The 55,074-nt window shown below is 62.5% G+C and carries 64 protein-coding genes, 1 tRNA gene, 1 pseudogene and 1 other annotated feature (1 of these 67 only partly in view); of the genes and pseudogenes, 26 read left to right on the plus strand and 40 right to left on the minus strand.

All coding sequences use genetic code 11. The features are described from left to right. Positions 1–199: the 3' portion of a hypothetical protein gene (locus V473_RS06575; protein ID WP_066601742.1), read on the plus strand. Its footprint begins 83 nt before the window's first position; the window shows 199 of its 282 coding nt (coding positions 84–282); its start codon lies off the left edge, out of view; the stop codon is at positions 197–199. A 114-nt stretch (positions 200–313) separates the two neighbouring features. Here V473_RS06575 and V473_RS06580 read toward each other — a convergent pair whose 3' ends face one another. Next, a complete protein-coding gene (locus V473_RS06580) occupies positions 314–616 on the minus strand; it encodes a glycine zipper 2TM domain-containing protein (protein ID WP_066605227.1) in 303 nt (100 codons plus the stop codon). Between the two features lie 121 nt (positions 617–737). Between V473_RS06580 and V473_RS06585 the strand changes: the two genes are divergently transcribed. Continuing rightward, entirely contained in the window at positions 738–1,178 is a 441-nt protein-coding gene (locus tag V473_RS06585; RefSeq protein WP_066601746.1) for a cupin domain-containing protein, read from the plus strand. Between the two features lie 488 nt (positions 1,179–1,666). Here the strand turns inward: V473_RS06585 and V473_RS06590 are convergent. From V473_RS06590 to V473_RS06605, 4 genes are all read right to left on the minus strand, one after another. Beyond that, a tRNA-Thr gene (locus V473_RS06590) sits at positions 1,667–1,742 on the minus strand. Positions 1,743–1,769: 27 nt separating this feature from the next. Then, positions 1,770–2,624 carry a hypothetical protein gene (locus tag V473_RS06595; protein ID WP_242495970.1) on the minus strand — a complete coding sequence of 285 codons (855 nt, stop codon included), beginning with the start codon at positions 2,622–2,624 and terminating at the stop codon, positions 1,770–1,772. Continuing rightward, complete coding sequence (locus V473_RS06600; protein ID WP_066601750.1) at positions 2,621–3,937, minus strand: replication-associated recombination protein A; 1,317 nt, start codon at positions 3,935–3,937, stop codon at positions 2,621–2,623. The genes V473_RS06595 and V473_RS06600 overlap by 4 nt, the downstream gene beginning before the upstream one ends. 27 nt (positions 3,938–3,964) lie before the next feature. Next, positions 3,965–5,143 carry a glycosyltransferase family 4 protein gene (locus tag V473_RS06605; protein ID WP_066601752.1) on the minus strand — a complete coding sequence of 393 codons (1,179 nt, stop codon included), beginning with the start codon at positions 5,141–5,143 and terminating at the stop codon, positions 3,965–3,967. Positions 5,144–5,328: 185 nt separating this feature from the next. Between V473_RS06605 and V473_RS06610 the strand changes: the two genes are divergently transcribed. From V473_RS06610 to rnr, 3 genes are all read left to right on the plus strand, one after another. After that, positions 5,329–5,547: a hypervirulence associated TUDOR domain-containing protein gene (locus tag V473_RS06610; protein ID WP_066601753.1), complete on the plus strand. Its 219-nt coding sequence runs from the start codon at positions 5,329–5,331 to the stop codon at positions 5,545–5,547. A gap of 59 nt (positions 5,548–5,606) precedes the next feature. Further along, entirely contained in the window at positions 5,607–6,260 is a 654-nt protein-coding gene (locus V473_RS06615) for an MOSC domain-containing protein (RefSeq protein ID WP_066605228.1), read from the plus strand. A gap of 73 nt (positions 6,261–6,333) precedes the next feature. Then, the gene (rnr, locus tag V473_RS06620; protein ID WP_066605229.1) at positions 6,334–8,691 is read left to right on the plus strand and encodes a ribonuclease R; all 2,358 of its coding nucleotides are present in this window, start codon (positions 6,334–6,336) and stop codon (positions 8,689–8,691) included. Positions 8,692–8,706: 15 nt separating this feature from the next. On the opposite strand, the gene V473_RS06625 is transcribed toward rnr, so the two are convergent. Continuing rightward, on the minus strand, positions 8,707–9,162 hold the full coding sequence (locus V473_RS06625) for a universal stress protein (protein ID WP_066601754.1): 456 nt from the start codon (positions 9,160–9,162) through the stop codon (positions 8,707–8,709). Positions 9,163–9,346: 184 nt separating this feature from the next. Here V473_RS06625 and V473_RS06630 point away from each other — a divergent pair, with 184 nt between their 5' ends. The 4 genes and pseudogenes from V473_RS06630 to V473_RS24580 form a co-directional block, all read left to right on the plus strand. Continuing rightward, on the plus strand, positions 9,347–10,654 hold the full coding sequence (locus tag V473_RS06630) for a pyruvate dehydrogenase complex dihydrolipoamide acetyltransferase (protein ID WP_066605231.1): 1,308 nt from the start codon (positions 9,347–9,349) through the stop codon (positions 10,652–10,654). After that, the gene (locus tag V473_RS06635) at positions 10,654–11,055 is read left to right on the plus strand and encodes an acyl-CoA thioesterase (RefSeq protein WP_066601756.1); all 402 of its coding nucleotides are present in this window, start codon (positions 10,654–10,656) and stop codon (positions 11,053–11,055) included. Before V473_RS06630 ends, V473_RS06635 begins: the two co-directional genes overlap by 1 nt. Positions 11,056–11,084: 29 nt before the next feature. Further along, positions 11,085–12,479, plus strand: a complete 1,395-nt coding sequence (lpdA, locus tag V473_RS06640) for a dihydrolipoyl dehydrogenase (protein ID WP_066601758.1) — start codon at positions 11,085–11,087, stop codon at positions 12,477–12,479. 211 nt (positions 12,480–12,690) lie between these two features. Continuing rightward, positions 12,691–13,023 (plus strand): annotated as a pseudogene (locus tag V473_RS24580) (phosphatase PAP2 family protein); the annotation flags it as partial. Between the two features lie 48 nt (positions 13,024–13,071). Here V473_RS24580 and V473_RS24365 read toward each other — a convergent pair. From V473_RS24365 to V473_RS06695, 11 genes are all read right to left on the minus strand, one after another. Further along, positions 13,072–14,559 carry a DUF2142 domain-containing protein gene (locus tag V473_RS24365; RefSeq protein ID WP_066601760.1) on the minus strand — a complete coding sequence of 496 codons (1,488 nt, stop codon included), beginning with the start codon at positions 14,557–14,559 and terminating at the stop codon, positions 13,072–13,074. Between the two features lie 83 nt (positions 14,560–14,642). Beyond that, positions 14,643–15,584: a hemolysin family protein gene (locus V473_RS06650; protein ID WP_066601763.1), complete on the minus strand. Its 942-nt coding sequence runs from the start codon at positions 15,582–15,584 to the stop codon at positions 14,643–14,645. Between the two features lie 8 nt (positions 15,585–15,592). Next, positions 15,593–16,105, minus strand: a complete 513-nt coding sequence (ybeY, locus tag V473_RS06655) for an rRNA maturation RNase YbeY (RefSeq protein WP_066601766.1) — start codon at positions 16,103–16,105, stop codon at positions 15,593–15,595. 62 nt (positions 16,106–16,167) lie between these two features. Beyond that, positions 16,168–17,172, minus strand: a complete 1,005-nt coding sequence (locus tag V473_RS06660) for a PhoH family protein (protein WP_066605234.1) — start codon at positions 17,170–17,172, stop codon at positions 16,168–16,170. Positions 17,173–17,293: 121 nt separating this feature from the next. Further along, positions 17,294–18,658, minus strand: coding sequence for a tRNA (N6-isopentenyl adenosine(37)-C2)-methylthiotransferase MiaB (gene miaB / locus V473_RS06665; protein WP_066601768.1), 1,365 nt, complete (start codon positions 18,656–18,658; stop codon positions 17,294–17,296). A gap of 8 nt (positions 18,659–18,666) precedes the next feature. Then, positions 18,667–19,437 (minus strand): lysophospholipid acyltransferase family protein, encoded by a 771-nt coding sequence (locus tag V473_RS06670; protein ID WP_066601771.1) that lies wholly within the window; start codon positions 19,435–19,437, stop codon positions 18,667–18,669. A gap of 4 nt (positions 19,438–19,441) precedes the next feature. Beyond that, complete coding sequence (locus V473_RS06675) at positions 19,442–19,864, minus strand: Fur family transcriptional regulator (RefSeq protein WP_066601774.1); 423 nt, start codon at positions 19,862–19,864, stop codon at positions 19,442–19,444. 145 nt (positions 19,865–20,009) lie between these two features. Then, complete coding sequence (locus V473_RS06680) at positions 20,010–20,441, minus strand: Ros/MucR family transcriptional regulator (RefSeq protein ID WP_066601775.1); 432 nt, start codon at positions 20,439–20,441, stop codon at positions 20,010–20,012. A 112-nt stretch (positions 20,442–20,553) separates the two neighbouring features. Beyond that, positions 20,554–21,033: a GNAT family N-acetyltransferase gene (locus tag V473_RS06685; RefSeq protein ID WP_066601782.1), complete on the minus strand. Its 480-nt coding sequence runs from the start codon at positions 21,031–21,033 to the stop codon at positions 20,554–20,556. Next, the gene (gene tsaB, locus V473_RS06690) at positions 21,030–21,656 is read right to left on the minus strand and encodes a tRNA (adenosine(37)-N6)-threonylcarbamoyltransferase complex dimerization subunit type 1 TsaB (RefSeq protein ID WP_066601783.1); all 627 of its coding nucleotides are present in this window, start codon (positions 21,654–21,656) and stop codon (positions 21,030–21,032) included. Before tsaB ends, V473_RS06685 begins: the two co-directional genes overlap by 4 nt. 99 nt (positions 21,657–21,755) lie before the next feature. After that, positions 21,756–22,331 (minus strand): NifU family protein, encoded by a 576-nt coding sequence (locus tag V473_RS06695; RefSeq protein ID WP_066605236.1) that lies wholly within the window; start codon positions 22,329–22,331, stop codon positions 21,756–21,758. Between the two features lie 99 nt (positions 22,332–22,430). On the opposite strand from V473_RS06695, the gene V473_RS06700 reads away from it, so the two are divergent. The 4 genes from V473_RS06700 (at position 22,431) to V473_RS06715 (ending at position 29,206) form a co-directional block, all read left to right on the plus strand. Continuing rightward, on the plus strand, positions 22,431–22,901 hold the full coding sequence (locus V473_RS06700) for a pyridoxamine 5'-phosphate oxidase family protein (protein ID WP_066605238.1): 471 nt from the start codon (positions 22,431–22,433) through the stop codon (positions 22,899–22,901). A gap of 307 nt (positions 22,902–23,208) precedes the next feature. After that, a complete protein-coding gene (locus V473_RS06705; RefSeq protein WP_066601788.1) occupies positions 23,209–24,591 on the plus strand; it encodes a DEAD/DEAH box helicase in 1,383 nt (460 codons plus the stop codon). A gap of 152 nt (positions 24,592–24,743) precedes the next feature. Further along, complete coding sequence (locus V473_RS06710) at positions 24,744–27,635, plus strand: M16 family metallopeptidase (RefSeq protein ID WP_066601791.1); 2,892 nt, start codon at positions 24,744–24,746, stop codon at positions 27,633–27,635. Between the two features lie 446 nt (positions 27,636–28,081). Then, positions 28,082–29,206 (plus strand): glycosyltransferase family 4 protein, encoded by a 1,125-nt coding sequence (locus tag V473_RS06715; RefSeq protein WP_066601793.1) that lies wholly within the window; start codon positions 28,082–28,084, stop codon positions 29,204–29,206. A 4-nt stretch (positions 29,207–29,210) separates the two neighbouring features. Here the strand turns inward: V473_RS06715 and V473_RS06720 are convergent, their stop codons facing one another. Continuing rightward, a complete protein-coding gene (locus V473_RS06720) occupies positions 29,211–29,795 on the minus strand; it encodes a TetR/AcrR family transcriptional regulator (protein ID WP_066601794.1) in 585 nt (194 codons plus the stop codon). Between the two features lie 123 nt (positions 29,796–29,918). Here V473_RS06720 and V473_RS06725 point away from each other — a divergent pair, with 123 nt between their 5' ends. The 6 genes from V473_RS06725 to V473_RS06745 all read left to right on the plus strand — a co-directional run bounded on the left by V473_RS06725 (position 29,919) and on the right by V473_RS06745 (position 37,301). Further along, complete coding sequence (locus V473_RS06725; protein ID WP_066601797.1) at positions 29,919–31,100, plus strand: efflux RND transporter periplasmic adaptor subunit; 1,182 nt, start codon at positions 29,919–29,921, stop codon at positions 31,098–31,100. Positions 31,101–31,103: 3 nt separating this feature from the next. Continuing rightward, positions 31,104–34,277 carry an efflux RND transporter permease subunit gene (locus V473_RS06730; RefSeq protein WP_066601799.1) on the plus strand — a complete coding sequence of 1,058 codons (3,174 nt, stop codon included), beginning with the start codon at positions 31,104–31,106 and terminating at the stop codon, positions 34,275–34,277. 5 nt (positions 34,278–34,282) lie between these two features. Next, complete coding sequence (locus V473_RS06735; protein WP_066601801.1) at positions 34,283–35,695, plus strand: efflux transporter outer membrane subunit; 1,413 nt, start codon at positions 34,283–34,285, stop codon at positions 35,693–35,695. A gap of 75 nt (positions 35,696–35,770) precedes the next feature. Then, complete coding sequence (locus V473_RS06740) at positions 35,771–36,268, plus strand: methylated-DNA--[protein]-cysteine S-methyltransferase (protein WP_066601803.1); 498 nt, start codon at positions 35,771–35,773, stop codon at positions 36,266–36,268. Between the two features lie 395 nt (positions 36,269–36,663). Next, positions 36,664–36,921: a peptide chain release factor family protein gene (locus tag V473_RS22790; protein ID WP_148648333.1), complete on the plus strand. Its 258-nt coding sequence runs from the start codon at positions 36,664–36,666 to the stop codon at positions 36,919–36,921. Next, complete coding sequence (locus V473_RS06745; RefSeq protein ID WP_082678995.1) at positions 36,918–37,301, plus strand: thermonuclease family protein; 384 nt, start codon at positions 36,918–36,920, stop codon at positions 37,299–37,301. The genes V473_RS22790 and V473_RS06745 overlap by 4 nt, the downstream gene beginning before the upstream one ends. Before the next feature lie 80 nt (positions 37,302–37,381). On the opposite strand, the gene V473_RS24530 is transcribed toward V473_RS06745, so the two are convergent. Then, positions 37,382–37,516 carry a hypothetical protein gene (locus tag V473_RS24530; protein ID WP_269076432.1) on the minus strand — a complete coding sequence of 45 codons (135 nt, stop codon included), beginning with the start codon at positions 37,514–37,516 and terminating at the stop codon, positions 37,382–37,384. Between the two features lie 427 nt (positions 37,517–37,943). Between V473_RS24530 and V473_RS22795 the strand changes: the two genes are divergently transcribed. Then, positions 37,944–38,648 carry an NYN domain-containing protein gene (locus V473_RS22795; protein WP_082678955.1) on the plus strand — a complete coding sequence of 235 codons (705 nt, stop codon included), beginning with the start codon at positions 37,944–37,946 and terminating at the stop codon, positions 38,646–38,648. 165 nt (positions 38,649–38,813) lie between these two features. Here the strand turns inward: V473_RS22795 and V473_RS06760 are convergent, their stop codons facing one another. Genes V473_RS06760 through V473_RS24025 form a run of 5 tightly spaced genes read right to left on the minus strand, consistent with a single transcriptional unit; the run spans position 38,814 to position 40,434 of the window. Beyond that, positions 38,814–39,044 (minus strand): hypothetical protein, encoded by a 231-nt coding sequence (locus V473_RS06760; RefSeq protein WP_066601807.1) that lies wholly within the window; start codon positions 39,042–39,044, stop codon positions 38,814–38,816. Beyond that, the gene (locus V473_RS06765) at positions 39,041–39,589 is read right to left on the minus strand and encodes a glycoside hydrolase family 108 protein (RefSeq protein WP_066601809.1); all 549 of its coding nucleotides are present in this window, start codon (positions 39,587–39,589) and stop codon (positions 39,041–39,043) included. Before V473_RS06765 ends, V473_RS06760 begins: the two co-directional genes overlap by 4 nt. After that, on the minus strand, positions 39,586–39,948 hold the full coding sequence (locus V473_RS06770; protein WP_066601810.1) for a hypothetical protein: 363 nt from the start codon (positions 39,946–39,948) through the stop codon (positions 39,586–39,588). The genes V473_RS06765 and V473_RS06770 overlap by 4 nt, the downstream gene beginning before the upstream one ends. Beyond that, the gene (locus V473_RS06775; RefSeq protein ID WP_066601811.1) at positions 39,941–40,249 is read right to left on the minus strand and encodes a hypothetical protein; all 309 of its coding nucleotides are present in this window, start codon (positions 40,247–40,249) and stop codon (positions 39,941–39,943) included. Before V473_RS06775 ends, V473_RS06770 begins: the two co-directional genes overlap by 8 nt. 11 nt (positions 40,250–40,260) lie before the next feature. Then, positions 40,261–40,434, minus strand: coding sequence for a hypothetical protein (locus V473_RS24025; RefSeq protein WP_216628548.1), 174 nt, complete (start codon positions 40,432–40,434; stop codon positions 40,261–40,263). Between the two features lie 160 nt (positions 40,435–40,594). On the opposite strand from V473_RS24025, the gene istA reads away from it, so the two are divergent. Both istA and istB read left to right on the plus strand, forming a co-directional pair. Continuing rightward, positions 40,595–42,088 carry an IS21 family transposase gene (gene istA, locus V473_RS06785; RefSeq protein ID WP_011950768.1) on the plus strand — a complete coding sequence of 498 codons (1,494 nt, stop codon included), beginning with the start codon at positions 40,595–40,597 and terminating at the stop codon, positions 42,086–42,088. After that, positions 42,085–42,852, plus strand: a complete 768-nt coding sequence (gene istB, locus V473_RS06790; protein ID WP_007686288.1) for an IS21-like element ISSsp5 family helper ATPase IstB — start codon at positions 42,085–42,087, stop codon at positions 42,850–42,852. Before istA ends, istB begins: the two co-directional genes overlap by 4 nt. Before the next feature lie 358 nt (positions 42,853–43,210). Here istB and V473_RS24535 read toward each other — a convergent pair whose 3' ends face one another. The 16 genes from V473_RS24535 to V473_RS06865 form a co-directional block, all read right to left on the minus strand. Then, positions 43,211–43,336 carry a hypothetical protein gene (locus tag V473_RS24535; protein WP_269076433.1) on the minus strand — a complete coding sequence of 42 codons (126 nt, stop codon included), beginning with the start codon at positions 43,334–43,336 and terminating at the stop codon, positions 43,211–43,213. A 333-nt stretch (positions 43,337–43,669) separates the two neighbouring features. After that, the gene (locus V473_RS06800; protein ID WP_148648334.1) at positions 43,670–44,263 is read right to left on the minus strand and encodes a hypothetical protein; all 594 of its coding nucleotides are present in this window, start codon (positions 44,261–44,263) and stop codon (positions 43,670–43,672) included. Between the two features lie 376 nt (positions 44,264–44,639). Then, positions 44,640–45,868, minus strand: a protein-coding gene (locus V473_RS06805) for an IS3 family transposase (protein WP_096064161.1) whose coding sequence is annotated in 2 segments (ribosomal slippage) — positions 44,640–45,580 and positions 45,580–45,868 — 1,230 coding nt in all. Because the reading frame shifts where the segments join, the coding sequence is not laid out codon by codon here. After that, positions 45,473–45,587, minus strand: a sequence feature (AL1L pseudoknot). It overlaps the preceding gene by 115 nt. A gap of 98 nt (positions 45,869–45,966) precedes the next feature. Beyond that, positions 45,967–46,713, minus strand: coding sequence for a metallophosphoesterase (locus V473_RS06815; RefSeq protein ID WP_169793916.1), 747 nt, complete (start codon positions 46,711–46,713; stop codon positions 45,967–45,969). A 112-nt stretch (positions 46,714–46,825) separates the two neighbouring features. Continuing rightward, on the minus strand, positions 46,826–47,569 hold the full coding sequence (locus V473_RS06820; protein WP_066601825.1) for a hypothetical protein: 744 nt from the start codon (positions 47,567–47,569) through the stop codon (positions 46,826–46,828). Then, positions 47,566–48,960, minus strand: coding sequence for a replicative DNA helicase (locus V473_RS06825; protein WP_066601826.1), 1,395 nt, complete (start codon positions 48,958–48,960; stop codon positions 47,566–47,568). Before V473_RS06825 ends, V473_RS06820 begins: the two co-directional genes overlap by 4 nt. Further along, positions 48,957–49,142: a hypothetical protein gene (locus V473_RS06830; RefSeq protein ID WP_066601834.1), complete on the minus strand. Its 186-nt coding sequence runs from the start codon at positions 49,140–49,142 to the stop codon at positions 48,957–48,959. Before V473_RS06830 ends, V473_RS06825 begins: the two co-directional genes overlap by 4 nt. Further along, the gene (locus V473_RS06835; protein WP_066601835.1) at positions 49,139–49,483 is read right to left on the minus strand and encodes a hypothetical protein; all 345 of its coding nucleotides are present in this window, start codon (positions 49,481–49,483) and stop codon (positions 49,139–49,141) included. The genes V473_RS06830 and V473_RS06835 overlap by 4 nt, the downstream gene beginning before the upstream one ends. Before the next feature lie 2 nt (positions 49,484–49,485). Beyond that, positions 49,486–49,743 carry a DUF2312 domain-containing protein gene (locus V473_RS06840; RefSeq protein WP_066601837.1) on the minus strand — a complete coding sequence of 86 codons (258 nt, stop codon included), beginning with the start codon at positions 49,741–49,743 and terminating at the stop codon, positions 49,486–49,488. Between the two features lie 151 nt (positions 49,744–49,894). After that, entirely contained in the window at positions 49,895–50,029 is a 135-nt protein-coding gene (locus tag V473_RS24540) for a hypothetical protein (protein WP_269076434.1), read from the minus strand. After that, positions 50,026–50,751, minus strand: a complete 726-nt coding sequence (locus tag V473_RS06845; protein ID WP_066601839.1) for a DNA-methyltransferase — start codon at positions 50,749–50,751, stop codon at positions 50,026–50,028. The genes V473_RS24540 and V473_RS06845 overlap by 4 nt, the downstream gene beginning before the upstream one ends. Beyond that, positions 50,748–51,242, minus strand: a complete 495-nt coding sequence (locus V473_RS06850) for a hypothetical protein (RefSeq protein ID WP_148648335.1) — start codon at positions 51,240–51,242, stop codon at positions 50,748–50,750. Before V473_RS06850 ends, V473_RS06845 begins: the two co-directional genes overlap by 4 nt. Continuing rightward, positions 51,239–51,427: a hypothetical protein gene (locus V473_RS06855; protein WP_066601844.1), complete on the minus strand. Its 189-nt coding sequence runs from the start codon at positions 51,425–51,427 to the stop codon at positions 51,239–51,241. Before V473_RS06855 ends, V473_RS06850 begins: the two co-directional genes overlap by 4 nt. 3 nt (positions 51,428–51,430) lie before the next feature. Then, entirely contained in the window at positions 51,431–51,595 is a 165-nt protein-coding gene (locus V473_RS24035; protein ID WP_169793918.1) for a hypothetical protein, read from the minus strand. A gap of 51 nt (positions 51,596–51,646) precedes the next feature. After that, positions 51,647–52,036, minus strand: a complete 390-nt coding sequence (locus tag V473_RS06860) for a hypothetical protein (protein WP_066601846.1) — start codon at positions 52,034–52,036, stop codon at positions 51,647–51,649. Then, positions 52,033–52,236: a helix-turn-helix domain-containing protein gene (locus V473_RS06865; protein ID WP_066601849.1), complete on the minus strand. Its 204-nt coding sequence runs from the start codon at positions 52,234–52,236 to the stop codon at positions 52,033–52,035. Before V473_RS06865 ends, V473_RS06860 begins: the two co-directional genes overlap by 4 nt. A gap of 10 nt (positions 52,237–52,246) precedes the next feature. Here V473_RS06865 and V473_RS06870 point away from each other — a divergent pair, with 10 nt between their 5' ends. From V473_RS06870 to V473_RS06885, 4 genes are all read left to right on the plus strand, one after another. Continuing rightward, complete coding sequence (locus tag V473_RS06870) at positions 52,247–52,993, plus strand: S24 family peptidase (protein ID WP_169793919.1); 747 nt, start codon at positions 52,247–52,249, stop codon at positions 52,991–52,993. A 12-nt stretch (positions 52,994–53,005) separates the two neighbouring features. After that, positions 53,006–53,734, plus strand: coding sequence for a DUF3800 domain-containing protein (locus tag V473_RS06875; protein WP_066601855.1), 729 nt, complete (start codon positions 53,006–53,008; stop codon positions 53,732–53,734). A 176-nt stretch (positions 53,735–53,910) separates the two neighbouring features. Beyond that, positions 53,911–54,234 carry an HIRAN domain-containing protein gene (locus V473_RS06880; RefSeq protein WP_066601858.1) on the plus strand — a complete coding sequence of 108 codons (324 nt, stop codon included), beginning with the start codon at positions 53,911–53,913 and terminating at the stop codon, positions 54,232–54,234. Between the two features lie 111 nt (positions 54,235–54,345). After that, on the plus strand, positions 54,346–54,993 hold the full coding sequence (locus tag V473_RS06885; RefSeq protein WP_082678998.1) for a DNA polymerase III subunit beta family protein: 648 nt from the start codon (positions 54,346–54,348) through the stop codon (positions 54,991–54,993). Positions 54,994–55,074 lie beyond the last annotated feature (81 nt).

A 55,074-nucleotide genomic window follows, 5' to 3' on the forward strand; every position in this document is an offset into this window, starting at 1 on the left:
GCAGCGCTTCACCCACGAGGGCTATACCTACGTGTATAAGGTGAAGGACACCAAGGCCGGCAAGGTCATTTCCGGCCGTCGCTTCCCCGATGCCGTCGCGTTCAACCTGGCCGTCAAGAATGGCAAGGTTTCGGGTGTGTCGGGTGGTCAGCCGGTCGCCTTCAAGGTTGAAGAGGCGCGCGGCGCCGCCGCGGAATAAGCCGTCAGGCTGGCAAAAAGTTAGGGACGGCATCCGACGGGATGCCGTCCCTTTTTTTGTTCATTCGCAGCAGTCGAAGCCGGCGGCTATTGCAATCGCCGCCGGCACGCCGGCTCAACGGCAGCGACGCTTGCTGTCGATTTCCTTGCCCAGCAGGGCGCCGCCGGCAGCGCCGAGAATCGTGCCGGTCGCACGGTCGCCGCGGGTATCGATCGCCCGGCCGACCAGCGCGCCACCCACGCCGCCGACGATCAGGCCGGTGGTGCCGTTCGACTTGCGGCAATAGGTCCGGCCGTCGCGACCGCGCCATTCCTTGTACCGATAATGTTTACGCGCCTGCGCGCCGTCGGTCGGCACCGCCATGGACATGGGAATGGCCAGCGAAACGGCGGCCAGGGCGAGTAGAGCTTTACGCATGAGTATCTCCTCCGATAGCGTGATTTGTCGCTTGAACCCGTTGACCTTGATCGAGGTTGCATGAACGTCAGGCAACAAACTAAGCAACTGTTTCCGGGGCAATAAATTTTGAGGTAAACGGATGCGAGCGGACGACGAGCGGGATGGACGGGCGCTGATCGAACGGCTCGGCCTTGCCGCGCATCCCGAAGGCGGGTGGTATCGGGAGACATGGCGCGCCGAATCTGGCCTTGGGCAGCGCGCTGGCGGCACCACGATATTGTTTCTGCTGGAGGCGCATGAGCGCTCACACTGGCACCGTGTCGATGCCGATGAACATTGGTTCTGGCACGCCGGCGCACCTTTGATCCTCTCGATCGCACCGCCTGGTGGCCCGGCCTGCGATCTGCTGCTGGGGCCGGACATATTTGATGGCCAGATGCCGCAAGGCTGGGTGCCGGCCCATTATTGGCAGGCATCGACGCCGCACGGCGGATGGACGCTGGTCAGTTGCACCGTCACGCCAGGCTTTGATTTTGCCGGCTTTTCCCTCGCGCCGCCGGACTGGTCGCCGCCGGGCTGAAACTTATCCACAGATTTGCGATCCGCTCCGTCACAAATCCTTCCGATTTCGCTTGGAGCGACTCGCCGATGGTGAGACGATCCAGTTATCGAAACGGCGGAGACGGAGCGATCCAGATCCAAAATCACCGAGAAATCAGTGATTTGCACCTTATCGATAGTTCGCTAGCAGGCAATGTTCGCAAGGACGGCGCCGGGCAGGCGGACGGGATGTTTGGGACCATTGCCGGGTACGCGCGAAAGTGAACGTCGGGCATCGGAAGCAAGCAGCCAGCATCGGAAAGGCGGCCCTTGGCCTAGAATCCGAAGCACAGCCTGTATGGCCATCTTCGCCCGAAGATGACGTTCAGGATACGCCGGGCCGATGATCGCATCCTGCAAGGGACGCGGATCGCATGACCCGACGGAAGTGGGGACCGGCAGCAATGCCGGCCCCCATTTTGCGTTTGGGCGGCGGCAACGGCTTGATGGTCCGCAACGATTTTAAAATGGTGCCGGCTACAGGATTCGAACCCGTGGCCCCCTGATTACAAATCAGGTGCTCTACCAACTGAGCTAAGCCGGCGTGCCTTTCGGACGCACGCCCTTACTATCAGATGACGCCGAACGTCCAGCCCTCAGTGCGCGCAATCTGCGCCGTCAGCATCGCGGGCTTCCACATGGCCGGTTCAGCCGCGGCCCGGCGCATCCAGGCAGCGGTGACGATCGCGTCCGCGCCATGATCGTCGGGCATCGGGCCGTCATGCGCGGCCGATCCCAACGCCGCCAGGGCCTCGTTCAGCGCAGCCGCATCGCGCATCTTGCTGCGCCCCTTGGGCCGCCCCGCCGCGCGCGCGGCGATGCTGGTATAGATTTCCACCACCGCCGATCCTGCGTCAGGCAGCGGATCGAACGGCCACACGGGCAGCTTGCCGCGCAGGTGATGCAGCATCCGCATCCCGGCAAAGCTGGCCTTGGCCACCTGCGCCGCGCCGATCGCGTCATAGACGGTCGATGGCTTGCCTCCGCCGCCCGCCTTGTACCGCGCCTCGCAGACACGATTATGCATGAAAGCGGCCTTCACCCCATCCGCCTTGCCGAAATAGAAATGGCGGCGATGCGCGACTTCCAGCAGGCTCGCCGCGCCCAGGTCCGCATCCTCGCAGATCGCATCGACATAGGCCCAGAAACCGGGGCCGTCTTCCGGCACCCGATCGCCCGGCAGATAGCCGCCCCGCGCGACGAAGGGCGGCGCGAAGCTGAAATCGAAGCCGAACAGGGTAGGGGCCTGCCGCCCGGCCCCGACCAGCCAGTCGGCCACCGCCTGCCGCGACCAGATACCGCCCGGCGCCGCCACCAGCCGCGGCACGGCATCGCCCGCCTCGCACAGCGCCACTGCAATCCCCTTGTGCCGCGCGCCCTTGGCGCCCGACCAGTCGATCGCGGCGAACCGCCCGAACCGCGTCACCCGCTCGCGCGCTCCGCCCGCAACCGGTCCCAATGGGCGATGCGCTCGGCGATCCGCGCCTCGAACCCACGATCGGTCGGCGCATAGAAAATCTGCGGCGTCATCTCGTCCGGCCAGTAATTGGCCCCGGAAAAGCCATCCGCCGCGTCATGGTCATATTGATAGCCCTTGCCGTAACCGACCTGCTTCATCAGCTTGGTGGGTGCGTTGACGATGTTCATCGGCGGCATCAGTGACCCGGTATCGCGCGCCGATTTGAACGACGCCTTCATCGCCGCATAGGCTGCGTTCGACTTGGGCGCGGTCGCGCAATAGAGGCACGCCTGGACGATCGCCAATTCGCCTTCGGGCGATCCCAGGAAATCATAGGCGTCCTTGGCGGCGAGGCACTGCACCACGGCCTGCGGATCGGCGAGGCCGATATCTTCGGTGGCGAAGCGCACCAGCCGGCGCAGCACATAAAGCGGCTCTTCCCCCGCCGTCAGCATTCGCGCCAGATAATAGAGCGCCGCCTGCGGGTCCGACCCGCGCAGCGACTTATGCAGCGCGGAGATGAGATTATAATGCCCCTCCCGGTCCTTGTCATACACCGCGACCCGGCGGTGGAGCAGGGCGGACAGGCCGGCCGGATCGAGCGGTTCGGGGATGTCGATCGCATAGAGCGTCTCGACCTGGTTGAGCAAAAACCGCCCGTCGCCATCCGCGCTCGCCACCAGCGCCTCGCGCGCCGCGGCGTCGATCGGCACCGGCCGCCCCGTCAGCGCCTCGGCCCGGTCGAGCAACTGCTCCAGCGCGGCCGCGTCCAGCCGCCGCAGGATCAGCACCTGCGCCCGCGACAGCAGGGCCGCGTTCAGCTCGAAACTCGGATTTTCGGTCGTCGCCCCGACCAAAGTCACCGTACCGTCCTCGACGAAGGGCAGGAAACCGTCCTGTTGCGCCCGGTTGAAGCGGTGGATCTCGTCCACGAACAATAATGTCTTCTCGCCGCGCCGGGCATGGTCCCTGGCGCTCGCGAACAGCTTCTTGAGGTCGGCCACGCCCGAAAATACCGCCGATATCGGGGCAAAGCGCATCCCCACCGCATCGGCCAGCAGCCGCGCCGTCGTCGTCTTGCCGGTGCCGGGCGGCCCCCATAATATGATCGACGACAGCCGCCCGGCCGCCACCATCCGGCCGATCGCGCCATCCGGCCCGGTCAGATGTTCCTGTCCCACCACATCGGCCAGCGTGCGCGGGCGCAGCCGGTCGGCGAGGGGCGCGGTGTCCGCCGGTCCATCAGCAGGAAGATCATCGGGAGCGAAAAGGTCGGCCATCGCTACCGATATAGGGTGTGGCGCAGATTATGGAACCGGGCTGGATCGCGGCGCCAGCCCCTGGGCGCGCTGGCGGATGACGCGCAGATAGGTGTCGACCAGCGCCTGGTTGACCTGGTCCCATCCATTGCGCTCCGCCCGCTGCTGCGCCGCTGCGCCCGCGGCCTGCCGCGCGCCGTCATCGATGCAATAGGCTTGCAGCGCATCGGCGAAGGCGCCAATCGCGCCGGGGCGGATCAACCGCCCGGTGACGCCGTCCGTGACCAGGCTCTCGCTGCCGGTGGCCCGCGCCGCGACGGTGGGGAGGCCGCACGCCATCGCCTCCAGCGTGACATTGCCGAACGTCTCGGTCACCGACGGGTTGAACAGCATGTCCATGCTGGCGACTGCACGGCCCAGGTCCGCCCCCTTCTGGAAGCCGGTAAAGACCGCGTCTGGCAGCCGGTTCTGGAACCATTCGCGCGCCGGGCCTTCGCCCACCACCAGCACCTTGTGCTGCACCTGCCGGGCGGCGAGCTGGTCGATTGCGTCGGAAAAGACGTCCAGCCCCTTTTCCATCACCAGCCGGCCGATGAAGCCGATGGCGGGCGCGTCGTCGGCGATGCCCAGCGACCGCCGCCAGTCCAGGTCGCGGCGGCCGGGATGGAAAATCTCCCGGTCGATGCCGCGTGTCCAGATGCCGACATCATAGTTCATCCGCTGATCGCGCAGCAGTTGCGCCATCGATTCGGATGGCGCGACGATCGCGTCGCAGCGGCGATAGAAGCGGCGCAGGATCGATTCGATCAGCGGCTCCAGAAAGGCCAGCCCATAATAGCGCGGATAGGTTTCGAACCGCGTATGCACTGACGCCACGGTCGGCAGCCCGCGCGCGCGCGCCCAGCTCAATGCCCGATGGCCCAGCGGATCTGGGCTGGACAGATGCACGATATTGGGCGCGAACGCCTTGAGATCGCGGCGCACCTGCGCCGACATGCGATGGGGCACCCGATATTCCTTGCGCCCCGGCACCGGGAAGGACGGCGTGCTGACCAGGTCGCCGGCCGGTGCGAAAGCGGGGGTCGCCGTCGTTGGTGAATAGACCCGCACAGCCGCCCCCTGCCGCAGCAGATAGGTCACGAAGCGGTTGAGCGCCTGGTTCGCGCCATCGCGCACATAATTATAATTGCCGCTGAACAGGGCGACGCGCAGGCCGGTAGCATCCATCGCCGCCCCTTAGACTATAAAGATCTGCCGCGAAACAGCGGACAATCGACGGAATATCGCCGTTGCAGGATAATTTACGCTGCTGCGAAGATGTGATGGAACCAGTCAAGTCACTGGGAATTATGCCGATTGTTCGTGATGAAACCGGCCGGCGCAGGATGCGCCCAGTAAAGGAGAGGATGCCCATGACCGAGACTTTCCGAAAAGGATCGCGGGTCAAGTGGAACTGGGGACAGGGCGTCGGCCGGGGGCGCATTGCGGAACGGTTCGACCGCCATGTCGAGCGCACCATCGACGGGTCGCTGATCCGCCGCAACGGCTCGCCGCGCGATCCCGCCTATCTCATTCGGGCCGACAGCGGCGGCGAAGTGCTCAAGCTGCGTTCGGAACTGAGCGACAGCTAACGCCTTTCCCCCTCAACCGGCCATCGCGCCTGGCCTGCGATCATGGCATGAGGGTCGACATGACGACGCCCTTCATGACCATCGACGCGCTGCTGGTCGGCACGCCAGCGCCCTTTCGTAACGGCGATTACAGCGCCATCGCCAAACGACCGGTTACCGGCCCCGTCCGTGTCACATGGGACGGGTTCGAACATGACGCGGTGGCCGACCCCATCCATCATGGCGGCTGGGACAAGGCGATCCATCTCTACCCGCAGGATCATTATGGCTGGTGGCGGGACCGCAAGCCCGACCAGCCGCTGCTTGATGCGCCCGGCGCCTTCGGCGAAAATATCGCCTCGCGCGGGATGACGGAGGCGGATATTTTCCTGGGCGATCGTTTCTCGCTGGGCAGCGCGGTGGTGGAGGTCAGCCATGGCCGCCAGCCTTGCTGGAAGCTCGATCATCGCTTCGGCGCGCGCGACGTTATGGCGACGATCGTCAAAACCGCCCGCAGCGGTCTGTATTTCCGCGTCATCCGGCAGGGGGAGGCGGCATCCGGCACGCGCATGGAATTGCTCGAACGCCCCTTGCCCGGCTGGAGCATCGCGCGGATATTCCAATTATTGATCGCCGGCGGCCACCGAAACGAGCCCGACGCCGTCCGCGCGCTGGCGAACATGCCGCTGCTGGCGGAAGCCTGGCGGGAGAGGGCGCGCAAACTGGCGGCGTAGGAATGCTGACATTGCGCCTGTATGGCCTGCCATAGCGCTGGCGTCGGGCGTGGCGCCTGCCTATAACTGGTCCATGGCATCGACCCCCAAGAACAAAGCATCCGCCCCCCCTCGCGCCCCGGTGCGCACCAAGGTCCGGCCCGCCGGCTTCCCGACCCGCGACGCGGTGATGGACTTCATCACCAGTTCCGACCAACCCGCCGGCAAGCGCGAGATCGCCAAGGCGTTCGGCCTCAAGGGGCAGGAAAAGATTGCGCTCAAGGCGTTGCTCAAGGATATGGCCGATGAAGGGTTGATCGACCTTGGCCCCGCGCGCGCCTTCCACAAGATGGGCGGCGTGCCCAAGGTCACGGTGCTGCGCATCGTCGATGTCGATGACACGACCCTGATCGCCACGCCCGAACGGTGGGAAGCCGAAGGCCAGCCCGCGCCCCGCCTGCGCGTGCTGGAACGCGGCAAACGCGGCGCCTTGACCATCGGCGACCGCATCCTAGCCCGCACCGAGGAAGCCGGGCGCGGCTATGTCGCCCACGTCATGAAGAAGCTCGCCAAGGCCAGCGAGGAATTGCTGGGCGTGGTGGAGGTGATGGCCGACGGCAAGCTATGGCTCCGCCCGGTCGACAAGCGCGTCCGCAAGGATACGCCGATCAGCGACGTCGGCAACGCCAAGCCCGGCGACCTGGTGCTGGCCGAACCCCATGGCCGCCCGCCGCGCATCGCCGCCCGCGTCACCGACATTCTCGGCGACCCCTTCGCCCCGCGCAGCTTCAGCCTGATCGCGATCCACAAGCATGGCATCCCCCATGTCTTCCCGGAGCGGGTGGAGGAGGAAGCGATCACCGCCTCCGCCCTGCCATTGCATGAGGACAAGCGCGAGGATCTGCGCCATCTGCCGATCGTGGCGATCGATCCGTCGGACGCTCGCGACCATGACGATGCGGTATGGGCGATCCCGGATGACGATGACGCCAATGCCGGCGGCTATAAGGCGATCGTGGCCATCGCCGATGTCAGCTATTATGTCCGGCCCGGCAGCGCGCTGGACAAGGAAGCGCGCAAGCGCGGCAACAGCGTCTATTTTCCCGACCAGGTCGTGCCGATGCTCCCCCACGACCTGTCGTCCGACATGTGTTCGCTGCGTGCCGGGCAGGACCGGGCGGCGATGGCCTGCCATCTCACCATCAATGCGAACGGAAAGGTCACCGCCTGGCGCTTTACCCGCGCCGTGATCCGTGTCGCGGCGGTGCTGGCCTATGAAGATGCGCAGGCCGCGATCGACGGCGCGGAAGACGACGCAACGCCGACGCCTTCGCGCAAACAAGCGGATGCGCTTCTGGACGTTGCCCTCCAGCCGCTCTGGGCCTGCTGGTCGTTGCTGCGCAAGGCGCGGGACGCACGCGATCCGCTGGCGCTCGACCTGCCCGAACGCCGCGTGGTGCTGGACGAGCATGGCAAGATCGTCAGCGTCGCGGTGCGCGAACGGCTCGACGCCCATATGCTGATCGAGGATTATATGATCGCGGCGAACGTCGCGGCGGCCAAGGCGCTGGAGGCGAAGAAGGCCCCCGTCATGTACCGCGTGCATGAAGCGCCGGGCCGCGAAAAACTGGTCGCGCTCAAAGACTATCTCGCCACCTTCGACATGGATTTCGCGCTTGGTCAGGTCATCCGCCCATCGACCTTCAACGCGCTGATCCGCAAAATCGCGGAGTCGGAGGAGAAGGAGCAGATCATGGTCCAGATCCTGCGCAGCCAGACCCAGGCTTATTACAGCCCGCAAAATATGGGCCATTTCGGCCTCGCGCTGGGCAGCTACGCCCATTTTACCTCGCCCATCCGCCGCTATGCGGACCTGCTGGTCCATCGCGCCCTGGTCGGCGCCTACAGCCTGGAACTGCCCGCGCAAAAGGGCGGGACGATCCCGGATCGCACCGCGCTCAGCCAGGACGATTATGAGAATATGGGCCGGGTCGGCGAACTCATCTCCGGCCATGAACGCCGCGCGATGGAGGCGGAGCGTGAGACCGTCGATCGCTATGTTGCTGCCTTCCTGTCCGCCCATGTCGGCGAAATCGTCAAGGCGCGCATCACCGGGGTCCAGAATTTCGGCTTCTTCGCCACGGTCGACGGGCTGGGCGGCGACGGACTGGTGCCGGTGTCCACCATGGGCGCCGAACATTTCTTTTATGACGAAGCGGGCAAGGCCTTGCAGGGCGTCGAAAGCGGCGATCGCTACACGGTCGGCCAGCGGCTGGAACTGCGATTGGCGGAAGCCGATCCGATCAACGGCTCGCTACGCTTTGAACTGCCCGACAATCCCGCGCCCCGCAGCGGCCCGATGAAGCGTGATCGCACCCGGCCCGGCGCCCACCGCGGTCGCCCGATCAATATCCGCCACCAGGGCGCAAAGCGCGGCAAGCATAAGCGGTAAAACGTCGACGGAAAATCAACTCAGCCGGTCGATCGCCTCGCTGTCCAGTCCGCCTGGAATGATCATGAGCGGGCAGGGCAGCTTGCCTGCATCCGCGCCTGCAAAATGCGTCACCAGCTTGCCAGGATTCCCGCTGGCGGCAGCGCCCAGCACCAGCGCCGCGACATCGTCCATTTCCTCCAGCGTGCCGCGCACGACAGCGACCGCCTCACCCTGTCTCACGGTAATGCTGGGACGGATGCCTGATTCATTGGTCAGCGTGCCGGCCGCGCTCGTCACCAGCGCCTCGGCGCGTTGCAGCGCTTCGTCTTCCATCGTGGCTTGGACGCCGCCCCACTGCACGAACTCGGCCGGGGGGATTAACGCCAGGATGCGGACCGCGCCGCCGGTCTTGGCTGCGCGCCGCGCGGCGAAGCGCAAGGCGGTTTCCGCCTCAGGCGATTCGTCCACAACAACCAGATATGTCCGCACTTCTTATCGCCCCTGCATGTAATTTATGGCGTGAGTAGTCGGTCAAAGCGCCCGACTAACCATAATGGTGAAATGTGGGGGATAAAAGCCCCTCTGACAAGGCGTCGCTTGACCGATCCGGCGAATGGGTGAAAACGGGCATCAAAATGACCAAAGCCGTAAAGCCAAGAAGAGGCCCGAAAGCATGAGCAAGACGATCCAGATGCCCGCATTGTCCCCGACCATGGAGGAAGGGACGCTGGCCAAATGGCTGGTCAAGGAGGGCGACACGGTATCGTCCGGCGATCTGCTGGCGGAGATCGAAACCGACAAGGCGACGATGGAATTCGAAGCGGTCGATGAAGGCGTGATCGCCAAGATACTGATCGCCGAAGGGGCCGAAGGCGTGAAGGTCGGCACCGTCATCGCCATCATCGCCGAAGAGGGTGAAGACGCCGCGACCGTCGCCGCTGGCGGCGCCAAGGCGGACGCCGCTCCCGCGCCCAAGGCGGACCCTGTCCCCGCCAAGGCAGACACCGCATCGGCTCCCAAGGCGGATACCGCGCCCAAGGCGGCGGCCGCGGCGGCCAAGCCTTCGGTCGCATCGGACGACCGCGTGAAGGTCAGCCCGTTGGCGCGCCGCCTGGCGGAAGAGAAGGGCATCGATCTGGCCAGCATCACTGGATCGGGCACTAACGGCCGCATCGTCAAGGCGGATATCGAAGGTGCCCAGCCCGGTGCAGTCGCGCCGAGCGCTGCCCCCGCGCCTGCTGCCGCGGCTCCTGCGCCCGCCCCGGTCGCTGCCGCCGCGCAGGATTTCGGCATCCCGCACGAAGTCGTCAAGCTCAGCGGTATGCGCAAGACGATCGCGCGCCGCCTGACCGAATCCAAGCAGCAGGTGCCGCACATCTACCTGACCGTCGATATTCAGCTCGACAAGCTGCTCAAACTGCGCGGCGAACTCAATGCCGGTCTGGAAAGCCGCAAGGTCAAGCTGTCGGTCAACGACCTGCTCATCAAGGCGCTGGGCGTCGCTCTGGAGCAGGTGCCTGAGTGCAACGTGCAGTTCGCCGGCGACCAGATGCTCCAGTTCAAGCGTGCCGACGTTAGCGTGGCCGTGTCGATCCCCGGTGGCCTCATTACCCCGATCATCACGGACGCGGGCGGCAAGGGCGTCGCCGCCATTTCCAACGCGATGAAGGATCTGGCCAGCCGCGCCAAGGACGGCAAACTGAAGCCCGAAGAATATCAGGGCGGCACCGCGTCGCTGTCCAACATGGGCATGTTCGGCATCAAGCAGTTCGAAGCCGTCATTAACCCGCCCCAGGCCATGATCATGGCGATCGGCGCGGGTGAAAAGCGTCCGTATATCGTCGATGACTCGCTTCAGATTGCGACCGTCATGTCGGCGACCGGCAGCTTCGACCATCGCGCGATCGACGGCGCCGATGGCGCACGCCTGATGAAGGCCTTCAAGGAACTGGTCGAAAACCCGATCGGTATGCTGGCCTGATGGCCTATGTCGACGAAACCCCGCCGGATATCAGTCCGGCGGTGCGTGTCATCGCCATGCCGACCGATACCAATCCCTATGGGGATATTTTCGGCGGCTGGTTGATGAGTCTGATGGATTCGGCGGCGGGTTCCGTCGCCGCCCGGCACAGCCATGGTCGCGCCGTGACGATCGCGGTGGAAGGGATGACCTTCCTGCGTCCCGTCGTGGTCGGGGATGAGGTGTCGGTATTCGCCACGCTCAAATCCGTCGGGCGTACGTCGATGAAAATCTATGTCGAAGCCTGGCGGCGCGCCCGGCATGACGACCGGTCCTACCGCGTGACCCACGCGACCTTCAGCTTCGTGGCGATCGGTGAGGATCGCCAGCCCCGTTCCGTGCCGCCCCTGCCGGGCGTGTGACTTTATCAAGACAATAAGCGAGACTGACAATGGCTGAGAATTACGATGTCATCGTTCTGGGCTCCGGCCCCGGCGGCTATGTCGCCGCCATCCGCAGCGCCCAATTGGGGCTCAAGACCGCGATCGTCGAGCGCGAAAATCTGGGCGGCATTTGCCTCAACTGGGGCTGCATCCCGACCAAGGCGCTGCTGCGGTCTGCCGAAATCTTTCATTATATGCAGCATGCCAAGGATTATGGCCTGGCGGCGGACAATATCACGGCCGACATCGAAGCGGTGGTGAAGCGCTCGCGCGGCGTCGCTAAGCAACTTAATCAGGGCGTCACGCATCTGATGAAGAAGAACAAGATCGCCGTTCATATGGGCGACGGCAAGCTGCTGGGCAAAGGCAAGCTGTCCGTCACCAAGGACGGCAAGACCGAAGAACTGACCGCCAAGAACATCATCGTCGCCACGGGCGCCCGCGCCCGCGACCTGCCCTTCGCCAAGGCGGACGGCAAGCGTGTGTGGACCTATCGCCACGCCATGACCCCGGCGGAAATGCCGGCCAAGCTGCTCGTCATCGGTTCGGGCGCGATCGGCATCGAATTTGCCAGCTTCTATAACGACATGGGCGCGGACGTGACCGTGGTCGAAATGATGGACCGGATCGTTCCCGTCGAGGATGCCGATGTCTCCGCCTTTCTCGAAAAGGCGCTCAAGAAGCAGGGCATGACCATCATGACCGGCGCGGGCGTCGAGACGCTGGAAGTCGGCGCGAACGGCGTGAAGGCCGCGATTAAGGGCAAGGACGGCAAGGTGGTGCATGGCGATTACAGCCATGTCATCGTTGCTGTCGGCATCGTCCCCAACACCGAGAATATCGGCCTGGAGGAATTGGGCATCAAGGCCGAGCGCGGCCATATCGTCACCGACCCCACCTGCAAGACCAATGTCGATGGCATTTGGGCGATCGGCGATGTCACCGCGCCGCCATGGCTGGCCCACAAGGCCAGCCATGAAGGCGTGATCGTGGCCGAAGCCATCGCCGGCAAACATCCCCATGCCATGGACGTGCGCAACATTCCGGGCTGCACCTACTGCCACCCTCAAATCGCCAGCGTCGGCCTGACCGAAGCCAAGGCGAAGGAAGCTGGTTACGAGGTGAAGGTCGGCATGTTCCCCTTCATCGGCAATGGCAAGGCGATCGCGCTGGGCGAGGCGGAAGGCTTCACCAAGACCATATTCGACGCCAAGACCGGCGAATTGCTGGGCGCGCATATGATCGGCGCGGAAGTTACCGAGATGATCCAGGGCTATACCATCGGCAAGACCCTTGAGACGACCGAGGCGGAACTGATGCACACCGTGTTCCCGCATCCGACCATTTCGGAATCGATGCATGAAAGCGTGCTGGCGGCTTATGGCCGTGCGCTCCATATCTGATCGGCGCATAGCGATGCTGAAAGGCGCGGGGGCTTTAGCTCTCGCGCTTTTTTGCGTGCTGCTGATCGCGCTGGCGCAAAGGGCAGGGTGGCTCGACGGTGTGAATGTCGGGCTGATGACCGCGGCCGGCCAGGCGCGGGAAACGGCGACAGGCGGCCCGGTCACCATGGTCATGCGGCTGGCATCGGCGGTCGGCGGAACGGCAGGGCGTATGGCGTTGCTGGCTGTGGCGCTGCTGCCATTGTTATGGTTCGGGCGGTGGCGCGCGGCGCAATGGCTGGCCTTGACGATCGCCGGCGGGACGCTGCTCAACCTTGGCCTGAAACAGATTTTCGCCGCGCCGCGGCCCGACCTGCTTCCCCATCTCGACATCGTCCACACCTATAGTTTTCCCAGCGGCCATGCGGCAGGAAACATGATGTTCTTCGGCGCTATCGCGATGCTGGCGGGGTCGCGCGCCGGTTATGGCGTCGCTGCTGCCATCATCGCGATGATCGGCGTCAGCCGCGTCTGGCTCGGCGTCCATTGGCCCAGCGATGTTACCGCGGGCTGGATCGAAGGGCTGGGCTGGCTCGCTTTATGTCGCGTCTGGCTACCAGCGCGGGGAGGGGAGCAGCAGGGCGCGGGCCATGCTGCTGTGCGGCGGCATCCCGTCGCTGGTGATGAAGCCATGCACCCAGAAACTGTCGAAGGCTGTCGCCGCGGCGATCAGCAATAGCATGATCGCCGTGACGGCGAATATCCGTTGCGCACCGCGCGCGGCGCCATCGGGCGACAGGGCGATCAGCACCAGCGGCAGCAGCGGCAGGAAATAGCGCCCCTGCGTTCCCTGGATATAGCCGGCGCCCAGCGGCGTCCCGGTCAGATACATGGCCGTTTCGATCAGCAGCGCGACGCCCGCGGCCACCGCCAGCCACCAGAGTCGCTGGCCGATGCCGAAGCGCGCACCGTTGCCATTGGCGATGCCCGCGCCCAGCATCAGCAACCCCAGCGGATAGGCGACTAGCGGCAAAAGGATGGCGTTCCAGCCGAAACGCCCAACGATTTGCAGCGCATAGACCGGCGCGCGCTCAACCACGCTGCTGACGAGGATGCGCCCATAACCGACCGGGTCATGCAGCAGGATGGCAAGCTGGTCGCGCAACGGCGCGGTCATCATCGTCTCGCCCGTCTTGCGCGATTGGATATGATAGAGCGCCTGGCTTCCGCCCGAATAGTGCATCCAGCCGATAAAGACGATCGCGCCCAGTGCCATCGCCCCCAGAATTAGCCCGGCGCGCAGGTCGCGGCGATCCTGCGGCCAACGCAGCCCCGCCGCCATGATGGGCAGATAGACACCCTTGCACAGCGCCAGCAGCGGCCCCGTCACCAGCAAAGCCGCCGATCGCCTATGCGCTCCGCCCATGAACCCGGTGCGCAGCGCAAGCGCCAGGCCCAGAAAGCCAAGACCGTTGATGACCGCATCGGGTGACAGCGATCCGGTCTGATAGGCGAAGGTCGGCAGCAAGGCGGTGGCAAGCAAGGCGTTGCGGCCGAAGGGCAGCAGACGCAGCGCCGCGATCAGCAGCGCCAGCCCGGTCAGCGCATTGACCAGCCGCCCGACATAGAAGGCGCCGATCCAGGGCAGGTCCAGCGCCCGCCCCAGCGTCAGCCCCACCGCGCCCGGCGCATAGAGGCTCGGCGCGTAGCTGGCGACATTCGGGAAGTCGGCGAAGGCAGCGCCCGGACGGCCGGCGTCGGCGGCCGCGCTGGCGACGATCTGCGCCCGGTCGAAGCGTCGCGGCGCTGGCGGCACATCGGTCGGAAAATCCACGGCATGGATATCCAGCGCCGCCCGCGGCAACGCTACGCCGATCGCCTCGCAGCGCTGTTCGGTCAGCACATGCCCCCGCGCCAGTGCCAGCGCTTTCATATAATGCTGGTTTTCATCCGGCGCCTGGAAGGGCGGCGTGATGATGGCGAAGAAAAAGGTGCCGACGCACACGGCAGTAAGCAGCAGCGTTTCGATCATCGTCCATGGCGCCGCTAACAGCATGTCGCTATTGGTCGCGCCGGCAAATCTGCTCCGATCATTCCGCATGGCCGCACCCTATCCGGCGCAGCTTAACATTTCGCGACCGTAACCCTTTATTGCTGGCAAGATAATGGTGACGCGGAGGGCTTTTACGCCTCCGCCTCTTCCCGCTCGACTGGAGGATGCAGCCGCAAGCGGGTCACGCGGCGGCCGTCGCTTGCGACGATTTCCAGCTTCCAGCCGCTCGGCCCATGGTCGATGATCTCGCCGGGTTCCGGCACGCGCCCGGCCAGGACGAAGGCCAGTCCACCCAGCGTATCGACATCCTCCTCGACGTTGCCCAGTCTCTCGTCAATCTCCTCGGCGACATCGTCCAGTTCGGCGCGCGCATCGGCTTCCCACAGGCCGCCGTCCAGCGGCACAAGCATCGCTTCGGGCGCATCGTCATGCTCGTCCTCGACGTCGCCGACGATTTCCTCGACCAGATCCTCGAAGGTCAGCAGCCCTTCGGTGCCCGAATATTCGTCCAGCACGATGGCGAGATGGGTCCGCTTGGCGCGCATTTCGGCGAGCAGGTCAAGCGCCCCCATGCTTTCGGGCACATAGAGCGGCTGGCGGATCAGCGGTTCCAGCGTCTGCGGGACGGGCGACTTGCCGGCCAGAATCGCGAAAGCGTCGCGAATGTGGATCATACCGACGATGGTGTCGAGCGTCCCGCGATAGACCGGCACGCGGCTATGTCCCGCCTCGGCAAACAGCGCGGCAAGCTCGGCGAAGCTGGCTTTCTCCTCGATCGCCACGATGTCCGCGCGCGGCACGGCGACATCGTCGACAGTATGTTCGGAAAAATGGAGCAGGTTGCGCACCATCTGGCGCTCGATCGCCGACAGGTCGCCCTTGGCCGGCGCGGCGCTATTCTCGTCCTGCTCGTCCTCGTCATATTCGTCGAGCGCCTCTTCCAACTCCTTGCGGAGACTGGTTTCCTCACCCTCGCCGAACAGGAGCGACTTGATGCCGCTCCATAATCCGCCCTCGTTGCTACTGTCCCCTTCTTTCGAAGCGGTGCCGTCCTTCGGACTGCCGTCTGCCATGATAGTCTTTATTCCCCAGTTGTTCGGTCCCCATAGGGATCGGCAAGGCCCATACTGACAAGCGCTGCAATCTCCAGCGCTTCCATTGCTTCGGCCTCATTGTCGTCCATATGGTCATATCCAAGCAAATGAAAAGTCCCATGGACGATCAGATGCGTGGCATGATCGGCCACCGATATGCCTTTTTCCGACGCTTCGGCGATGCAGACCCCTTCGGCCAGTACGATATCGCCCAGCAGCACTTCGCCATCGTCGGTATTGGCGGTTACCTCCAGCAGGTCGTCCTGCACCATCGGAAAAGACAGGACATTGGTCGGCTTGTCCTTATCGCGATAGGCGCGGTTGAGCTGATGCACCTCTTCGTCGCTGGTCAGCTTAATCGCGATTTCATAAAGCGCCTCGTCGCTGGCGAAGGCGGCATAGGGGCTGTGCGCGATGGCGGCGGCCACGGCGCGTTGGGCCAGATAGTCCCAATCGACACCGGGCCAGCCCTCTTCATGCAGGACGGCGACTTCAATCATGCAAACAATTCCTCGACCCCGTTCGCACTTCGACTTCGCTCAGTGCGAACGGTTCTATTCTATTACGCATCCGGCCCCTCATAGGCCTCTACGATGCGGCCGACCACCGGATGCCGCACGACGTCGGCAATGCCGAACGGCACCATGGCGATCCCCTCGACGCCCTGCAACCGCGCGACTGCGTCCGCCAGGCCCGACGTGCCCGGCTGCGGCAGGTCGACCTGCTTTGGATCGCCGCAGATCACCATGCGGCTGCCCTCGCCGAAGCGGGTCAGGAACATCTTCATCTGGGCGATGGTGGTGTTCTGCGCCTCGTCCAGCACGATGAAGGCGTTGGCCAACGTCCGCCCGCGCATGAAGGCCAGCGGCGCGATCTCAATCTCACCGCTCGCGATCCGCCGTTCGACCTGCTCGGCCGGCAGCGTGTCGTGTAGCGCGTCATAGATCGGGCGGAGATAGGGATCGACCTTCTCCTTCATGTCGCCGGGCAGGAAGCCCAGTTTCTCGCCCGCTTCCACCGCGGGACGCGACAGAATCAGCCGATCGACGCTGCCGGTGATAAGCTGGCTGACCGCCTGCGCCACCGCCAGATAGGTCTTGCCGGTGCCTGCCGGGCCAAGCGCGAAGATGATGTCGTTGCGATTGAGCGCCTCCATATAGGTGACCTGCGTCGCGCTGCGCGGCACGATCGTCTTCTTGCGCGTGCGGATCATCACCTTGGGCGGTTCGGCGACGTCGGTACGGATGATGCCGTCCAGCGTGGGTTCGGACGACATGGCGATCACCGCTTCGACCGCGCCTGTGTCGATTTCCTGACCAGCGACAATGCGATTGTAGAGGTCCGTCATCACGTCGCGGGCGCGGGCGGCGGCTTCGGCCTCGCCCTCGATCTGCAACTTGTTGCCGCGCGCGGCGATATAGACGCCCAGCCGGTTTTCGATCGCCACCAGATTGCGGTCATATTGACCGAACAAGGTGCCGAGCAGATGCGGCTTTTCGAAAGTGACTTCCAGCCGCGCTTTTTCGGCGATGGGCTCGCGATGATGTTGGTTCGGTTTCTTACCCACGGTCAGCCCCTTTTCCCATCCGTCATGCTCGCTAACGCGAGTATCCATCTTCCGCCGTTCGATCCGGGTGGACACGGGCGGAGAGGGGTTCCTGCATATGCCGGAACGACGGTTTTTTGGTTCAAGCGGCCTGCCTCCTGCTGGGTTCGCCGGCCAGACTATTCGGGCCGGCGCTGATGATGTCGACGTCGACCATGTCGCCGATGGAAAGGTCGGGCACGGTGACATGGACGGACTGGAGCCAGGGCGTTTTGCCGATCAACTGGCCGGGATTGCGGCCCTTGCGCTCCAACAAAATCTCGGTGCTGCGACCGACCGTGGCGGTGTTGAAATCCACCTGATGCCGGTTGATCACCGCCTGCAACCGCGCGAGCCGCTCGTCCATCACCGCAGCGGATATCTGATGATCCATGTCGGCGGCGGGCGTGCCGGGCCGCGGGCTATATTTGAAGCTGTAGCATTGGGCGTAGCGCACTTGATCCACGATCCTGAGCGTGTCCTCGAACTCGGCGTCGGTTTCACCGGGGAAACCGACGATGAAGTCGCCCGACACGGCGATGTCGGGCCGCACCGCCCGCACGCGATCGATGATGCGCAAATAGCTGTCTACGCTATGGCTGCGGTTCATCGCCTTGAGGATATGGTCATTGCCCGACTGCACCGGCAGATGGAGGAAGGGCATCAGCTTTTCCACCTCGCCATGCGCGGCGATCAGGCCGTCGCTCATGTCGTTGGGATGGCTGGTGGTGTAACGGATACGTTTCAGGTCGCCAATCGTCGCCAGCGCGCGGACCAGCCCATCCATGCCCTGCATCCGGCCCTTGTCGTCTTCCCCGGTCCAGGCGTTCACATTCTGGCCCAGCAGCGTGATTTCGCGCACGCCGCCATCGACCAGCGCCTTGGCCTCGTCCAGGATGGCGTCCCAGGACCGGCTGATTTCCGCGCCGCGGGTGTAGGGCACGACGCAATAGGTGCAGAATTTGTCGCACCCTTCCATGATCGTCAGGAACGCGGTCGGCCGGACCTGTTTGGTGCGGGCGGGCAGGGCGCCGAATTTGGACGCCAGCGGCATGTCGGTATCGACCGCCGCCTCGCCGCGACCGACCTTGTCGATCAGGTCGGGCAGGCGGTGATAGGCTTGCGGGCCGACGACGATGTCGACGGTGCGCGCGCGGCGCTGGATTTCCCCACCCTCGGCTTGCGCAACGCAACCGGCGACGGCGATCATCGGGCGGCTGCCATCCTCACGCACCATGCGGCCGATATCGGAATAGACCTTGTCCACCGCCTTTTCGCGGATGTGGCAGGTGTTGAGGATGACGAGATCGGCGTCCGCCCCCTCCGCCGCAGCGGTCATGCCGCGGGTACCCAGCATTTCGGCCATGCGCTCGCCATCATAGACGTTCATCTGGCAGCCGAAGGATTTGACGTGGAAAGTCGCTGGAACGGTCTTGGCGAGTTTTGAAGGGGTGTCGTTACGATTCATCATAACCGCTATACAGGGGGCAGGGGCGAAGCGGAAGGGCGCTGATGCGCTGGCGCATTTTGGACGATACTGCGCGCGATCCGCTCGCGCGCCATTGCCGCGATGACCTTCCGGTCTGCGCATCCGGCGGGATCGAAAGGCTCCAGGAAGCGCAGCGTGACTGGCAGCGTCCCCTTGCGTCCCAATATGCGCATGGCATTTGTCCCGGCCGGTTCTTCGCCATGCCAGGCGATCTCCGCCGTCGCCGCGCCATAATCGATGTGCACCGGCTGGATCATCACTGCGCGCGGGGGGGGCAGCAACACGGCCAGCAAGGCCGGCTTGAACGGCAGCAGGCCGCTGCCGTCGCTCGTCGTGCCTTCGGGAAAGAGCGCCACAGGCTGATGCCCCAGCATCGCTGTGCGCAACGCATCGATCTGGCCCGACAGCGCGCCGCGCCGCTCGCGCGCGACGAACAGCGTGTTGTTCTGCGCCGCCAGCCAGCCGATCACCGGCCAGCGGGCGATACCGTCATGCGCGACGAAGGCTGCGCCGGTCGCGCCGGCCAGCGCCAATATGTCGAGCCAACTGACATGATTGGCGAGCAGGAAGATGTCGCCGTCATGGGGGTTCCCGTCCTTCCACACGCGCGCGCCGACCGATCGCGCGGCCATCGCCAGGAAGCGGCGCGGCCACGGCGAAGGGCGGCGCGCCAGGCGCCAGAGCAGATGCGGGATCAGGCAGGCGAGCAGGCTGGCGATCAATGCCGCTATGCGGATCGTCCGGCGCAGTCCGCTCAACCGGTCAGTTCTTCCGGTCGAGGGCGACGCCGTATAGTTCCATGCGATGGTCGACCAGACGGAAACCCAGCTTCTCGGCGATCAGCTTCTGCAACTGCTCCAGTTCCGGATCGACGAATTCGATGACATTGCCCGTCTCGACGTCGATCAGATGATCGTGATGCGATTCCGGCGCGGCTTCGTACCGGGCGCGGCCATCGCCGAAATCATGTCGGTCCAGGATGCCGGCTTCTTCGAACAGGCGAACGGTGCGGTATACCGTGGCGATGGAGATGCCCGGATCGATCGCCGCGGAACGGCGGTGCAGTTCCTCGACATCGGGATGGTCGGTGGCATCGCTCAGCACCTGGGCGATAACCCGGCGCTGTTCGGTGATCCGCAGTCCCTTTTCATGGCACAGGGCTTCGACATCGATTTTGCGGTTCATGCAGGCTCGCTTAATGGCTTGATGGCTTGGTGCGACAGGTTGGGTCAAGCCTAGCGACTTTTCCATATGCAGGAAAGGGGCGCGTCGGCGACGCGCCCCTTTCCTCGACGGCTTTTCGATAAGGCTGACGGATCAGCCAGACGAATTACTTGCCGCGCGCGGCGGTCGTCCGGCGGCGCTTGGTGCCCAGGCCGATCTTCTTCGCAAGATTGCGGCGCTGTTCGGCATAATTGGGCGCGACCATCGGATAATCGGCGGGCAGTCCCCACTTGGCGCGATAGTCGTCCGGCGTCATCTGATAATGGGTCATCAGGTGGCGCTTGAGCATCTTGAGCTTCTTGCCGTCTTCCAGACAGATAATATAGTCCGGCTTGATCGACGAACGGACCGAAACGGCCGGCTCCGGCTTGACTTCAGGCGTGGGCGCAGGCTGGCTCAGGCCCGACAGCGCAGCATGAACATTCTGGATCAGCGTAGACACGTCAGAGACGGCGACGCTGTTGTTCGAAACATGGGCAGCCACAATGTCCGAAGTCAAAGTAATGAGCAACTCGCTCTGGGCCGATTCGATTTCCATTTTCCTGTTTCCTACAAGGCTATATTGTTGTGCGACCCGCCCAAGGATTTCGTTTCAGGAGCGGTATATGGTCGCTAGACCTTGCCGGACGATTTCGCAAGACCCTATTGGGTCATGCCAGCATGTCGATGCGAAAGCTTAGCGCATCATGAAGTTGACCATCATTACCGCGATAGTAACCGGGGCGCCGATGTACATATTCGAACCCGGTTTTCTCGTATAGTTTGATCGCCTTATTCGTGGAGCGCACTTCCAGGTTCATAGAAGTGATGCCCCGCTGCCGCGCGGTGCGCAGGCTGTGGCGCAACAATGTCTCGCCAATGCCCCGCCCGCGCCAGATCGGGTCGACCGCCAGCAACAACAATTCGCACTCGTCCAGCACCGACCGCACCAGCGCGAAGCCCAGCGGCGCGGCATCCAGACGGGCGATCGTCAGCCAGGTGCCAGGCATCATCATTACCCCGGCCAGTTGGGGCAACGTCCAGGCCTCGCCGAACACGGGATCGAACGCGCGGGCCATGACGTCCATCGCATCGCCCAGCGCATTACGTTCGCCTTCGTCATAGACGCTCATATGCAGGTCGGGGATCATGATGCGGCGCGCTCCGCCATGGTCATCGCGTCCGCGCCACGGCCATAGATCGGGCTGGGAGGCAGCGCCGCAAGCCCGGCGATCAGCGGATAGTCGGTCGCGTCGGGATAGAGAGTGATCGCCGCGCCGCTACCGCGCGCGGTCACCAGCGCTTCGGCGCCGGCGCCATAGAGGATCGGCGCGTCCAGCAATTGGGCCAGTTCCGCAATCGGCGTGGAGGCGATCGCGGTTGTTGCGGTCATTCCGTCGGCGGTGAAGCATTGCCAGAACAATTCGCCATGCCCCCCGGTTATAGTGATGGCGACCGGGCCGCCATCATGATTCTGCGCCGCCTTCGCCGCGATCAGCGACGGCGCGCTATAGCCATGCAGCGGGATATTCCAGGCCAGGGCCAGCGCACGGGCGGCGGCAATGCCGATCCGCACCCCGGTGAAGCTGCCCGGTCCCACATCCACGACAATCGCGTCGGCGCGTCCCCCATCGGGCAATGCGGCGATCGCGGGCAAGAGCGCTTCGGCATGACCGCGTCCGACGACTTCGTGGAACCGACCGATCGGCGCCCCGTCCTCCAATAGCGCGACGGACAGGGCCTGGGTGGCGGTGTCGATCACCAGAAGACGCAAACAAACCCCCTCAAACATCCGCCCCAAGCATCGATGCTTTGCGGAGTCGTCTTGCGGTTAGTCGATCCTTGGGGATTTGCCAAATGTCGCAGGCAGGCTTCAGACCGCGCGGACCTCGGTCACTTCGGGCACATAATGTTTCAGCAATTGTTCGATGCCGTTCTTGAGCGTCGCGGTCGAGGAGGGGCAACCCGAACAGGCGCCCTGCATCTTGAGGTACACGGTGCCCTTGTCGAACCCGCGATAGATGATGTCGCCGCCGTCATTGGCCACGGCCGGCCGCACCCGCGTGTCGATCAATTCGCGAATCTGCTCCACAATCTCGGCATCTTCCGGCGCGTCGGCGAAACTGTCCTCGTCGGAAGGGACGCTGATCCCGGCCGCGGAGCCAGGCGTGAAGAGTGGCATATTGGCGGAAAAATGTTCCAACAGCGTCGCCAGCACATCGGGTTTCACATCAGACCATTCCGATCCCGGCGCGATCGTCACCGAAATGAAATGCCCGCCAAAGAACACGCCGGTCACATCACCCAGGCGAAACAGCGCATCGGCCAGCGGCGATGCTTCGGCTTCCTCCGGGGTCGCAAAATCGCGCGTACCGGCACCCATGACTTCGCGTCCGGGCAGGAATTTGATGGTCGCCGGGTTGGGCGTGAGTTCTGTCTCGATCAGCATCGCCCTCATGTGGCGATTGCCGCGGCCAAGATCAAGCGCTTCGGGAACTTCGCCGCATCCCGGCGATTGAAACAGGCGACCCAACAAGGAGACAGCATGATGAGCGACAACAACGATATTCGGGAGCGTTTCTGGGCGGAACTGTCGAGCAGTCCGTTTGTGATGCTCGGCCTTCAGAACAGCGGCGAACATAGCCTGCCGATGACGGCGCAACTTGATCCGGACGCCAATCATTGCTTCTGGTTCTACACCTCGCGCGACAACCGGCTTGCCCTCGGTGGCGCGGCGATGGCGCAATATGCGGCGAAGGATCATAATCTCTTCGCCTGTATCGAAGGGACGCTCTCGCCCGAAACTGATCCGGTCATCATCGACCGCTATTGGTCGAAAGAGGTCGAGGCCTGGTATCCGGGCGGTCGCAACGATCCCAATCTGCTGATGCTGCGCTTCGATCTGGGGAACGCTGAAATCTGGCGTTCGGACATGTCGATCAAGGGCGTCTTCAAGATGCTGTTCGGCGGCGACGTGCGCGAAGAAATGAAGGGCAAACATGCCCAAGTGGCGCTCTGACGCCCGTTCCCTCGCCTGAAAAGCAGCGGCCGCGGTCCATTCCGCGGCCACTTGCTATTTACCTGCAACTTCGCCATATGCGTTGCAGCGCAGCAGACGGGTCGTTTCGGCCCCCTAGCGATTGGCAGCGTGATCGTCCGCTATCCCAATTGACCTTTATGGTCAGGTGAGGACCACGGACCGGCCAATGAGAGTCTGCGCCAAGCTTGAGGCTTCCCTTTTCACGCGGGTCGTTTCGTAACCCGCCTCGCGCCCTTCCTGCGTCCGCAGAGCAAGTTGGCGCATGGCCGACTTGTGAGTTTTCCCAATGCAATTCAACGACCTTGGTCTCGCCGAGCCCATCATGAAGGCGCTCGCCTCCAAAAACTACGTCACCCCGACCCCGATCCAGCAAAAGGCGATCCCCGTCCTGCTGGAAGGCAAGGATCTGTGCGGCATCGCCCAGACCGGCACCGGCAAGACCGCGGCGTTCGCGCTGCCCAGTCTCGACTATTTCGCCCGCAACCCCAGGCCGACGCCGGTCAAGGGCTGCCGGATGCTCGTGCTGGCGCCGACCCGCGAACTGGCCGCGCAGATCGCGCAGAGCTTCCGCGATTATGGCCGTTTCCTCAAGCTGTCGGTCGAAACCGTCTTTGGCGGCGTGCCGATCGGCAAGCAGATCCGTGCGCTCAGCGTCGGCGTCGATGTCGTCGTCGCGACCCCCGGCCGCCTGCTCGACCTGATCGATCAGCGCGCCTTCACCATCAAGGACACGGAAATCTTCGTTCTCGACGAAGCCGATCAGATGATGGACATGGGCTTCATCCACCCCTTGAAGCGCGTCGCCAAGATGTTGCCCGCCGACCGCCAGAACCTCTTCTTCTCGGCCACCATGCCCAAGGAGATCGAGGCGCTCGCCGCGCAGTTCCTCAACAATCCGGTCAAGGTCAGCGTCGCGCCGCAATCGACGACAGCAGAGCGCGTCGATCAGCAGATGTATTTCGTGAACCAGGGTGAGAAGCAGGCGCTCCTCCATCTGGTGCTCAAGAGCGAAGATATCGACCGCGCGCTGATCTTCACCCGCACCAAACATGGCGCCGATCGCGTCGTGCGTTTCCTGGAAGGCGCCGGCATCGACGCCTTCGCCATTCACGGCAACAAGAGCCAGGGCCAGCGCACCACCGCGCTCCAGGCCTTCCGCCAGGGCAAGGTGAAGCTGCTGGTCGCGACCGATATCGCCGCGCGCGGGATCGACGTGTCGGGCGTCAGCCATGTTATCAACTTCGAAATCCCCAATGTCGCCGAACAATATGTCCACCGCATTGGCCGCACGGCGCGCGCAGGGGCCGACGGCATCGCGATCAGCTTCGTGGCGGATGACGAGCGTCCCTATTTGAAGGCGATCGAGAAAGCGACGCGCGTCAAGTTGCAAATCACGCCGCTGCCGGAGAATTTCATGGAGGCCGTGCGCAACCTGCCAAAGCCGGCGGCGCCCAAGAAGGGGCCAAGTCAGACCCCGCAGCAGCAGGCGCGCCGAGCCGATGGCCAGCGGAAATATCAGGACGGCCAGCGTCAGCAGCGCGGCGCGCCCGATCGCGCGCATCGTGCCGAAGGCGACGCGCCCGCCAAGCGCCCGTTTAACCGCCGCCGCAGCGGTGGCGGCGTCGGCGCACATAAGGGTGCCGTCCAGCGCACCGGCGCCCCGCGCTAAATATTAGACGCCATTCGTTTCGAGCGGGTCGAGAAACGCTTCTTGACCCGCTCGAAGCGAACGGTGCGTATATCGCGACTAAACAACTAGCTCCCGATCATGACCGCATTGTCAGTGGTCATTCAGGAAAATGCCGTTAGGCTCCCATGCTTATGCGCTTTTCCCCCCGCCGTTCGGCCGCTTCGCTCTCCGTCCTCGCCCTGCTTCTGTCAGGATCGCCATCGGCGGCCCAGACCGGCACGGCCTCCGCCTCCGCCACACAGGGGCCGGCCAGCGGGCAGCCGCAGGTGCGGCCATGGCTCTATGAAAATAGCGATGTGCCCATCGATCCGGCATGGCGTTTCGGCACGCTGCCGAACGGCCTGCGCTATGCCATCCGGCGCAATGGCGTGCCGCCGGGGCAGGTGTCCGTCCGCTTGCGAATCGACGCCGGCTCACTGATGGAGCGGCCCGGCGAACTGGGCTACGCCCATTTCATTGAACATCTCTCGATGCGCGGATCGCGCCATGTGCCCGACGGTGAATCCAAACGTATCTGGCAGCGTCTCGGCGTCACCTTCGGCAGCGACAGCAATGCGCAGACGACGCCGACCGGCACCACCTATGCGCTCGACCTGCCGCAGGCGACGCCGGCCAGCCTGACCGAGAGCATGAAAATCCTCGCGGGCATGATGACCGATCCCAATATCGTGGACAATGCGGTCGATGCCGAACGCGCCGTCGTGCTCGCCGAACGGCGCGAAAGCGACGGGCCTCAGATGCGCATGTCCGACGCCAGCCGACTGCATTTCTTCGCCGGCCAGCCGCTCGCCGACCATGCGCCGATCGGCACAGTGGCGACGCTGACCGACGCGAACGCCGCCAAGGTGGAGGCCTTCCACCAGCGCTGGTATCGCCCTGAAAACGCCGTCATCGCGATCGCGGGCGACATCGATCCTGCGCAGGCCGAACAGCTTATCAAGGATAATTTCGCCAGTTGGACGGTGCCCGGAAAGGGTGCGCCGCTGCCCGATTTCGGTGCGCCGGACGCCAATCGGCCCGCAACCCGCGTGGTGGTGGAACCGGGCGTACCGCTCGGCCTGACGCTGGCCTGGCTGCGCCCCTGGACGCCTCATGCCGACACTATTGTTTACAATCAGGACAAGCTGACCGACATGCTGGCGCTGCAAATCATAAGCCGTCGGCTGGAGCAGGCGGCGCGCGCGGGCGGCAGCTTCCTGCAAGCGGGCGTCGAGCAGCAGGATGTCAGCCGCTCTGTCGACGGCACGTTCATGACCATCATCCCGACCGGCGAGAATTGGGAAAAGGCGTTGGTCGATGTGCGCGCCGTGGTGGAGGATGCGAAGGCCACGCAGCCCAGCGTGGCGGAGATCGAGCGGGAATATGCGCAGATGGATACCGCGCTCAATATCCAGGTCGAAAATGCCGATACGGAGCCGGGCGCGAAGCAGGCCAGCGATCTCGTCAGCGCCGTCGACATCCGCGAAACCACCGTTAGCCCACAGGCCGCCGTCGACATTTTCCGCGCGGGGAAGCCTGCTATGACGCCGGAAAAAATCCTCGATTCTACCCGCCGCCTCTTCTCCGCCGGGGTATTCCGCGCGCTGATGGTGACGGGCAAGATCCAACCCGGCCTCGACGCGAAACTGGCCGCCGCAGTCGCCGCGCCGGTGAAGGCGGCCACCAACGCCCGTCTCGCCGACAAGGCGGTGACGATGGACGACCTGCCCAAGCTCGGACCGCCCGGAAAGGTGGTGTCGCGCACGCCGGTCGGCCTCCAGGGCATGGAAAGCGTCGCCTTTTCCAACGGCGTCAAGTTGACCCTCTTCGCCAATGACGCGGAAACCGAAAAGGTGCGGATCAACGTCCGCTTCGGCCATGGGCAGCAGGCTTTCTCGCCGACCAAGCCGGTCGCAAGCTGGGCCGCCGACTATGCGCTGGTCGCCAGCGGCATCGGCAAGCTTGGCCAACGCGAACTGGACGACCTGACCAACGGCCGCCGCATGGGCATGGATTTCTCGACCGATGACGATGCGTTCGAAATGCAGGTGGTGACCCGGCCCGCCGACTATCGCGATCAACTGCGCCTCTTCGCGACCAAGTTGGCCGAGCCGGGTTGGGACCCGGCGCCGCTGGCGCGGGTAAAGACCGGCGCGATTGTCGCCTATGACGCGATGTCGCGCGCGCCGGATTCGGTGCTGGGACGCGATCTCAACTGGCTGTTGCATGATAAGGACGTGCGCTTCCGCACGCCATCGCGCGCGGAGATCGAAGCGCTCACGCCGCAGGCTTTCCGCGAGACCTGGGAACCGATCCTCGCCTCCGGTCCGATCGAGGTGCAGATTTTCGGCCAGGTGAAGCCGGACGAGGCGGTCCAGGCGGTCGCGGCGACCTTCGGCGCGCTGCCTGCCCGGCCGGACGTGCCTGTCCCCGCGATCAACCGGGCGATGCGCTTCCCGGCGCATGTCGAAACCCCGGTCGTTCTGAGGCACAGGGGCGACAAGGAACAGGCGGCGGCGGTTATGGCCTGGCCGACGGCCGGCGGCTTCGAACTGCAAAAGGAAGCGCGCCAGCTGGAGATATTGACCCAAATCTTCAACGACCGACTGTTCGACAAGCTGCGCTCGACGGAGGGCGCGGCTTACTCGCCAAGCGTCCAGAATAACTGGCCTTTCTCCTACGAAAGCGGCGGCTATATCTTGGTGACCAGCCAGGTGCGGCCGGACAAGATCGCCTATTTCTACAGCGTGGTGAAGGACACGGCGGCCGATCTGGCCAAGACCCCCGTCAGCGCCGACGAACTGCAACGCGCGGTCGCCCCGATGCGGCAATTGCTGATGCGCGCCAGCACCGGCAACGCCTTCTGGATGAACCAGATGGAGGGCGCGACCCATGATGCCCGCTATGTGGAAGCGATGAAGACCATGTCGTCGGATTTGCTTACCGTCACGCCGGCGCAGTTGCAGGCGCTCGCGGCGAAATATCTGGTGCCGGGGAAAAGCTGGTCGACGGTCGTCCTGCCCGAAGGTGTGGCGGCGCGCTGATCGCGCCGCTCTTGTCAGGCGGACTGGGGCTGCTCCATCATCTGCTCGTACAGGCGGACATATTCCAGATGCAGTTCGCGAATGACCGGATTATGCGATTGGGCCGCCAATTGGCGGTTCCTTTCCAATCGCTCTGCGAAATAGGCGCGATCAAAAACGGACGTCATCTTCATGTAATGCCTTCTCATATGGTTCGAAGGGGAAATCACCCGCGCATCGAGAAGTTGCCGCGACGCAGCGCGAGCCACGCCTCCATGCGGCGGAGCGTGGGACCGGCGCGGCGGGGCGACAACCGGATTTACGCTTGCATATCAGTCATCCATCCCGCTACCGCGTTGTTACAAGGCGGTTCTGTCTTGTTCTGCCAGGAATGCTGAACCGATGATCCCTGCCGCCTCGACTGAAATTGCGCCTATCTGTTTCGCTGCAGCGCAGAGCGGCATCGCATGACCCTGCGCGTCATCCTGTCGATCGAAGCGCTGGAGCCACGGTTGTCGGGCATCGGTCGCTATAGCTGGGAACTGGCGCAGAGGATCGGCCAGGCGCCCGACATGAGCAGCCTGCGTTTCTATCGGAACGGCGAATGGATCGAAGACCCTGCCAGCCTTCTGGTTGAACCGGTGCCGCGCAAGCGACGCAACAAGGTGCATCGCTGGATCAGGAAGCGTACCGGCTGGGCGCGCGACCTGCAAAACGCCAGCGTCATGCGCTCGCATCTGTTTCATGGCCCCAATTATTTTCTGCCCCCGGCGGGTGAGGGTGGTGTCATCACCATTCACGACCTGTCGGTATTCCGCTATCCCGAAACCCATCCCGAAGAGCGGCTTCGCCAGTTTGAGCGCTATTTCCGCCTGTCGGTGGAGCGCGCCGCGCATTTCATCACGGATAGCGAAACGACGCGGGCCGAAGTCGCGGACTTCCTCTCGCTCGACCTTTCCCGCGTAACCGCAGTCCCGCTGGCCGCAAGCACCGCTTTCCATCCGCGAGATGCCGATCAGGTCGGGTCCACGCTGTCGCGTTATGGCTTGGCCTATCAAGGCTATGCTCTATGCGTATCGACCGTGGAGCCACGCAAGCGGATCACCGAATTGCTGCGCGCCTGGCAGGCGCTCCCGCCCACCATCCGGGCACGCTGGCCATTGATGGTCACAGGCGGTGCGGGCTGGCTCAGCGATTCCGTTCGCGACCTCATGGACAAGGGCGCGCGTCAGGGCTGGGTGCGTTACCTCGGTTTTGTGCCCGAAGAAGACCTGCCGCTCCTCTATGCCGGCGCGGCGCTGTTTGTTTATCCGTCGGTCTATGAAGGCTTCGGCCTGCCGCCGGTGGAGGCGATGGCGAGCGGCATTCCCGCCGTCGTCGCCGACGCCTCCTGCCTGCCCGAAGTGACGGGCGGGGCGGCCATGCTCGTACGCCCGGAGGATGTGGACGGCTTCGCCCGCCATTTGGAGCAGGCTTTGACCGATGGACAATGGCGGATGCAGGCGCAGCAGGCTGGTCTGGTCGTCGCGCGGGGCTATAGTTGGGACCGTTGTGCGCAGGAAACCGTTGACCTCTATCGACGAATTGACTGAACCGTCACACCTTGCGCAACGCGGTGACGATCATCTGCGCCGTCCAGTGGGCGGCGCTGCTTGCGGGCAGTCGGGGCCGCGAGATGCTGCGGTGACCCAGGCCGAACAGGCAGGCGAGGATCATTTCCTCCGCCGCATCCAGCGCTTCGCCGGACAATTTGTCATTGGCTGCGCAGGCGAAATAGCGGATATAGGTGCGGAACCGCTGGCACATGGCGCCGATCGTGTCGGCAACAGCGGGATTGCGGAAACTTTCGGCCAATATGTCGAAGGACAGCGCTTCGTCCTTCTCGTCTATCGTATGTATAAATAATTGTTTGAACGTCGCTTCCACCGTCAATTCGCCCGAATCCAGCCGCGCCTGGACGTCTTCCATTTCGGCGCACCATTGATCGGCATCGTCGAGGACAAGCGCTTCGATAATATCTTCCTTGCTTCTAAATAGGCGATATATCTGTCCGACGGAAACTTGAGCGGTGACCGCCAGTTCGGCCATCGCGGTCTGATGAAATCCATGGTTGTCGAATAATGTCCGTGCAGCCGCCAAAATGCGAACGCGACCGTTTTTTTCTTGCTGCACTGCACTCATGTCCACCCCTTTGGCGTTTTTTGCCTCTTGAAATCGCATTGCCATGATCGTACCTGCCGGGCAAGCGGAATGAACATTCATTCCACATCTTTGATCCCTAATTCACAGACGGATATTCAAGCGATGCAACAGGGGACAATCATCGGGCTGCTGGCATGCGCGTCGGCACTGGCGTTGAGCGCATGCGGCGAAAGCCCGCCACCTGCGCCGCCGCCGCCCGCCGTCGGCGTGGTCACGCTCAAGGTCGAATCAGCGCCGCTGGTGAATGAGTTGCCCGGCAGAATCGTAGCGTTTGAGACCGCCGAGGTGCGGCCTCAGATCAGTGGCGTAATCCGTCGGCGCCTGTTTCAGGAGGGGAGCAACGTCCGCGCTGGCCAGCTTCTTTACGAAATTGACGATGCGCCGTACCGCGCCGCCTTGGCCCAGGCGCAAGGCTCGCTCGCGCGCGCCAACGCCGCGATCCGGTCGACTGGTCTACAGGCCCAGCGCTACAAGGATCTGGTCGGCATCAACGCCGTCAGCCGACAGGAATATGACGACGCCGACGCGGCGGCCCAGCAGGCGCGCGCCGATGTTGCGGCGCAGCGTGGCGCGGTCCAGGCGGCGCAGGTGAATCAGAATTTTACGCGCATCCGGGCGCCGATTTCCGGCCGCATCAGCCGTTCTCTCTTTACCCCCGGCGCGCTGGTGCAGGCAGGCCAGGCGGATGCGCTCGCGACGATTCAGCGCACGGATAGCGTCTATGTCGATGTCTCGCAGTCGGCCGCGCAGATCATCGATCTCAAGCAGGCGATGAAGAATGGCGGCGTCAGCGAAGCGGACGGCGCGCGAATCCAATTGCTGTTGCCCAATGGCAGCGCCTATCCGATCGAAGGTCGCCTGCAATTTTCCGAAGTCACCGTTGATCCCTCGTCGGGTGCGGTGACATTGCGCGCCACCTTCCCCAACCCCGATGGCCTCTTGCTGCCTGGCATGTATGTCCGCGCCAAGCTGGTCGAGGGGCGGCGGACTCAGGCGATTCTGGCGCCGCAGCAGGGCATCAGTCGCGATCCGCGCGGCCGTGCGACCGCCATGGTCGTGGGCAAGGACAATAAGGTCGAAGTGCGCCAGGTCACGGTCGACCGCGCCGTGGGCGATAAGTGGATCGTCACCGACGGACTCAAGCCCGGCGACAGGCTGATCGTTGAAGGGCTGGTGAACCTGCGTCCCGGCACGGTCGTCAGGCCCGGCGCGCCGCAGCAGGTGACGGCCGCTCAGGGCGGCGCGAAAAATGCCGCGTCATCCGGCCAGGGCGGGGCGCGCTAAGCCATGGCCCGCTATTTTATCGACCGACCCATCTTCGCATGGGTCATCGCCATCGTCATCATGCTTGCGGGCCTGCTGGCGATCCGTTCGCTGCCGGTCGCGCAGTTCCCGGAGATCGCGCCGCCTGCGGTTACGATCCAGACCAGCTATCCCGGCGCCAACGCACAGACGCTGGAAAGCACAACGACGCAGATCATCGAGCAACAGCTCAAGGGCATCGACAATTTGCGCTACTTCTCCTCGACCAGCGATGGTTCGGGCAATCTCAACATCACCCTGACCTTCGAACAGGGCACCGACCCGGACATCGCGCAGGTCCAGGTGCAGAATAAGTTGTCGCAGGCGACGCCTTTGCTGCCGCAGGAAGTGCAGCAGCAGGGCTTGCGTGTGGGCAAATCCACCTCCAGCTTCCTGCTCATCATGGCGGCCTATTCGGACGATGGCATCCATGATCAGGAAGATGCTGCCGACTTTATCGCATCCAGCCTGCAAGACCCGATCAGCCGCGTCACCGGGGTGGGCGACACCCAGCTGTTCGGATCGCAATATGCGATGCGGATTTGGCTCGACCCATATAAGATGGCCAATCTGGGCGTTACCACCGGCGACGTCAAATCGGCGATTATCGCGCAGAATGCGCAGGTTTCCGCTGGCCAGATCGGCGGATCGCCCTCGCCGGCGGGGCAGGCGCTCAATGCCACCGTCACGGCCCAGTCGCGCCTGCGCACGCCTGAGGAGTTCGGCGACATCCGCCTGCGCAGCAACAGTGACGGTTCGGTCGTATTGATGTCCGACGTCGCCCGTATCGAATTGGGCGCGGAAAATTACGGCTTCGGCGTGAAGTTCAACGGCCACCCGGCATCGGGTTTTGGCGTCAAGCTGGCGCCCGGCGCGAACGCGCTCGACACAGTGGAGGCGGTCAAGAATCGCGTCGATCAGTTGTCGAAGAATTTCCCCAGTTGGGTGAAATATGACTTCCCGGTCGACAACTCGACCTTCGTCAAACTGTCGGTCGAACAGGTCATCCATACCCTCTTCGAAGCCGTCCTGCTGGTGTTCGTCGTCATGTTTCTGTTTCTTCAGAACTGGCGTGCGACGCTGATCCCCACCATCGCCGTGCCGGTGGTGCTGCTGGGCGCATTGGCGATCCTCAGCGCTGCGGGTTTCACCATCAACACGCTGACCCTGTTCGGCATGGTGCTGGCGATCGGCTTGCTGGTCGATGACGCGATCGTCGTGGTGGAAAATGTCGAACGCCTGATCCAGGACGAGGGCCTCAGTCCCAAGGAGGCGGCCAAAAAATCGATGGATGAAATCAGCGGCGCGCTGATCGGCATCGGTCTCGTCCTATCGGCGGTATTCCTGCCCATGGCCTTCTTCGGCGGCTCCACGGGCGTGATCTTCCGGCAATTTTCGATCACGATCGTCTCTTCGATGATCCTGTCGGTCATGGTCGCGTTGATCCTGACGCCGGCGCTGTGCGCCACCATCCTGAAGCCCGCTTCGCACGGCCATAGCTGGAACGGACCAATCGGCTCGATCTTCGGCCGCTTCTTCGACTGGTTCAACCGGACCTTCGACAAGGGCGTGGTCCGTTACGGCCAGGGCGTGGAGAAAGTGGAGCGTCGCTGGGGTCGCACGATGCTGGCCTATGGCCTCATCGTGGTTGGCATGGCCTTCATCTTCCTGCGCCTGCCAAGTGGCTTCCTGCCGGAAGAAGACCAGGGCATCATCATCAACCAGATTTCTTTGCCGGCTGGCGCCACGCTGGAGGAAACCGAGCGTGCGCTGGCCCGTATGCGCGATCATTATCTGGTGGACGAAAAGAAAAACGTCTCCGCAGTCTTCACCATCGGCGGCTTCGGCTTTGTGGGGCAGGGGCAGAATGTGGGCATCGTGTTCGCCCGTATGAAGGACTGGGCGGATCGCAAGGGCGCGGATAATCAGGTGCCCGCGATCGCGCTGCGCGCAAATAAGGCGTTCCAGAAGCTCTCGTCCGGCATGGCATTCGCCTTCGTTCCGCCGGCTGTGCAGGAACTGGGCAACGCATCGGGCTTTGACTTCCAATTGCTCGATCAAGGCAATCTTGGTCATGAAAAAATGCTTGCCGCGCGTAACCAGTTGCTTGGCATGGCGAAGGGCGACAAGCGTCTGGCCCAGGTTCGACCCAACGGCTTGGAAGATACGCCGCAGCTCAAGCTGAACGTCGATCAGGCGGCGGCGGGCGCGCTGGGGATTGCGCAGGCCGACGTCAACGACGCGATAAGCACCAATCTGGGCGGTTCCTACGTCAACGACTTTATCGACCGTGATCGCGTAAAGCGCGTTTTCGTACAGGCCGACGCGCCCTTCCGCACCTCGCCCGATGCGATCAATGCTTTCCATGTCCGCAGTAGCAGCGGCACGATGGCGCCGCTATCGGCCTTCGCCACGACGGAATGGGTGCAGGGTCCGGCTCGTCTGGAGCGTTTCAACGGGGTGCCGTCGATGAATATCCAGGGCGCGCCAGCGCCCGGCGTTTCGAGCGGCGAAGCCATGCAGGCGATGGAGGAATTCGCTGCAAAGCTGCCGGCCGGCGTCGGTTACAGCTGGAACGGCATTTCCTATGAGGAGCGCACCTCCGGCGGTCAGGCGCCTTATGTCTATGCGCTCTCCATGCTGATCGTCTTCCTCTGCCTCGCGGCGCTCTATGAAAGCTGGTCGGTGCCGATCGCGGTCATGCTGGTGGTGCCGTTGGGCGTGCTGGGCGCTGTGATTGCGGCCACGTTTGCGGGGCTGGATAACGACATCTATCTGCAGGTCGGCCTTATCACGACCATCGGCGTGTCGGCGAAAAACGCGATCCTGATCGTGGAGTTCGCCGAGGAGAAAATGCGCGAGGGGATGCCGCCGGCAAAAGCGGCGCTGGAAGCGGGCAAGCTGCGTTTGCGGCCGATCCTGATGACCAGTTTCGCCTTCATCTTCGGCGTGTTGCCTTTGGCGATGTCGAAGGGCGCGGGTGCGGGCGGTCAAAATGCGATCGGCTGGGCCGTGGTCGGCGGTATGTTGTCGGCCACCGTGCTGGCGATATTCTTCGTCCCCGTTTTCTTCACCGTCGTGAAGCGGCTGTTCCGCGAACATCATAATCATGAGGCGGACGGCGACCGGGCGACCCCCGACGCCCCGCAGGAGGCTTGAAGACCATGCGCAATGTAACAGCGCTGGGCGCCCTCACTCTCTCGCTGGCGCTGGCCGCTTGCGACATGGCGCCCAAATATGTGCGGCCGGACCTGCCGGTGCCTGCAACCTCGCCGCAGGGGCCAGCCTATGCTATCGAAGGGGGGCAGGGCGCGGCCGTGACGGCAGACACCGGCTGGCGCGATTTCTTCACCGACGCCCGGTTGGCGCGGGTGATCGAAACCGCGCTCGCAAACAACCGCGACCTTCGCTTGGCGGTCGCCAATGTCGAACAGGCGCGGGCGCAATATAAGGTGCAGCGGGCGGACCTGCTGCCCACCGTGGCGGGAACCGGTACGGCGACCTATTCGGAACAGCCGCTGGTCCAGTTCGGTCAGAGCCAGCGGTTGAACACTGACGTCTATCAGGCGCAACTGGGCATTTCTGCGTGGGAAATCGACCTGTTCGGCCGCGTGCGTAACCTTACCAAGGCAGCGCAGGAGCAATATTTCGCCAGTGTCGAGAACCGCAACGCGGCGCAAACCGCGCTGATCGCGGAAACCGCAAATGCCTGGCTCGCCATGGCGGCGGATCAGGAAAGATTGCGCATCGCCCGCGATCTGGAACAGGCGTTCGGCAAGACGCTGGAATTGAACAAGGCGCGCTTCGCCAAGGGCATTGCATCGGATCTGGAAGTGCGTCAGGCGCAGACCAGCTACGATCAGGCCCGCTCGGACATCGCTCAGGCGACGACGCTGGTGGCGCAGGATCAAAATGCGCTAAACCTGCTCGCCGGTACGACTGTCCCGGCCGCGGACCTGCCCGACGTCTTGCCACAGGCAGGCGCGACGTTGGAAAATCTGCCGGCGAACATCGCGTCCGACGTGCTGTTGCGCCGTCCCGATATTGCTTCGGCGGAACATCAGTTACGTGGCGCCAACGCCAATATCGGCGCGGCGCGCGCGGCCTTCTTCCCCAACATCTCGTTGACGGCGGCGCTCGGTACGGTCAGCCTGGGCCTTTCAGGCCTGTTCGCGTCGGGCAGCGACACATGGTCGGTCGCGCCCAGCGCAACCCTGCCGATCTTCGATTTTGGTCGGAACAAGAATAATCTGCGCTACGCCAAGGCGACTTATGACGCGATGCTGGCTACTTATGAAAAGAGCGTGCAGACCGGCTTCCGCGAAGTCGCCGACGCGCTCGCGCGGCGCGGCACAATGAACGACCAGTTGGAAGCGCAGACCTCCCTGCGCGATTCGGCCAAGGTCGCCTACACTTTGTCCGAGGCGCGCTTCCGCTATGGGGTCGACAGTTTCCTGACGACACTGGATTCGCAACGCTCGCTCTACAGCGCGGAACAGAGCCTGCTCAGCACGCGCCTGACCCGCGCCAGCAACATGGTCGAACTCTATCGCGCCATGGGCGGCGGCCTGAAATAGGCTTTGGCCGCAAGCTGCGGGAAGAATCGCCGATCGATCTCCGCTATGGGCCTCGGTGCATAGCGGAGACGATAGATGATCCTGGCCCATAGCATTTTCCCCTCGCCGGTCGGCCCACTGACGCTTGTCGCGAGCGATACCGGCCTCGTGGCGATTCTGTGGGAGGATGACGACCCCGCCCGCGTCCGCCTGGGCGCGCGCGCGGAACGCAGCGATCATCCGATACTGAAGACGGCAGCGGCGCAACTGGCGGACTATTTTGCAGGCCGGCTTCGGGCGTTCACGGTGCCGCTGGACTTTCGCGGCACGCCCTTTCAGCAGACCATTTGGGCGGCGCTACGCGATATCCCATTCGGCGAGACGCGCAGCTATGGCGACATCGCCCGCGCCGTCGGCCGCCCCACGGCATCGCGCGCCGTCGGCGCGGCCAATGGCCGCAATCCAATCTCAATCATCGCTCCTTGCCACCGCGTCGTCGGCGCGAATGGCGCGCTGACCGGCTTTGCCGGCGGCATGGAAACCAAGCGCTGGCTACTCGATTTCGAGCGTAAGACTATCGAAAATCAGGAATAATGGTGCACCCAAGTGGATTCGAACCACTGGCCTTTGCCTTCGGAGGGCCAAGGCCGCACGGATTTACTGAGCCGTTCCGATTCCGTTCACGCGAACATTGACGGAACAAGCCGGTCTTGCGCGGTGGAAGCGCACACATTACCGCACACAAGTCGCCTTACCGGGGGGCTGGCCGTGGGTGAGCGAACGATAGCCCGATCCGATGCCAAGCTGATAGCCGAAGCCGTCTCCGATTGCGACGGCACCGGCCTCGACTGCGACCCTGACTTCGCCCGTCAATACAAGAGGCGGGCCGCGCCGAAATCGGCCGCCGACCTCACCGACATTCGTGCCCGCGCATGGGCAACCCGCCGCGCCAAATATGGTGAGTGCGGGCATCGGGGGAGCTATTCGCGGTGAGCGGCCCCATAATCAAATTCGAGCCATATCCGGCGCAAGCTATGAGTGAATGGAAAGGCGGTCAGCATGTCGGCACCGGGCCGACTGGCGTGCGCGGGGTTCACTATCTGAGCGATGGCAATGGCGAATACCCTACAGGCATAGAGGCTTGCTGCTCAGCCGAACGCAGCCAGCATAAGAATCGCCAAATCGTTATGCAGATGATCGAGTGGGCTTGCGCTTCTGCACTGGTGCCGTTTGAAGGGGCCGCATGATCCTCCCCATCCTCCTACTCTCCATCTGGACACCAGAACCCGATTGCGTGGCGATCGACGGCGACACCCTGCGATGCACCGAGATCGGCCGTGTCCGCCTGCTGGGCATCGACGCGCCGGAAATGCCGGGGCATTGCCGCAAGGGCCGCGTCTGCGCACCCGGCGACCCGCAGAAGAGCAAGGCACATCTGGCGAAGCTGATCCGCGGTGGAGTGACGATCGCGCCGGTTACGCGGGATCGCTATGGCCGAACGGTAGCGCAAGTATATGCTGGTGGGCGCAACGTCGCCTGCGAGCAACTGCGCGCGGGGCTGGCGCTCTACGTCGCCAAGTGGGATAATGGGCGCCTGCTGGCCAAGGAGTGCTGGGCGGCCCGATAGCCCTTGACCGACTCGCGAACAATACCCGAACGTGCGTCAACAAGAAAATTTGCTCATCAACACAAAATATCGGAGAGCCATCATCTCTCCAACGGGCAGACCCGCGCGACCATAGCCTGCGCCGCGACAACAACGCGCTGGGCGTTGTCGCAGGTGGCGTAGGATTTGGCCGTCGCGCAGGAGGCGAGCAGGAGCAGGGGGAGGAGTCTCACCATCTGCCGATGTCCTTGATGTGCCGATAGGCCCATGGCGCAGCGATCACGATGATGATGAGCGGGCCGACATTATGCGCATCGGTGCCCGATGTCCAATCGGGTCGCGCGGCGGCGCAAGCCTTTTATTGCCCTCTGCTTGCGGCGTCGGTATCGCCAGCGCGATCCTGTCGCATTTCACCTTCGCGGCGCGCGGCAGGATCACCCTTTACCGCCCTAATCAGCGCTCGGCCGGCTGCGACGATGTAGCCCAGCCCCTCGATCGCCAGTCCGACCTTGCCTTCTCTATCAAATAGGAAACGATATCCAGACGCGCTGAAAAAGCGTGGACCTGATAGAAAGAAAGACTAAAACAACAAACCCCGGTCGCCGTTAGACGCCGGGGCTGGCTATGCTGAGAGCAGCATCGCGTTGTAAGGGGGCATCTAGAGTGTCAGTGGAAGAAAGTCAACCAAAAGTTGAATGCCGGGCTGCATTCTATATCGATGGCTTCAACCTTTATCACCCCAACCACGAGATGGGCTTGCCCTACCTGAAATGGGCAAACCTATGGAAGTTGGGCGAAATTATCTGCGAACCGCATGGAGCGAAGCTGACAAAGGTTGCGTTCTGCACGGCCGTCCCAGCTCATATGCCTGAAAAGCGCGATCGCCATAACACCTTTAATGCCGCCCAGCGTGCGCACGGTGTAACCGTCATCCCCGGCCATCACGTGCATGACGGAGAAAAATGGAATGAAAAGCAATCGGACATCAACGTCGCGCTTCATCTGATGCTCGACGCGGTTGATGACAAATATGACATGGCAATTCTTTTAAGTGCCGATTCCGATCAGGCCGCTACTGCGAAGCTTTTTTGTGAGCGCTTTCCAGGAAAGCGCTTGCTTGGCGTAGCCCCGCCGAACAAATCCGTCCCTACAAAGGTCCAGCCGCACTGCTTCAAGCATTTTAGCCTGTCCGCTGCGATTTTAGAGCGATGTGTAATGGGGGAGACAGTGCAAGGGGCTAAAGGTCTAATCACGCGACCGCCATCCTATGCGCCGCCTGAAGGATGGGTCCACCCCGATGACCGAAAAAAGGGAAAGGCGCCCAAGCCGCCACACAAAAGCGCTTGGTCAAAAGGTATCAAAGGCTAAATTCAAACTAAGCACTGCCGTCTGCACCTTATGGCTGACTGATCGGGCAAACCCGCGCCATAACCACCGTAGCAGCCTGCGCCACCGACCGCGCATTGTCGCAGGTGGCGAGGTTGTGCGCGCAGCCGGTGAGCAGGAGGAGGGGGAGAAGGCGGGTCGCCCTTCTCATTTCGCCTCCTCCGTCTGAACCGGATTGGTCGGAGGGTTGTCGATCGTGACGCTGCTGTTGCGCGGTCGGAAAGTCCCCAGCACGCCGACAAGCCCGGTCGTGATCCCGCCAAAGCCCAGCGCCTCCGCATATTTCCCTTGGGCAGCAAGCCAAGCCGCGACGGTCGCCAGATAGCAGATGGCGAACAAGAGCAGGCCGAACGCGATGAGGGGCTGGCGGTCGGTCATGGCAGCACCCCAACACGATTGGCGAGCCAGCCAAAAGCAAAGGATTCTTGCGTCGGATTTGCCTCTGCGATCTCGACGTAGCGCGCAGCCTGGAGGCCATCGATCGCCTTGCGGAGGACTTCGCCGGCCGCGGTGCCGCGCTTCGCCTTCAGTCCATTGGCCGCGGCGATCGTCATTTTGCCGACCAGCCCATCCGCGGTGATGTCGGGATAGTCCGCGGCCCCGCGGTTGCAGACATTGAGGACGCGCTGGACGAATTTCGCCGCGGCCGCGGTGCCCATATTGATGCCAGTGTCAAAAATCTCGTGGCCGATTTCGGGGAATACCGCGGCGAGCTGGTCGAACTTTGGCGCGGTCCAGTAGCGTTCGCGGTAGATCGCCACCGCGGTCGCGCGTGGCAAAGCCTTCATATCGCCAGCATAGCCATAGGCGCGGGCAACCTGCTGCGTGATGCCCCAATTGGTCGGGCCGCCGCGATCGTTCGGATGGTTCACATAACCGCCTTCGCGGCGGATCACCTCGTCAATCTGCTTGTCGATGTTCATGACAGTTTTCCAATCGCGTCGATCATGTCCTGCGGGACGTGGAGGTGCAGGGGAAAGGCGTCACCCAAGATCGCCTGGACCTGGAGGAGTTCCGGGCTATGCGGGTCGGAGCGGAATTCTTTGGCGACAAGGATGTTGACCGCGACCGTCAGCTTGGTCAGCTTGTCCTCCAACTGGTCAATGCGGACGTTAAGGCCTTGGACCTGCTGCGATTCCTGAGTCCTCAAACGGTCCTCTCTTGCTTGGCGGCGCTCATCGCGCTTGCTCCACCATTCGACCAGCCATTTTAGACCTGCGCCACACGCGACGAGGCCGCCGCCGCCCAGCAACCATTGCGCGGTCGTCGGCTCGTCAGCCATGTCCGAAGCTATTGTTATAAAACGGAGACATCGCCGATGCTCCTTGTTGTGCGTGCGACGCCATGATAAAATTTCCCGATGCCACGCCGAATGCTTGGATGACGGCCGAGAGAAACCGATCGAGGATCATGATGCCATGACCAAAGACCCCGCCAAATACACGGGTGCCTATCTTGATTATGACGGCCGAATTAAGTTTAAGTCCCTCCCCGCGTGCAATGATGTCGCGGATGACGGAAAATTTGTTGTCGGCACAATCGACGCTGATAACCGAATTAAGCTGTGGCTCAAGCCTACTCACGCCCCTAATCCTTAAAAGCTATTGCTATAAAACGGCGACATCAGCACCGATGGCGGCAAAGGCTGCGCGCCGGTCAGGTGAGTGTAGAGGCCGACATAGGCGAATTTGCGCGGCACCATCAGGAAGCGCCCATCCAGCAAGGGGATGCAGCCGGTAAAGCGCTCCACAATCCCATCGTCAGGCATGTTTGGCCCGTCGAACACCTGCCCCAATGGCTGACCCAGTTGAGAACGGCGGAGCAATATTCGACCACGGTAGCGGCGGGATAGTCCTGCTGCGGGCGGCGTAAAAGTCGTCCACCTTGAAGCCTTTCTGCCGAGTCAGGGAGGTGTGGGGATCTACAGCGTGGAACTTTATCTTCAGGTCCGTCTGGCTTGCGCGGATGGCATGAGCCAACGGGCGGCGGCGAAGCGTTTCAATGTGTCGCGCGAAACGGTACGCAAGATGCTGTCGTTTTCATCGCCGCCGGGTTACCGGCGCCAGTCCGTACCGCAGCGCCCGAAGCTGGACGGGTTTGTGGCGATCATTGATGGATGGCTTGAGGGTGACCGCAGTGTCCCGCGCAAGCAACGCCATACGGCGAAGCGGGTATTCGACCGTTTGCGCACCGAGCATGGTTTCACCGGCGGCTATACGATCATCAAGGATTACATCCGGGAGCGCGAACAGCGCAGCCGGGAGATGTTCGTGCCGCTGGCGCACCCTGCGGGAGATGCGCAGGCCGATTTCGGGGAAGCGCTGGTGGAGATCGGCGGGGTGGAGCAGAAGGCCTACTTCTTCGCGCTCGATCTGCCGCACAGTGATGCCTGCTATGTGCGGGCCTATCCGGCGGCGGTGGCGGAGGCCTGGGTGGACGGACACGTGCATGCCTTCGCGTTTTTCGGCGCGGTACCGCGCTCGATCGTCTATGACAACGATCGCTGCCTTGTGACGAAGATCCTGCCCGACGGCACGCGGCAGCGTGCCACGCTGTTCAGCGCTTTCCTGTCACATTACGTGATCCGCGACCGCTATGCTCGCCCGGGCAAGGGGAACGAGAAAGGCAATGTGGAGGGGCTGGTAGGCTATTGCCGGCGCAACTTCATGGTGCCGATCCCGAAGTTCCCGACCTGGGAGGCGTTCAACCTGTGGCTGGAGGAGCAATGCCGCAAGCGCCAGCAGGACAAGGTGCGCGGGCAGAGCGAGACGATCGGTGAGCGGCTGCAGCGCGATCTCGCGGCCATGCAGCCTCTGCCCGCTACACCCTTCGAGGCCTGCGATCAGAAAGGCGGGCGGGTCTCCTCGCAATCCCTGGTGCGCTACAGGACCAACGATTATTCGGTTCCGGTGGCCTGGGGCCATCAGGAGGTCTGGATCAGGGCCTATGTCGATGAGGTGGTGATCGGCTGCCGCAGCGAAGTCATCGCCCGTCATCCTCGTTGCTATGCCCGCGAGGAGGTTGTCTTCGACCCGCTCCATTATCTCCCGCTGATCGAGCAGAAGATCAACGCATTCGACCAGGCTGCGCCTTTGCAGGGCTGGGACCTGCCCGAAGCGTTCACGACACTGCAGCGGTTGATGGAAGGGCGCATGCACAAACATGGCAGGCGCGAATATGTGCAGGTACTGCGCCTGCTGGAAACGTTCACCCTCGCCGATCTCCAGGCGGCGGTCGAACAGGCCATCGATCTTGGCGCCATCGGCTTCGATGCCGTCAAGCACCTCGTCCTGTGCCGGATCGAACGCGTACCGCCCAGGCTGGACCTGGACGTCTATCCCTTCCTGCCACGCACCACGGTCGAGAAGACCTTTGCCAGAGCCTATCTGAGCCTGCTCTCCGACCGGCAGGAGGCCGCATGAGCGATCAGGCCCCGGAGATCCTTCTCGCTCACCATCTCAAGGCGCTCAAGCTGCCTACGTGCCTGCGTGAGCATCACAAGCTCGCGCGGCAATGTGCCGCTGAAGGCGTCGATCATATCCGCTTCCTCGCCCGCCTCGTCGAGATGGAAATGATCGACAGGGAGCGTCGCATGGTCGAGCGGCGCATCAAGGCCGCGCGCTTCCCCGCCGTCAAAAGCCTCGACAGCTTCGACTTCGCCGCCATCCCCAGGCTCAACAAGATGCAGGTGCTCGAGATGGCGCGCTGCGAGTGGATCGAGCGGCGTGAGAACGCCATCGCTCTGGGGCCATCAGGCACCGGAAAGACGCACGTAGCGTTGGGGCTCGGACTGGCAGCATGCCAGAAAGGACTGTCGGTGGGCTTCACCACCGCGGCAGCGCTGGTCAGCGAAATGATGGAGGCCCGCGACGAGCGCCGTCTTCTGCGCTTCCAGAAGCAGATGGCCGGATACAAGCTGCTCATCATCGACGAACTGGGCTTTGTGCCGCTCTCCAAGACCGGCGCCGAACTGTTGTTCGAGCTGATCTCCCAGCGTTACGAACGCGGCTCCACCTTCATCACCAGCAACCTGCCCTTCGACGAATGGACCGAAACCTTCGGATCTGAGCGTCTCACAGGCGCGCTCCTCGATCGCCTGACCCATCACGTCAGCATCCTCGAGATGAACGGCGAAAGCTATCGCCTCGCGCACAGCCGGGCCCGCAAGGCCAAAACCAGACCCTGAAAATTACACCAATGCCGGGGGGAGTGGCCCTCGGGCTACGCCCTCACGCCACTCCCCCCGGCATGTAACACGATGGCCTGGTTTTACGCCGCCGAATGGCCGACTTTTGCTCCGCCGTTGACAAGTGGGTTTGCCGAATAGGGCTTCTGTCGCTTCTACGACCTTGCGGACATCGCCCTCAGACCCATGGCGTGTGACGTTGTTGGTGCCATCGACCAAGCGAAGGCGGGCCGGTTTCGGCTTTGCGCCTCTGGTCGCCATATTGACCCTTTCCGGATATCAATGTGCAAAAGTGCGAATTTCAGTTCAGCGCCGGTCTAGAGGGTCATCGCCTCCAAACTTTCGCATACCCCCCCCGCTATTCTTCGGGCCAACCGTCCACGCCGATGCCCGCCTTGGCCTTGCCGCCCCTCTCCATCCGCTGCTTGTCGCTGTCATGATGCTGCTTGCAGAGGCTTTGGAAGGGGCCAGCCCAGAACTTCACCTCATCACCCCGATGCGGATCCTTGTGGTCACATACGGTCGCTGGGGTCGGGCGGGGCAAGCACATCACGCAGAGGGGGTTATGATACAGGTGTCGCGCGCGTAGCTTCTGCCATCGCGCGGTCTTGTACCATCGCTTGTATGCAGGCTCAGCCATGTGTTCACCCTTCCCGGCCATGCTCGTCGCAAGGGGAGTGCTGTCATTGCCATGTCGGGAAGGTCGGGCCGATACTTCCATCAGCCCAAATGCGAAAAGGGCGACCCGCTAGAACCGCCCTCGTCATGTCGCAATACGACACGTTATCTGTCGGGATGCACCAATTTTCCGCTATCGTCAATAGCGCAGATAATCTCTCATTTCCTCTAGTGCGTCACGGATGAACGCAATGTTCCGCATCGCCTTGCGCCCACCATATCGCGGCAATTCGTCCCGCACAAGAAACCGATCCATGAACCCCTGCTGGTCCCGCGTCCAGCATGAGCGCGCGGCAAGCCAATCCTGCCTGCATCGCAACTGATATTCGGTTCGGGCAAGGCCATAACTTGGCTCGCCACCTGGCACATGGTGGCCATATTGCGCCGTCACGCGCGGCGAAGGATGGCCCTCGTCGTGCTTGTTGCGATACCATTCGCCGGCCTGCCATTGTTGCAGGGTCAACTTCCCGTTCTTGTGCAGCCTGTCCAGATGGGTGGAGCGAAACCGGCGGACGACGATCGAACCAGCGGCGTTCTTCTCGTCCTTCACCTCGATCATGCTGGCGTCCGGCTCTTTCGCCAGCCGCTCAGGCGTTGCGTCCATCGGCGGGATCTTGATCTTCAACTCCCGCGGCCGCGCAATCCGCTTGGCCTGCACTTGGGCAGCGCGAGCCTTCATCGATGCAGCCAGTTCCACGATCGCCTTGCTCTGCCTTGCCGTCGCCTTCGCCATTTCCGTCATCCCCGATACAAGCCCCACAGGGCGTCTAAAACTATGCTTGGCTACCCTTACCTACCTCAGTCCGGTTTCGTGCGCTGACGAGGCTGAGGCGGCGGAATTACGGCCGATCCACCTGTTGGAGGCTGAACTACTTGCTCGGCTTCCCAAAACTCACCGGCAGGCCCGCATCGTTTTTGCCCGAACAAGAAACCCACAACGCGGCGTTGCCTCTCGCGCTCAGCATCGGCCCAAAGATGATGCTGCACGATTCCGCGAACTGGGCTGAAACTTGATCCTACAGGCCGCCTGCATTTGCCGGAACCGACGTAAAGCCCTACTCCTCGCGATTTGAAGCGCCCCGGGTTTTCAGGAGGCAGTTTTCATTTGGCTATGCAGCCATATCGAGGTTCTCGAGGGCTGCATAGTAATTGTCTTCGGCCTCAGCGGGCGGGATGTGCCCGATAGGGCCGAAGAGCCGGTGATTATTGTACCAATCGACCCAGCGCAGCGTTGCCATTTCCACGGCCGAAACGCTTGGCCATGATCGCTGCCGCCAGATGACCTCGGCCTTGTAAAGGCCGTTGATCGTCTCGGCTAAGGCGTTGTCGTAGGAATCACCTACGCTACCGACCGAGGGGACGAGTTTGGCCTCGGCCAAGCGCTGGGTATAGTTCATCGCAAGATATTGAACTCCCCTATCGCTATGGTGGATCAGTCCATCATCGGGATCTGGCCTGCGGGCATGAATCGCCTGCTCCAGGGCATCCAGAACGAAGCTGGCAGTGGCTGACGTGCTGACCTTCCATCCGACAATCCGCCGGGCAAAAGCATCAATCACGAAGGCGACATAGACGAAGCCTGCCCAAGTATGCACGTAGGTGAAATCGACGACCCACAGGGCGTTTGGCCGGCTGACGCGAAATGCCCGATTGACCTTGTCCAGCGGACACGGCGCCTTCGGGTTGCTGATGGTGGTGATCGTCTTCTTCCCACGACGGACGCCTGCCAGCCCCATGGCGCGCATTAATCGTTCCACCGTGCATTTCGCCACCATGATGCCTTCACGCCGCATCTGGTGCCAGACCTTGCGTGCGCCATAGAGACCGAAGCTGGCCTCATGGACCCGCTTGATCTGCTCCCTGATCTCGTCATCACGCTGCGCACGTGCTGGACGCCTGCCGGGATCGGCACTACGCGCGGCGTGTTCATGGTAGGAGGATGGGGCGATTGCCAGTTCCCGGCAGATCGGCTCGATACCCAAATCCTCGCGATGGACGTCGATGAACGCCATCATCATCTCCCGGGGCGGTCGAGCTCCGCCATCGCAAAATACGCAGATGCCTTGCGCAAAATCTCGTTGGCCCGGCGTAGTTCCTTCACTTCGCGCTCCAGCAATCTCAGGCGTTCCCGGTCATCCGCCGCCAGCGCCGCTGGCCCCGCTCGTCGGCTCGCCTCCTCGCGGCACCACCGGCGCAGCGTCTCCAGCGAGCAGCCGATCTTCGCCGCGATCGACTTCATCACTTCCCATTCCGAGCCGTACTCGGCCCGCTGCTCCACCACCATACGAACCGCCCGCTCGCGGACTTCAGGTGAAAATTTGTTGGTTGTCTTGCTCATAACGGATGCTCCTTCTCACAAGTTGGAGCCTCCTGGAAACCCGGGGCGCTTCAATTCCATGAACCACCGGCAAGTCACGCATGTCACAACCTCCCCCATCACCCCCTCCCGCCAAAATCGCGCTGGTCGAAAGGCTTGCCGATCGCATCCATGATCCGAACCGGGCCGCCACGGGCGTCGTCATCGAACACGCCAATCGCCGCACGACCCGTTGACCATGCGAAGCTGTCCAGATTTGTACGGTGCGACTTGCAAAGCGGATGGCTCGCAGATTGCTCGTGACCATGAACGATATGCTTGCCGCTTACATGCCAGGCGTCAGGCATCAATTCCGCGGCATCGCCCTGCGGATCATAGCCCTCGTACAACATCCATTGCATTGTTTCAGGCTTAGCTTCGGCGACAGGCTGGTCGTATGGGACGCCAGCATGGACGTAAATGCGATAGTCATCCTCGACCACAACCGGAAGCGACGCCAGCCAGTCCAGATGCTCGAATGGGATGCGCAGCGGATACATATCGTCGCCATGCTGGTAGCCGTAGGACTGGAGCGTTTGCCCGCCTCCATTGCCGATCCACCAGCGCAGGATTCCAGGATTGCCCAGGCACTCCAGCATCATCGCTTCGTGATTGCCTTGCAGCACAGTCCATTGCCAATTCGGCCGCTGAGGCCCAGCCATCAGCAGGTCGATGATGTTGCGCGACTGAGGCCCCCGATCGACAAAATCGCCCAAGACGATGAAACGCCCGCCATGTTCGCCAGCGTCGGCTTCAATCAAGTCGATAGCCCGGCATAGCAGGTCGAACCGCCCATGCAGGTCAGCGATCACGTAGGCGTTACTCACTTCCCAAACCTCCCCATCGTCACCTTCCCGCAAGCCCAGCATTTCCTCGGCCGCTGCTGGCCATCGTCGCGCTCACGGGCGGAACACAAACATTCAAGCTCTCGGATTTTCGTCATGCGGCGGACCTCCCCAACACGCGGTCAATCAATGCACCGGTTTCGGTGGCAACCTGCGTCTGCGCATTCTTGCGATCAGAGAGGGCGTCAGTGATCGCCTCTCGGAAATAGGACAGGCGCCGCGGGCGTTGGCGGGCAGTTGCAAGCCGGGCAGTGATCGTTTCGACAATCATTGCCTCATCGGCCCCGGCATCCATCCATCCGCGGACCAATGCCTGGGCTTCTGTTGCCTTCCCCCAATCCTCCAGAACGAAACCGGTTGTTTTTGCGATGCGGTCAGCGATCGTGGGAATATCCCGTTCATCGCGCGCGCCCGCGCTGGCTGCGCTAGCAGCCTCTGTATCTGCTTCTGCTTCTGCTTCTGGGGCGTTACATTGCGTTACATCGCGTTTCGATGCGTCACGCTTTTCTGCCCTGTGCTTCTTAACCCTCTGAGAACTATCGTCTTCTCTTTTGGGTTGACGCTTCTCCCATCCAGTCAATCGACCGTCCAAGATCACGCGCCCGTCCATCGCTGCGATGATCGAGGAAACGGCATCCTCGTCCATGTCGAGCGCGGCGGCAGCGTCCTCGACAGACAGTCCGGCAACTGTCCCTGGCTTTGCGGCCTTCGCGCCCTCAGTCAGCATGAGGGTGAACAGGGCAATCACGCACGGCAGCGGTTGTCCTGATTTGCGCGCGATGACACGCCATTTCGGATCGGTTGGCATGTCCAGCCACAGGCGAACCCAAGAGGTCATTGCACAGCCCCCCGAACAGCCTGGTAAGCGCCAAAGAACCGCCCGGTCGCGGACCCGCTAGGCCCGTTGCGGCGCTTGGCGACGATGAAATCGATCTGGCCGGCGCACTTGTCCATAGCCATCTGCCAGTCGATGAACTTGCCGTCCGTTTCAGGCGGCTTGCCCTGGCGCAGATAATATTCGTCGCGATAGAGGAACACGACCGCATCGGCGTCCTGCTCGATCTGACCGCTGTCACGCAGGTCGGAGAGCATGGGGCGCTTGTCGGGCCTGCTCTCGACGCTGCGATTAAGCTGGGCCAGCGCCATGACGCCAAGGTCATACTGCTTGGCTATGGCCTTAAGCCCGCGAGAAACCTCAGACACAGCAAGGTTCATATTATCGGTTCGGAAGTCGGGGCGGAGAAGCTGGAGATAGTCCACCATGACCAATTCGAGATTCTGCCCCGCTGCCTCCATCCGGCGCTTGTAACGGCGCACGATCATGTTGAGGCGGCCGATCGTCAGCGACGAGGCGTCCACCAGATGGAGCGGGAGGTTGCGAAAGACGCGGGCCGCCTCGTAGACGCGACGCCGGGCATTGTCGGAGGTGAATCGACCATCGCGGATCGCCTCATAGGGGATGCCGGATTGCCCATCGAATATGACATCGCTGGTCGCCCGCTGCATCAATTCGATGCGGTTCATTTCCAGGCTGACGAACAGCACGCCATGGCCAGCAGCGGCCGCGCCAAGCGCATAGGATAGCGCGGCGCTGGTCTTGCCCATGCCGGGGCGGCCTGCGAGAATATCAAGGTGGTGCGGGCGAATTGGGCCAAGCACTTCGTCAAGGCTATGGATCTGGCCGCCGCTGGTGACGCCGTGGCGCTCCTCATCATAGGCAGCGAGCATTTCGTTGAAGGCCTGGCTGGCGCTGACTTGCACCACGCCATCGCTATGGTCGCTGATACTGGACAGAGCCGCGTCTGCTGCGCCGACCACCTCCTCGTTCGTCGCGCTCATATCCGCCGCCATCATCGCCGCGGTTGTCAGTCCGTCGATCAGCTTGCGGCGCTTGGCCATGTCGATCACCTGCTGAACGCAGGTTTCGAGCATGACGATCGCACCGCCGCTGCCCGTGAGTCCGGCCAAATATCCAACGCCGCCCAATTCCATTAGCGCAGGATCATCACTCAGGTAGGGCTTGAGAGTGACCGGATTGGCAGTGCGGCCAAGGGAAAATTCGCGAATGATGGCGCTATAAACGCGGCCGAAAAGCGCCTCCGAAAAATCATCGGGAGAAAGGCGGTCGGCAACGCGGTCGATCAGCTTATTCTCGATCATCAGCGCGCCAAGAATCGTGGCCTCGCTCTCGACATTCTTAACCGCCTCTATTTTCTGATTTTCGATCACGCGATATTCTCCGAGGCGGCGAAGGCGGAGGCGAAACGGCGGTGCGCGCGGATCATCGCCTCATTGTGCGGGCGATTGTCCATCAGCGCGGGATCTTCGCGAACGGCACGGACCAGCGCGGCGTATTCGTCCCATAGGCGGTGGACATCGCCAGGCGTGTGGAGGCGGACGACGTTGCTCACTCCCCCACGACCTCCACAACAACCTGCCCAACACCCCCAGGCGCGCAAAATTCATAGCTGGGCAGGAACCGGCTATCGTTGACGCGCAAGGCATCCGCGATCCCGTCAAAATACGGCTTCATCCGATTGGGAAAATTCACACGATCCCCGCGCCGATTGGCAGGCATGAACCGGATATGCAGGCGAATATCGCCCTCCCCAGAAACATTCGGGCAGGCTTCCAGCGTGGCCAGTCGCGCCCATTCGCGATGCTCCTTGGTCGCCTTGATCTTGGCCCAATTGCCATTGCCTTTTGCATGGCCGGCCAGAATCGACGCGGGGAAGGGGAGGGCGATTTGCATAGTCAGATATCAAACCCAAGCTGCATGCCCAGCGCGGCGGCATAGGTGGCAAGCACCGCCTCTTCCTGCGTCCGCTCGTCGGCGCGCTTCTTGCGCATGGCGATCAGCTTGCGGCAGGCCTTCACATCGAAGCCTTCGGATTTCAGCGCGGCATATCGGTCCTTGATATCATCCCCGATCCCGTCCTTCTCGGATTCCAGGCGCTCGATCGCCTCGATATGCTGGCGCAGAACGTCCGCTGCGATATTGTCGCTCATCATGCAGTCCCTTTGTTGGTGAAGCGTCCGACCTGATCCCGACCCACCGGGAACCTCGCAGCAGCAGCCGCGCGCAACGGGGCAGCCCAGCGGCTATGCTCAAGGTCGAATTTGTGGGGATTGGTCGCCATGTGGCGGCGCAGGTGGAGTTCGATCACTTGCCCTCCTCCCGCTTTGCATCGGCCGCAGCCGCCCGATCAGCATGGCGGTGGCACTGGCGCATCCAGTGATCGCTATCCCGCCGCGCCTTCCGCGCCGCCTCGTCAACGGCTTGCTGCATGGTTTTCACGCGGCGGCCTCCGCGAACATGTCGCCCTGGCGCTGGGCATCCTCGATGCGCTTGCAGGCGATGTCGAAATACTTGGGTTCGCGCTCGATGCCGATGAAGTGGCGGCCCATCTGAACGGCTGCAACACCGGTGGTGCCGCTGCCCATGAAGGGATCGAGCACAACCTCATCCATGAGCGTGCTGTTGCCAATGTAATGCGCCATGAGCGCTACGGGCTTTTGCGTCTCATGCTGACCACCAATGACGTTCGGACATTTAATAAGCTGGCGGGAACCACAGTCGTTGATATATTTGGCGGGGCCACGGAATACGAACAGCGTGAATTCGCAGTTCTTCATATACCAACGGTTCGGCGTTCCTGTTGATTTGTCCCACACCAGCCAATTGTGGAAGCGGAAGCCTGCCGCCAGCGCCTCATTCTGGACCTCCGCGACATAGCGGTTGTTGACCATGAAGTAGGCATGACCGTTCGGCAGAATCGCAGCAGCCAGCGGCATGATCTCAGAAAATTCAATATCAACGGGGATGATTGAACCACTGTTGTCATAGACTTCGCGAGCAAACTTACCGCGCATTTCGCCAGTGGTGTTCCCACCCGATTCCAGTTGATATGGCAGGTCAGTGACGATGCAATTCACCGGCTGAAGCGTCGGCAAAACCTCCCGCGCGTCCCCCAAATACAGCACGGCATTGCCGATGATCTCTTTGCGCTGGTAGGTCACGCCGCCACCTCCCGCCCATTAAGCCGCGACAACCGAACCCGCATCGCATCAATAGCCCGCTGCGCCTCGTCCAGCGCCTCCGATCCGATTTCGCGCAGCTCGTCATCATCAACGGTGCCGGGCGTCTCCATGTCGCCCAGAGCGGCGGCAAGCAGGTGTGCGACGCGCAGGATGTGCGACAGTTTTTCGCCATCGCTGTAGGTGTCAGCCCCGATCTCGGTCAGCTTCATCCCGATTAGGCCCAGCACGCCGTTGCCAAATCGGCCATTCCATTCCCGGCAGCCCAAGAGGAAAGACGACACCGGCATTTCAGCGAGTGCGGTTGCGTAATTGCTCGCGCGATCCTCGCTCTTGCCCAGCACCCGGCCAACGTCTTTCCACGTCAAACCGTCCTCTTTGCGGATATTGGTCAGGTCATCGCCCAATTGTGCAAGTGCAACACTCGCGGAAAAACTGGATCGCCTGCCGTGGATTTGCGGGTTGCGGGTCATTTACTGACATCCTCATGCAAAAGGGAATTATCAGCACCGGGGCGACGCTCGATTGTGGGAGCATCGACGCGCTCGACCAGCGCGACAGGCTGCGGATTGACATAGGCGTCGCCGGCGGGCGTCTCGACTATGAGGTGGACGCCCAACCGATCGCCGCCATTGCCAATCGTATCGTGGAGAGGCATGGCCTATTTCCCCTCGAAGAATCGCGCGGACGGGCCGCACCGCTTGCCGATGAAGAAGCGATATTTCCGCTCATCCTCACAATGGCTGGCCCGGTTATCCTGATAGCCGGTGACGGGATCGGGACCGCCAATGTCGCGACGAGTGCGCTCGCAAAGTTCGAATTGCATGATCGGCGTCGTTTTATGATGACGGCAATTTCGGCAAATTGGGTGCGCCATCTACCGAACCCCCGCAGCCAAAGCCCAGCCACCAGCGCGACCAGTGGTGATGATTGCCGCGCCATGTCGTTCGCAATTCCGCGCGCCACATCGTCCGCAGCTATAGCTTTCCAGCCGCACCGGCTCCGGCTGGGCGGCCTGATAGGTCGCCACCTCGCGATTACCGTAGCGGGGGATCGTAAATCCGACGCCAAGCACATCGATCAACCGGCAATTGCCCAGCCCCTCGACCCTGATCTTGCCCTGCTGCTGGAGCCGCGCGATGCTGTGATTGACCCGCGTGCCGGTGCTGCCCAACTCAGCCGCCATGTCGCGCTGGCAGGGGAGGATTTGGCCGACATAGCGGGTGATGAGGGCGAGCGTCGCGGCGTCGTGGTCTTCGCGGGTCATGCTGCCGCTCCTTGGGAAAGGATGAGATCAGCCTCAGTGACCGCTCCTTTGGTGGCGGCCGCGATCTTGACCGCAAGCGGGAGGGAGGGTTGACGCTGACCGTAAACGATCTTGCGAACCGTGTTTTCGGATTCACCGATTTGTTCGGCAAAAGCGGCGACCGTCTTGTCGACAGTCTTCAAATGGTCGATCAGCCTCATGGGGCATAATATGCCCACATTGGGCACATCAATCAATCACAAAATGCGCCCAATCTGTCATCTTACCGGCAGTGCCCTTATTGGGCACAAGGTCGCCATGTCCAACAACATCGCACAGATTCGCAAAGCGGCGGGAATGTCGCAAACCGATTTGGCTGACGCGATCGGCACCACACTAAACAATCTAGGCAAGCTGGAGCGCGGCGACCGGCGCTTGAACCAAGATTGGATCATGAAAATATCTGCCGCGCTCGGCGTCTCGCCAGAGGCGATAATCGCAGCCAACTATGATAGTAACGAAGCGGGATCGCGACAGGATAGGGTGATCGTCACCCGCGACGAAACTGACGAGCTGGAAATCCAGCAGTGGGATATCGCCTACGGTATGGGCGCCGGGGGATATCTGGACATTCCCGTCACCGGCGAAACCTACCGTTTTTCCGAAAGCTGGATCAGGCAGTTCACTCGCGCCCCGGCAAGCAAGCTGTTCTTCGCGACCGGGACCGGTGATTCCATGTCCCCGACGATCCTGGATAGCGATATCGTTCTGATCGACACCTCAGAGCATGAGGTCCGAATGGCCGATCGCATCTGGGCGGCGGCTTACGGGCAGGCGGGCATTATCAAGCGCCTGCGCCCGATGCCGAACGGCAGCGTGAAAATCATGTCCGATAACCAAAGCGTACCGCCAGAAACCGCATATGACGGTGAGTTGCATGTCGTCGGCCGCGTCGTGGCTATCGTGCGGAAGATGTGAGGCGGGCGAGGCGTGGATTTTAGCGATTACATTGTGTTCGCTGATGAAAGTGGCGATCACGGACTAACAACCATCGATCCCCAATTTCCTGCCTTCGCCCTTGTTTTCTGCGTTTTCCGTAAGGATGAATACGCGCACAGTGTTGAGCCTTCTTTGCGAGAATTGAAGTATAAGTATTTTGGCCACGATGCCATCATTCTGCATGAACGGGAAGTTAGAAAGCAGATAAAACCATTCGATATACTGCGATCTAGCAAGGAAATGCGCGACGCTTTCTATGGAGATATCGCTGAACTGGTTAAGGCTACTCCCGTTCAAATCTATGCGTCGATCATCAAAAAAGAGCCGTTCACAGAAAAGTACAAAACACCTTGGAACCCATATGAGGTTGCTATGCACTTCTGCCTTGAGAAAGTGTGCGAGTTTCTCAAGCATCAAGGGCAGTCGGGTCGCAAGGTCCATGTGCTTTTCGAGGGTCGCGGCAAGGTTGAAGATCAGCAACTTGAACTAGAATTTAGGCGGATCACCAGCAACCAGAAGCAATGGGGCTGGAAGCGAATTGATTTCTCAGTTTGCGGGTTTGAGCCGCTCTTTGTGCCAAAGGCGGCAAACATGGCGGGTCATCAGATTACCGACCTCATCGCCCGCCCTATGGCTATAAAGGCCCTCAATCCTTTACAGGATAATCGCGCGTTCGACGCACTCAAGGCCAAAATTGGCTACATGAAGACGTTCCCATAAAACGAAAGGGTCCCGGTACAAACCGAAACCCTTACGTCGACCGGGAAAGCCCAATCCTTGTTTCACATGTAATGCATGGCACACGGAAAGGCAAGTGAATGCGCCACCTATCCCTCGCCGTCGTCGGCGCTGACCACCCAAACAAGTCAGGCCCGACGCGGCGTTTCGAGATAGCCATGTGCAGCCCTGGTGAGCCGGTCGAACTGCGCCACGAACCCAAAAACCCCGCAGACAGCAACGCGATCGCGGTCTATTCCGCGCGCGGTATCCAGATCGGCTATGTGCGCGCCGAACGCGCGCCGCTGATCCTGCTGGCCATGGGCCGGGCAGGCGTATCAGCCATTTTCCAGCACAAAGAGCGATGGGGCGCCACGATCCGCGCTCACCTAGACGGCAGCGAACCAGTCCTGCCGCCGATTGCCGACTCGCGCGCCGCTGACTGGCCGCCGCCGGGCAGCGAGGACGCCGACTGGTGGCCGGATGAGGAGTGGCCTGATTAAAATGTGCCCATAAAGGGCATAATTATAGATTGACATATGCCCATCATGGGCACATATTCACTCCATCAGCCGGGCAGCCCAACCGCTCCCGGCGAGTGATGGAGGAAGAAGATGGCGACCCCGGCTTTTGCAGTTCGATTGGATGCGGCGCTCAAGGTGAGCCCTTTCATCAGCACGGAAGAAACACGCTACTATTTGAACGGCGTGTTTATCGAAGCGAACCCGGAGGGTGGTGCGTGCTGCGTTGCGACCGACGGCCACCGGATGGGCATCAGTTACGACGCCGACGGTTTCGTGGATCGCTCCATGATTGTCCGCATTCCATCAATCATCAAGCCTGAGAAGGGTTTGTTCCTAAAGCCTTGGCTTGTCGGAATGCTGACCGACGGCGGCAATGGATACATTGCCATTGTTGAGGGCAAGAAGACCGAGCATCGTGAAGATGATGCCCAGCACGCAATCGCGCGGGTGGAAGAATGCGCTCTCCGCATCGGCCGCTCATTCATTGATGGCAACTACCCGGACTGGCGGCGGGTCGTCCCGGAAATGAAGCCGACCGACACGATCCGCGCTTTCAACCGAAAGTATCTGACAGCGTTCGGCGACATCATATGCGTGACCGGTGCGGACGAAATGTCGCCCCAGATCGTCCAGACCGACGACAAAGACTTTGTTGGCCTGCTGATGCCGACCCGCCCGGACAAGCGCCAACTCCCTGATTGGGTAAAGCCCGCCACCGCCCAGAAAGAAGCAGCCTGATCTCCCCAGACCGCGCGCCATCCCCCGGCGCGCGGCGAGCTTGAAATCAGTTTCTTGGAGGTTCTTATGAGCGCCCAACAT

Source organism: Sphingobium cupriresistens LL01 (genome assembly GCF_001046645.1).
Classification (GTDB): Bacteria; Pseudomonadota; Alphaproteobacteria; order Sphingomonadales; family Sphingomonadaceae; genus Sphingobium; species Sphingobium cupriresistens.

Coding starts and splice junctions, on each gene's coding strand:
- V473_RS06580 (WP_066605227.1), bottom strand. CDS start 616: ATGCGTAAAGCTCTACTCGCCCTGGCCGCCGTTTCGCTGGCCATTCCC.
- V473_RS06585 (WP_066601746.1), top strand. CDS start 738: ATGCGAGCGGACGACGAGCGGGATGGACGGGCGCTGATCGAACGGCTC.
- V473_RS06600 (WP_066601750.1), bottom strand. CDS start 3,937: ATGGCCGACCTTTTCGCTCCCGATGATCTTCCTGCTGATGGACCGGCG.
- V473_RS06605 (WP_066601752.1), bottom strand. CDS start 5,143: ATGGATGCTACCGGCCTGCGCGTCGCCCTGTTCAGCGGCAATTATAAT.
- V473_RS06610 (WP_066601753.1), top strand. CDS start 5,329: ATGACCGAGACTTTCCGAAAAGGATCGCGGGTCAAGTGGAACTGGGGA.
- V473_RS06615 (WP_066605228.1), top strand. CDS start 5,607: ATGACGACGCCCTTCATGACCATCGACGCGCTGCTGGTCGGCACGCCA.
- rnr (WP_066605229.1), top strand. CDS start 6,334: ATGGCATCGACCCCCAAGAACAAAGCATCCGCCCCCCCTCGCGCCCCG.
- V473_RS06630 (WP_066605231.1), top strand. CDS start 9,347: ATGAGCAAGACGATCCAGATGCCCGCATTGTCCCCGACCATGGAGGAA.
- V473_RS06635 (WP_066601756.1), top strand. CDS start 10,654: ATGGCCTATGTCGACGAAACCCCGCCGGATATCAGTCCGGCGGTGCGT.
- lpdA (WP_066601758.1), top strand. CDS start 11,085: ATGGCTGAGAATTACGATGTCATCGTTCTGGGCTCCGGCCCCGGCGGC.
- V473_RS24365 (WP_066601760.1), bottom strand. CDS start 14,559: ATGCGGAATGATCGGAGCAGATTTGCCGGCGCGACCAATAGCGACATG.
- V473_RS06650 (WP_066601763.1), bottom strand. CDS start 15,584: ATGGCAGACGGCAGTCCGAAGGACGGCACCGCTTCGAAAGAAGGGGAC.
- ybeY (WP_066601766.1), bottom strand. CDS start 16,105: ATGATTGAAGTCGCCGTCCTGCATGAAGAGGGCTGGCCCGGTGTCGAT.
- miaB (WP_066601768.1), bottom strand. CDS start 18,658: ATGAATCGTAACGACACCCCTTCAAAACTCGCCAAGACCGTTCCAGCG.
- V473_RS06675 (WP_066601774.1), bottom strand. CDS start 19,864: ATGAACCGCAAAATCGATGTCGAAGCCCTGTGCCATGAAAAGGGACTG.
- V473_RS06680 (WP_066601775.1), bottom strand. CDS start 20,441: ATGGAAATCGAATCGGCCCAGAGCGAGTTGCTCATTACTTTGACTTCG.
- V473_RS06685 (WP_066601782.1), bottom strand. CDS start 21,033: ATGATCCCCGACCTGCATATGAGCGTCTATGACGAAGGCGAACGTAAT.
- V473_RS06695 (WP_066605236.1), bottom strand. CDS start 22,331: ATGCTGATCGAGACAGAACTCACGCCCAACCCGGCGACCATCAAATTC.
- V473_RS06700 (WP_066605238.1), top strand. CDS start 22,431: ATGAGCGACAACAACGATATTCGGGAGCGTTTCTGGGCGGAACTGTCG.
- V473_RS06705 (WP_066601788.1), top strand. CDS start 23,209: ATGCAATTCAACGACCTTGGTCTCGCCGAGCCCATCATGAAGGCGCTC.
- V473_RS06710 (WP_066601791.1), top strand. CDS start 24,744: ATGCGCTTTTCCCCCCGCCGTTCGGCCGCTTCGCTCTCCGTCCTCGCC.
- V473_RS06715 (WP_066601793.1), top strand. CDS start 28,082: ATGACCCTGCGCGTCATCCTGTCGATCGAAGCGCTGGAGCCACGGTTG.
- V473_RS06720 (WP_066601794.1), bottom strand. CDS start 29,795: ATGAGTGCAGTGCAGCAAGAAAAAAACGGTCGCGTTCGCATTTTGGCG.
- V473_RS06725 (WP_066601797.1), top strand. CDS start 29,919: ATGCAACAGGGGACAATCATCGGGCTGCTGGCATGCGCGTCGGCACTG.
- V473_RS06730 (WP_066601799.1), top strand. CDS start 31,104: ATGGCCCGCTATTTTATCGACCGACCCATCTTCGCATGGGTCATCGCC.
- V473_RS06735 (WP_066601801.1), top strand. CDS start 34,283: ATGCGCAATGTAACAGCGCTGGGCGCCCTCACTCTCTCGCTGGCGCTG.
- V473_RS06740 (WP_066601803.1), top strand. CDS start 35,771: ATGATCCTGGCCCATAGCATTTTCCCCTCGCCGGTCGGCCCACTGACG.
- V473_RS06745 (WP_082678995.1), top strand. CDS start 36,918: ATGATCCTCCCCATCCTCCTACTCTCCATCTGGACACCAGAACCCGAT.
- V473_RS24530 (WP_269076432.1), bottom strand. CDS start 37,516: ATGGTGAGACTCCTCCCCCTGCTCCTGCTCGCCTCCTGCGCGACGGCC.
- V473_RS06760 (WP_066601807.1), bottom strand. CDS start 39,044: ATGACCGACCGCCAGCCCCTCATCGCGTTCGGCCTGCTCTTGTTCGCC.
- V473_RS06765 (WP_066601809.1), bottom strand. CDS start 39,589: ATGAACATCGACAAGCAGATTGACGAGGTGATCCGCCGCGAAGGCGGT.
- V473_RS06770 (WP_066601810.1), bottom strand. CDS start 39,948: ATGGCTGACGAGCCGACGACCGCGCAATGGTTGCTGGGCGGCGGCGGC.
- V473_RS24025 (WP_216628548.1), bottom strand. CDS start 40,434: ATGCCTGACGATGGGATTGTGGAGCGCTTTACCGGCTGCATCCCCTTG.
- istB (WP_007686288.1), top strand. CDS start 42,085: ATGAGCGATCAGGCCCCGGAGATCCTTCTCGCTCACCATCTCAAGGCG.
- V473_RS06800 (WP_148648334.1), bottom strand. CDS start 44,263: ATGGCGAAGGCGACGGCAAGGCAGAGCAAGGCGATCGTGGAACTGGCT.
- V473_RS06820 (WP_066601825.1), bottom strand. CDS start 47,569: ATGACCTCTTGGGTTCGCCTGTGGCTGGACATGCCAACCGATCCGAAA.
- V473_RS06835 (WP_066601835.1), bottom strand. CDS start 49,483: ATGCAAATCGCCCTCCCCTTCCCCGCGTCGATTCTGGCCGGCCATGCA.
- V473_RS06840 (WP_066601837.1), bottom strand. CDS start 49,743: ATGATGAGCGACAATATCGCAGCGGACGTTCTGCGCCAGCATATCGAG.
- V473_RS06850 (WP_148648335.1), bottom strand. CDS start 51,242: ATGACCCGCAACCCGCAAATCCACGGCAGGCGATCCAGTTTTTCCGCG.
- V473_RS06855 (WP_066601844.1), bottom strand. CDS start 51,427: ATGCCTCTCCACGATACGATTGGCAATGGCGGCGATCGGTTGGGCGTC.
- V473_RS24035 (WP_169793918.1), bottom strand. CDS start 51,595: ATGCAATTCGAACTTTGCGAGCGCACTCGTCGCGACATTGGCGGTCCC.
- V473_RS06860 (WP_066601846.1), bottom strand. CDS start 52,036: ATGACCCGCGAAGACCACGACGCCGCGACGCTCGCCCTCATCACCCGC.
- V473_RS06865 (WP_066601849.1), bottom strand. CDS start 52,236: ATGAGGCTGATCGACCATTTGAAGACTGTCGACAAGACGGTCGCCGCT.
- V473_RS06870 (WP_169793919.1), top strand. CDS start 52,247: ATGCCCACATTGGGCACATCAATCAATCACAAAATGCGCCCAATCTGT.
- V473_RS06880 (WP_066601858.1), top strand. CDS start 53,911: ATGTGCAGCCCTGGTGAGCCGGTCGAACTGCGCCACGAACCCAAAAAC.
- V473_RS06885 (WP_082678998.1), top strand. CDS start 54,346: ATGGCGACCCCGGCTTTTGCAGTTCGATTGGATGCGGCGCTCAAGGTG.